The organism is Paracoccaceae bacterium (genome assembly GCA_019454225.1).
GTDB lineage: Bacteria > Pseudomonadota > Alphaproteobacteria > Rhodobacterales > Rhodobacteraceae.
This window is the reverse complement of sequence record CP075370.1, coordinates 507,639-564,059: the sequence shown is the minus strand read 5'-3', so window position 1 is coordinate 564,059 and position 56,421 is coordinate 507,639. Positions and strand designations below refer to the sequence as shown.

The 56,421-nt window shown below is 68.4% G+C and carries 55 protein-coding genes and 1 riboswitch (2 of these 56 running past the window's edge); of the genes, 29 read left to right on the top strand and 26 right to left on the bottom strand.

The annotated features are described in order from the left end of the window. The 7 genes from KF887_02725 to gltB all read left to right on the top strand — a co-directional run. On the top strand, positions 1-389 hold the end of the coding sequence (locus tag KF887_02725; protein QYK42070.1) for a complex I NDUFA9 subunit family protein. 592 nt of this gene lie to the left of the window's left edge; the window shows 389 of its 981 coding nt (coding positions 593-981); the start codon falls outside the window, past its left edge; it ends in the stop codon at positions 387-389. A 3-nt stretch (positions 390-392) separates the two neighbouring features. Next, positions 393-1,202, top strand: a complete 810-nt coding sequence (locus KF887_02720; protein ID QYK42069.1) for an undecaprenyl-diphosphate phosphatase — start codon at positions 393-395, stop codon at positions 1,200-1,202. Between the two features lie 157 nt (positions 1,203-1,359). Then, positions 1,360-2,802: an NAD(P)-dependent oxidoreductase gene (locus tag KF887_02715; protein QYK42068.1), complete on the top strand. Its 1,443-nt coding sequence runs from the start codon at positions 1,360-1,362 to the stop codon at positions 2,800-2,802. A 106-nt stretch (positions 2,803-2,908) separates the two neighbouring features. Continuing rightward, positions 2,909-3,556, top strand: a complete 648-nt coding sequence (locus KF887_02710; GenBank protein QYK43406.1) for a hypothetical protein — start codon at positions 2,909-2,911, stop codon at positions 3,554-3,556. Beyond that, a complete protein-coding gene (locus KF887_02705; protein QYK42067.1) occupies positions 3,543-3,926 on the top strand; it encodes a hypothetical protein in 384 nt (127 codons plus the stop codon). Before KF887_02710 ends, KF887_02705 begins: the two co-directional genes overlap by 14 nt. 32 nt (positions 3,927-3,958) lie before the next feature. After that, a complete protein-coding gene (locus tag KF887_02700; protein ID QYK43405.1) occupies positions 3,959-4,375 on the top strand; it encodes a GFA family protein in 417 nt (138 codons plus the stop codon). Between the two features lie 12 nt (positions 4,376-4,387). After that, positions 4,388-8,926: a glutamate synthase large subunit gene (gene gltB / locus KF887_02695; GenBank protein ID QYK42066.1), complete on the top strand. Its 4,539-nt coding sequence runs from the start codon at positions 4,388-4,390 to the stop codon at positions 8,924-8,926. 55 nt (positions 8,927-8,981) lie between these two features. On the opposite strand, the gene KF887_02690 is transcribed toward gltB, so the two are convergent. From KF887_02690 to KF887_02675, 4 genes are read right to left on the bottom strand one after another with little or no spacing between them, the layout of a single operon-like run. Further along, positions 8,982-9,755 (bottom strand): heme ABC transporter ATP-binding protein, encoded by a 774-nt coding sequence (locus KF887_02690; GenBank protein QYK42065.1) that lies wholly within the window; start codon positions 9,753-9,755, stop codon positions 8,982-8,984. Further along, positions 9,755-10,819 carry an iron ABC transporter permease gene (locus tag KF887_02685; protein ID QYK42064.1) on the bottom strand — a complete coding sequence of 355 codons (1,065 nt, stop codon included), beginning with the start codon at positions 10,817-10,819 and terminating at the stop codon, positions 9,755-9,757. Before KF887_02685 ends, KF887_02690 begins: the two co-directional genes overlap by 1 nt. Further along, positions 10,819-11,706, bottom strand: coding sequence for an ABC transporter substrate-binding protein (locus KF887_02680; GenBank protein QYK42063.1), 888 nt, complete (start codon positions 11,704-11,706; stop codon positions 10,819-10,821). Before KF887_02680 ends, KF887_02685 begins: the two co-directional genes overlap by 1 nt. After that, a complete protein-coding gene (locus KF887_02675; GenBank protein QYK42062.1) occupies positions 11,703-12,746 on the bottom strand; it encodes a hemin-degrading factor in 1,044 nt (347 codons plus the stop codon). Before KF887_02675 ends, KF887_02680 begins: the two co-directional genes overlap by 4 nt. A 196-nt stretch (positions 12,747-12,942) precedes the next feature. On the opposite strand from KF887_02675, the gene KF887_02670 reads away from it, so the two are divergent. The 7 genes from KF887_02670 (at position 12,943) to KF887_02640 (ending at position 18,443) form a co-directional block, all read left to right on the top strand. Next, positions 12,943-15,054, top strand: a complete 2,112-nt coding sequence (locus KF887_02670) for a TonB-dependent receptor (GenBank protein QYK42061.1) — start codon at positions 12,943-12,945, stop codon at positions 15,052-15,054. Continuing rightward, positions 15,048-15,452 carry a hypothetical protein gene (locus KF887_02665; protein ID QYK42060.1) on the top strand — a complete coding sequence of 135 codons (405 nt, stop codon included), beginning with the start codon at positions 15,048-15,050 and terminating at the stop codon, positions 15,450-15,452. Before KF887_02670 ends, KF887_02665 begins: the two co-directional genes overlap by 7 nt. Then, positions 15,449-16,117, top strand: coding sequence for a MotA/TolQ/ExbB proton channel family protein (locus tag KF887_02660; GenBank protein ID QYK42059.1), 669 nt, complete (start codon positions 15,449-15,451; stop codon positions 16,115-16,117). The genes KF887_02665 and KF887_02660 overlap by 4 nt, the downstream gene beginning before the upstream one ends. A 37-nt stretch (positions 16,118-16,154) precedes the next feature. Further along, positions 16,155-16,487, top strand: a complete 333-nt coding sequence (locus KF887_02655) for a biopolymer transporter ExbD (GenBank protein ID QYK43404.1) — start codon at positions 16,155-16,157, stop codon at positions 16,485-16,487. A 4-nt stretch (positions 16,488-16,491) separates the two neighbouring features. After that, complete coding sequence (locus KF887_02650; protein QYK42058.1) at positions 16,492-16,878, top strand: biopolymer transporter ExbD; 387 nt, start codon at positions 16,492-16,494, stop codon at positions 16,876-16,878. Positions 16,879-16,907: 29 nt separating this feature from the next. Further along, positions 16,908-17,798, top strand: a complete 891-nt coding sequence (locus KF887_02645; GenBank protein ID QYK43403.1) for a TonB C-terminal domain-containing protein — start codon at positions 16,908-16,910, stop codon at positions 17,796-17,798. A 105-nt stretch (positions 17,799-17,903) separates the two neighbouring features. Beyond that, the gene (locus tag KF887_02640) at positions 17,904-18,443 is read left to right on the top strand and encodes a DUF1269 domain-containing protein (GenBank protein ID QYK42057.1); all 540 of its coding nucleotides are present in this window, start codon (positions 17,904-17,906) and stop codon (positions 18,441-18,443) included. Here KF887_02640 and KF887_02635 read toward each other — a convergent pair. From KF887_02635 to KF887_02625, 3 genes are all read right to left on the bottom strand, one after another. Beyond that, positions 18,419-19,213 carry a 3'(2'),5'-bisphosphate nucleotidase CysQ gene (locus KF887_02635; GenBank protein ID QYK42056.1) on the bottom strand — a complete coding sequence of 265 codons (795 nt, stop codon included), beginning with the start codon at positions 19,211-19,213 and terminating at the stop codon, positions 18,419-18,421. The two genes, KF887_02640 and KF887_02635, sit on opposite strands and share 25 nt — an antisense overlap. Next, positions 19,200-20,543, bottom strand: a complete 1,344-nt coding sequence (locus KF887_02630; protein QYK42055.1) for a TldD/PmbA family protein — start codon at positions 20,541-20,543, stop codon at positions 19,200-19,202. Before KF887_02630 ends, KF887_02635 begins: the two co-directional genes overlap by 14 nt. A gap of 142 nt (positions 20,544-20,685) precedes the next feature. Further along, positions 20,686-22,191, bottom strand: coding sequence for a DUF2125 domain-containing protein (locus KF887_02625; protein ID QYK42054.1), 1,506 nt, complete (start codon positions 22,189-22,191; stop codon positions 20,686-20,688). Between the two features lie 139 nt (positions 22,192-22,330). Here KF887_02625 and KF887_02620 point away from each other — a divergent pair, with 139 nt between their 5' ends. Together KF887_02620 and KF887_02615 are read left to right on the top strand one after the other, a co-directional pair. Further along, complete coding sequence (locus tag KF887_02620) at positions 22,331-23,077, top strand: SDR family NAD(P)-dependent oxidoreductase (protein ID QYK42053.1); 747 nt, start codon at positions 22,331-22,333, stop codon at positions 23,075-23,077. Then, entirely contained in the window at positions 23,074-23,709 is a 636-nt protein-coding gene (locus KF887_02615) for an enoyl-CoA hydratase/isomerase family protein (protein ID QYK42052.1), read from the top strand. The genes KF887_02620 and KF887_02615 overlap by 4 nt, the downstream gene beginning before the upstream one ends. Here the strand turns inward: KF887_02615 and KF887_02610 are convergent. From KF887_02610 to fabI, 12 genes are all read right to left on the bottom strand, one after another. After that, a complete protein-coding gene (locus KF887_02610) occupies positions 23,694-24,389 on the bottom strand; it encodes an ATP-binding cassette domain-containing protein (GenBank protein QYK42051.1) in 696 nt (231 codons plus the stop codon). The genes KF887_02615 and KF887_02610 overlap by 16 nt on opposite strands. Then, positions 24,376-25,899 (bottom strand): ABC transporter permease subunit, encoded by a 1,524-nt coding sequence (locus KF887_02605; GenBank protein ID QYK42050.1) that lies wholly within the window; start codon positions 25,897-25,899, stop codon positions 24,376-24,378. Before KF887_02605 ends, KF887_02610 begins: the two co-directional genes overlap by 14 nt. Then, positions 25,875-26,864, bottom strand: coding sequence for a thiamine ABC transporter substrate binding subunit (gene thiB / locus KF887_02600; GenBank protein QYK42049.1), 990 nt, complete (start codon positions 26,862-26,864; stop codon positions 25,875-25,877). The genes KF887_02605 and thiB overlap by 25 nt, the downstream gene beginning before the upstream one ends. 34 nt (positions 26,865-26,898) lie before the next feature. Further along, positions 26,899-27,008, bottom strand: a riboswitch (TPP riboswitch). Between the two features lie 410 nt (positions 27,009-27,418). Further along, on the bottom strand, positions 27,419-28,252 hold the full coding sequence (locus tag KF887_02595) for an alpha/beta fold hydrolase (GenBank protein ID QYK42048.1): 834 nt from the start codon (positions 28,250-28,252) through the stop codon (positions 27,419-27,421). A 19-nt stretch (positions 28,253-28,271) separates the two neighbouring features. Then, a complete protein-coding gene (locus KF887_02590; GenBank protein QYK42047.1) occupies positions 28,272-29,132 on the bottom strand; it encodes a 3-hydroxybutyryl-CoA dehydrogenase in 861 nt (286 codons plus the stop codon). A gap of 11 nt (positions 29,133-29,143) precedes the next feature. Next, entirely contained in the window at positions 29,144-29,926 is a 783-nt protein-coding gene (locus KF887_02585) for a 3-hydroxybutyrate dehydrogenase (GenBank protein QYK42046.1), read from the bottom strand. Between the two features lie 7 nt (positions 29,927-29,933). Continuing rightward, on the bottom strand, positions 29,934-30,587 hold the full coding sequence (locus tag KF887_02580) for a 3-oxoacid CoA-transferase subunit B (protein ID QYK42045.1): 654 nt from the start codon (positions 30,585-30,587) through the stop codon (positions 29,934-29,936). Between the two features lie 9 nt (positions 30,588-30,596). Then, positions 30,597-31,250 (bottom strand): 3-oxoacid CoA-transferase subunit A, encoded by a 654-nt coding sequence (locus tag KF887_02575; GenBank protein ID QYK42044.1) that lies wholly within the window; start codon positions 31,248-31,250, stop codon positions 30,597-30,599. Beyond that, the gene (locus KF887_02570; protein ID QYK42043.1) at positions 31,247-32,422 is read right to left on the bottom strand and encodes an acetate/propionate family kinase; all 1,176 of its coding nucleotides are present in this window, start codon (positions 32,420-32,422) and stop codon (positions 31,247-31,249) included. Before KF887_02570 ends, KF887_02575 begins: the two co-directional genes overlap by 4 nt. Then, positions 32,419-33,795 carry a bifunctional enoyl-CoA hydratase/phosphate acetyltransferase gene (locus KF887_02565; GenBank protein QYK42042.1) on the bottom strand — a complete coding sequence of 459 codons (1,377 nt, stop codon included), beginning with the start codon at positions 33,793-33,795 and terminating at the stop codon, positions 32,419-32,421. The genes KF887_02570 and KF887_02565 overlap by 4 nt, the downstream gene beginning before the upstream one ends. Continuing rightward, positions 33,796-36,285, bottom strand: a complete 2,490-nt coding sequence (locus KF887_02560; protein ID QYK42041.1) for a DUF3141 domain-containing protein — start codon at positions 36,283-36,285, stop codon at positions 33,796-33,798. Positions 36,286-36,296: 11 nt separating this feature from the next. Then, entirely contained in the window at positions 36,297-37,061 is a 765-nt protein-coding gene (gene fabI / locus KF887_02555; GenBank protein QYK42040.1) for an enoyl-ACP reductase FabI, read from the bottom strand. Positions 37,062-37,438: 377 nt separating this feature from the next. On the opposite strand from fabI, the gene KF887_02550 reads away from it, so the two are divergent. The 6 genes from KF887_02550 to KF887_02525 are packed head-to-tail and all read left to right on the top strand — an operon-like array spanning position 37,439 to position 43,270. Next, positions 37,439-38,257, top strand: coding sequence for a glycosyltransferase family 2 protein (locus KF887_02550; protein QYK42039.1), 819 nt, complete (start codon positions 37,439-37,441; stop codon positions 38,255-38,257). After that, positions 38,250-38,573, top strand: a complete 324-nt coding sequence (locus tag KF887_02545; protein ID QYK42038.1) for a lipid-A-disaccharide synthase N-terminal domain-containing protein — start codon at positions 38,250-38,252, stop codon at positions 38,571-38,573. The genes KF887_02550 and KF887_02545 overlap by 8 nt, the downstream gene beginning before the upstream one ends. After that, a complete protein-coding gene (locus tag KF887_02540) occupies positions 38,533-40,011 on the top strand; it encodes a glycosyltransferase family 39 protein (GenBank protein ID QYK42037.1) in 1,479 nt (492 codons plus the stop codon). Before KF887_02545 ends, KF887_02540 begins: the two co-directional genes overlap by 41 nt. A 6-nt stretch (positions 40,012-40,017) precedes the next feature. Continuing rightward, on the top strand, positions 40,018-40,764 hold the full coding sequence (locus tag KF887_02535) for a phosphatase PAP2 family protein (protein QYK42036.1): 747 nt from the start codon (positions 40,018-40,020) through the stop codon (positions 40,762-40,764). Further along, entirely contained in the window at positions 40,761-42,410 is a 1,650-nt protein-coding gene (locus tag KF887_02530; protein QYK42035.1) for a glycosyltransferase family 39 protein, read from the top strand. The genes KF887_02535 and KF887_02530 overlap by 4 nt, the downstream gene beginning before the upstream one ends. Further along, a complete protein-coding gene (locus tag KF887_02525) occupies positions 42,407-43,270 on the top strand; it encodes a phosphatase PAP2 family protein (GenBank protein QYK42034.1) in 864 nt (287 codons plus the stop codon). The genes KF887_02530 and KF887_02525 overlap by 4 nt, the downstream gene beginning before the upstream one ends. Before the next feature lie 303 nt (positions 43,271-43,573). Here the strand turns inward: KF887_02525 and KF887_02520 are convergent, their stop codons facing one another. From KF887_02520 to KF887_02505, 4 genes are read right to left on the bottom strand one after another with little or no spacing between them, the layout of a single operon-like run. Then, on the bottom strand, positions 43,574-44,752 hold the full coding sequence (locus KF887_02520) for an aminopeptidase P family protein (protein ID QYK42033.1): 1,179 nt from the start codon (positions 44,750-44,752) through the stop codon (positions 43,574-43,576). Between the two features lie 4 nt (positions 44,753-44,756). Continuing rightward, positions 44,757-45,173 carry a cupin domain-containing protein gene (locus tag KF887_02515; GenBank protein QYK42032.1) on the bottom strand — a complete coding sequence of 139 codons (417 nt, stop codon included), beginning with the start codon at positions 45,171-45,173 and terminating at the stop codon, positions 44,757-44,759. 4 nt (positions 45,174-45,177) lie between these two features. Beyond that, on the bottom strand, positions 45,178-46,014 hold the full coding sequence (locus KF887_02510; GenBank protein ID QYK43402.1) for a phosphoenolpyruvate hydrolase family protein: 837 nt from the start codon (positions 46,012-46,014) through the stop codon (positions 45,178-45,180). Beyond that, a complete protein-coding gene (locus KF887_02505) occupies positions 46,014-47,210 on the bottom strand; it encodes a Tm-1-like ATP-binding domain-containing protein (GenBank protein ID QYK42031.1) in 1,197 nt (398 codons plus the stop codon). Before KF887_02505 ends, KF887_02510 begins: the two co-directional genes overlap by 1 nt. An 85-nt stretch (positions 47,211-47,295) precedes the next feature. On the opposite strand from KF887_02505, the gene KF887_02500 reads away from it, so the two are divergent. The 7 genes from KF887_02500 to KF887_02470 all read left to right on the top strand — a co-directional run bounded on the left by KF887_02500 (position 47,296) and on the right by KF887_02470 (position 53,836). After that, on the top strand, positions 47,296-47,925 hold the full coding sequence (locus tag KF887_02500; GenBank protein QYK42030.1) for a TetR/AcrR family transcriptional regulator: 630 nt from the start codon (positions 47,296-47,298) through the stop codon (positions 47,923-47,925). A 306-nt stretch (positions 47,926-48,231) separates the two neighbouring features. Further along, complete coding sequence (locus tag KF887_02495; protein QYK42029.1) at positions 48,232-49,542, top strand: extracellular solute-binding protein; 1,311 nt, start codon at positions 48,232-48,234, stop codon at positions 49,540-49,542. Between the two features lie 66 nt (positions 49,543-49,608). Then, complete coding sequence (locus tag KF887_02490; protein QYK42028.1) at positions 49,609-50,511, top strand: sugar ABC transporter permease; 903 nt, start codon at positions 49,609-49,611, stop codon at positions 50,509-50,511. 1 nt (position 50,512) lies between these two features. After that, on the top strand, positions 50,513-51,475 hold the full coding sequence (locus KF887_02485; GenBank protein QYK42027.1) for a carbohydrate ABC transporter permease: 963 nt from the start codon (positions 50,513-50,515) through the stop codon (positions 51,473-51,475). Continuing rightward, positions 51,472-51,684, top strand: coding sequence for a hypothetical protein (locus tag KF887_02480; GenBank protein ID QYK42026.1), 213 nt, complete (start codon positions 51,472-51,474; stop codon positions 51,682-51,684). Before KF887_02485 ends, KF887_02480 begins: the two co-directional genes overlap by 4 nt. After that, positions 51,684-52,775 (top strand): ABC transporter ATP-binding protein, encoded by a 1,092-nt coding sequence (locus KF887_02475; protein QYK42025.1) that lies wholly within the window; start codon positions 51,684-51,686, stop codon positions 52,773-52,775. Before KF887_02480 ends, KF887_02475 begins: the two co-directional genes overlap by 1 nt. Next, positions 52,775-53,836: an ABC transporter ATP-binding protein gene (locus KF887_02470; protein QYK42024.1), complete on the top strand. Its 1,062-nt coding sequence runs from the start codon at positions 52,775-52,777 to the stop codon at positions 53,834-53,836. The genes KF887_02475 and KF887_02470 overlap by 1 nt, the downstream gene beginning before the upstream one ends. 12 nt (positions 53,837-53,848) lie before the next feature. Here KF887_02470 and KF887_02465 read toward each other — a convergent pair whose 3' ends face one another. The 3 genes in view from KF887_02465 to KF887_02455 are tightly spaced (at most 17 nt apart) and all read right to left on the bottom strand, a layout consistent with a single transcriptional unit that may run on beyond the window. Then, positions 53,849-54,829 (bottom strand): 3-phosphoglycerate dehydrogenase, encoded by a 981-nt coding sequence (locus KF887_02465; GenBank protein ID QYK42023.1) that lies wholly within the window; start codon positions 54,827-54,829, stop codon positions 53,849-53,851. 1 nt (position 54,830) lies between these two features. After that, positions 54,831-55,523 carry a FadR family transcriptional regulator gene (locus KF887_02460; protein ID QYK42022.1) on the bottom strand — a complete coding sequence of 231 codons (693 nt, stop codon included), beginning with the start codon at positions 55,521-55,523 and terminating at the stop codon, positions 54,831-54,833. 17 nt (positions 55,524-55,540) lie between these two features. Continuing rightward, a protein-coding gene (locus KF887_02455) for a mandelate racemase/muconate lactonizing enzyme family protein (GenBank protein ID QYK42021.1) crosses the window boundary here: on the bottom strand, positions 55,541-56,421 show its 3' portion. 286 nt of this gene lie beyond the right edge of the window; 881 of the gene's 1,167 nt are visible here — the last part of the coding sequence; its start codon lies off the right edge, out of view — the gene reads right to left on this strand; it ends in the stop codon at positions 55,541-55,543.

Sequence of the window (56,421 nt, the reverse complement as noted above, 5' to 3'; positions counted from 1 at the left end):
CCATGGGACAGGCCGCGCCCGGGATCTATGAACTCGGCGGCCCCGAGACGGCGAGCTTCCGCGAGCTGATGGCGAAGATGCTGACGGTGGTGATGCGGCGGCGGCTGGTGCTGAACATTCCGTTCTTCGCCGCCCGCATCATGGCCTGGGCATTCGACATGCTTCAGGCGGTGACGCTGGGGCTTTTCGAGAACACGTTGCTGACCCGGGACCAGGTGATGAACCTGTCGCGTGACAGCGTGGTCGCGCCGGACGCAAGGGGATTTGCCGACCTGGGGATCCGGCCTGTCGCCATGGATGCCGTGCTGTCCGAGTATCTGTGGCGGTATCGGCCGTCGGGACAGTATGCCGCGATCAAGGAATCGGCCAAGAACCTGCGGAAAGCCTGACCCTTGGGTGACACGCTGGTCGCGGCGCTGATCCTCGGGGTGATCGAGGGGCTGACCGAATTCCTGCCCGTATCCTCGACCGGCCATCTTCTGCTGGCCGGGCATTTCATGGGGTTCGAAAGCGCGGGCCGGACGTTCGAGGTGGTCATCCAGCTTGGCGCGGTGCTGGCGATCATCTGGGTCTATGCCGCGCGCCTGTGGGCCGTGGCGCGATCGGCGCGGTCCGATCCGGGGGCGCAGTGGTTCCTGGCCACGGTGCTGCTGGCCTTCATGCCGGCTGCGGTGATCGGGGTCCTGGCGCATGGCTTCATCAAGTCGGTGCTGTTCGAGACTCCGACGCTGATCGCCTGGATGCTGATCGCGGGCGGGGTCGTTCTGCTGTTCGTGGATCGCTTTGCCCCTGTCCCCCGCCATGACAACGCGATGCGCCTGCCATTGCGGACCGCCCTGGCCATCGGCTTCATCCAGTGTCTTGCCATGGTGCCAGGGGTCAGCAGGTCCGGCGCGACGATCGTGGGTGCGCTCGCGCTCGGCTGTTCGCGGCGTGCGGCGGCCGAGTTCTCGTTCTTCCTGTCGATCCCGACCATGCTCGGGGCCTTTACCTATGATCTGTACAAGAATCGGGCGATTCTGGATTCCAGTGCCCTCGCCGAGATCGCCGTGGGCTTCGCGGCCGCGACTATCACCGGAATTGTCGTTGTCAGGTGGATGCTTGGCTATGTTCAGCGGCATGGGTTTGCGGTGTTCGGGTGGTGGCGAATCATTGTGGGGGGATTGGCTTTGGTGGGGCTCTGGGTTGGGGCATCGGGCTGATCGGAACCGATGCTGACCTAATTTCCCGTGTTTTTGTCAGCAAGGCTGACGTTTTCCGTAATTTTCCGTCTTTTATGTCAACATTGCTGACTTTTATTCCCCGGTCCCTTGCCGTATCAAGATGCGCCCGAGTGACATCAGCCAGGGAGGCGATCGCATGGCCAAGGACAGGATGCTGCGGTTCGTGACCGTCGGCCGCGAGATGCCCGAGAAGCGCCCGCCAAGCCTGCGCGCACAGGATTTCCACGAGATCTACCGTGAGTACGCCGCCGAGAAGGCGGCCGAGCAGGCCGGGCGGTGCAGCCAGTGCGGCGTGCCCTACTGCCAGTCGCACTGCCCGCTGCACAACAACATTCCGGACTGGCTGAAGCTGACGGCCGAGGGGCGGCTTCAGGAAGCCTATGAACTGAGCCAGGCCACCAACACCTTCCCCGAAATCTGCGGCCGCATCTGCCCGCAGGACCGGCTTTGCGAGGGCAACTGTGTCATCGAACAATCGGGGCACGGCACCGTAACCATCGGGTCGGTCGAGAAATATCTGACCGACCTGGCCTGGGAGGAGGGCTGGGTGAAGCCCATCCGCCCGGTGCAGGAACGGCCCGAGAGCGTGGGAATCATCGGCGCGGGCCCGGGCGGGCTGGCGGCGGCCGACGTGCTTCGGCGCAAGGGCGTGCAGGTCACCGTCTATGACCGCCATGACCGCGCGGGCGGCCTGATGACCTATGGCATCCCCGGCTTCAAGCTTGAGAAGCCGGTTGTCATGCAGCGGGTCGAGCAGCTTGAGGCGGGCGGGGTGCAGTTCGTGCTGAACTGCAACGTCGGGGTCGACCTGTCGTTTGACGCCATCCGGGGCAGGCATGATGCGGTGCTGATCGCGACCGGCGTATACCGGGCACGCGACCTTTCGGTGCCGGGTTGCGGGGCGCAGGGAATCGTGCCCGCGCTGGAGTTCCTGACCGCGTCGAACCGCAAGGGTTTCGGCGACGAGGTGCCCGCCTTCGACGACGGCACGCTGGATGCCAGGGGCAAGCGCGTGGTGGTGATCGGCGGCGGCGACACCGCCATGGATTGCGTGCGCACCGCAGTGCGGCAGGGCGCGACCTCGGTCAAGTGCCTGTACCGGCGTGACCGGGCGAACATGCCGGGATCGCAGCGCGAGACGCAGAATGCCGAGGAAGAAGGCGTTGAATTCGTGTGGCTTTCGGCACCGAAGGGGTTCACGGGCGGCGAGACGGTGCAGGGCGTGATCGTGCAGCGGATGCGGCTTGGCGCCCCCGACGCGACGGGCCGGCAGTCACCCGAGGTCATCGAGGGCGCGGATTACGTGGAACCCGCCGATCTGGTGATCCAGGCGCTGGGATTCGAACCCGAAGACCTGCCGACGCTGTGGGGCCAGCCCGCGCTGAAGGTCACCCGCTGGGGGACCGTCAAGGCCGAGTTCGGCACGCATGCGACCAGCCAGCCCGGCGTCTATGCCGTCGGCGACATCGTGCGCGGCGCAAGCCTTGTGGTCTGGGCGATCCGCGACGGGCGCGAGGCTGCGGAAAGCATACTGACCTATCTGGCGCAGGGATCGGCGGCATCCGTCGCCGCAGAGTGAGGGTTAAGGGATGATGAACGGTCTGGCATCCGTCTGGCATGCGTCTGGCATGCGTCTGGCCGGTTCCGTGCTTGCGGCAGGCCTGTGCGCCCTGCCCGCGCCGGTCATGGCGGGGTCCTTCATCCCGCCGGACGGCTGCACCACCTGGCTGACCGTGCAGGCGCGGCAATGCAGGGTTTCGAACTACTACAAGTGCGACCGCGACGCGCCGGGCGACCAGTGGCGCGCGGATTTCGACCAGCAGGGGATCTTCTTCGTCAGCCGGATCGACCGCGAAGGGCAGTGGGTGGAAAGCTATGACCTGTTCCCCACGGTGCGCCAGACGCTGGACCCCAACCCCGAGGACCCGGCAAGCTTTACCGAGCTGCTGGGCGGCACCGACACCTTTGCCTTCGACCTGTCGAAGGACGACGGGCGGCAGAGCCGGGTGCGGGGCTTCGACCGGCTGACCGGGCGGACGGTGACGATCGACGGGGTCGACCTGCTGGAAACCGCCTACGAGTTCAGCGAGACCGATGCCGAGGGGAACCTGCTGCGCCGTTCGCGCGGGAACGAATACATCCACCCGGAATGGCGCAACTTCTTTGCCGGGCCGGGCGAGTATGACGGCGGCGACGGCTATGTGCCGATCGACGGCAGCCCGATGACCTTTGACTTCCCGGGCGATCCCGGGTTCGAATCGACCCAGCCGATCTATGAATGCGACGCGATCCTGAGCGGCGATCCGCGGGGGGTGGTGCGTGTTCGGGACTGACCGGATCGAGGAGCGCAAGTTCTACCGCTTCGGATCGCGCAAGGGGCACCGGCCCGTGCGCGTCTGGGTGGGGCGCATCGACGGCGTGCTGGAACTGGGCGCGACGAACGAGCCCATCGCCAGCTGCATCGTGATGGCACTGCGCGAGGGGATGCCCCGGCTTGGCCACGCGCCGTTCTACCTGAGCACGATGCTGGCCGATCCGTTCGACATCATCCCGCCCTTCGACCTTTCGGGCCTGACCTTCGATGCGCAGTACCAGCAATGGCGGCGGGAGTGGGATGCGGGCCAGGCCGAGGCATGGGAGATCGGGCCGACCGAGGTCTATTCCGACATGCTGCGTCACCTGATGGACAGGGGGAAGCAGTGACGGGCACCGAGGAGACACGGACCGGCGGCTGCCTGTGCGGGGCGGTGCGGTTTTCCGCGCGGCTGACCGGACGGAATTTCGGCGCCTGCCATTGCCGGATGTGCCGCCGCTGGACGGGATCGGCGCTGCTGGGGATCACCGTGCCCGAAGGCCATGTGACCTGGGAGGGCGCCGAGCATGTCGCCACGCGCCAGACCAGCGGCTGGGCGATGCGGGCATGGTGCCGCGAATGCGGATCGGGCCTGTGGTTCCGGGTGACGGCCGAGGGCCCCTATGCGGGCAACCTGGAACTGCCGATCGGCATCTTCGACGATGCGGACGGGCTGACCATGACCAACGAGATCTACATCGACCACAAGCCTGACAGCTTTGCCTATGCGGGCACGGGGCGCAACGTGATGACCCGGCAGGACTGCGTGGACAAGTTCGCCGTGCTGGACAGCGAATGAAAGGAAGCCGCCATGACGAAACATGATGAAGCCTGGGTTGCGGCGGAAGAGGCCAAGCGCGCCTGGCTGGACGGGAACGGGCTGTACCGGGCGGAGGATGAACATTCGTCCTGCGGGGTGGGCCTGGTCGTGGCGATTTCGGGCAAGCCGAGCCGCAAGGTGGTCGAGAACGGGATCGCCGCGCTGAAGGCGGTGTGGCACCGGGGGGCGGTGGATGCCGACGGCAAGACCGGCGACGGCGCGGGCATCCATGTGCAGATTCCGGTGAAGTTCTTCTATGACGTGATCCGCCGCACCGGGCACGAGCCCGACATGGGCAAGCTGATCGCCGTGGGGCAGGTGTTCCTGCCGCGCACCGATTTCGGCGCGCAGGAGCGGTGCCGGACCATCGTGGAGACCGAAGTCCTGCGGATGGGGCACTACATCTATGGCTGGCGGCATGTGCCGGTGGATGTGTCGGTGCTGGGCGAGAAGGCCAACGCGACCCGGCCCGAGATCGAGCAGATCCTGATCCGCTGCGACAAGGACATCGACCAGGAGGCGTTCGAGCGCGAACTCTACATCATCCGGCGGCGGATCGAGAAGGCGGCGCTGGCGGCGCATATCCAGGGGATGTACCTGTGCAGCCTGTCGTGCCGCAGCATCATCTACAAGGGCATGATGCTGGCCGAGCAGGTGGCGGTGTTCTATCCCGACCTGATGGACGAGCGGTTCGAATCCGCCTTTGCGATCTATCACCAGCGGTATTCGACCAACACCTTCCCGCAGTGGTGGCTGGCGCAGCCGTTCCGGATGCTGGCCCACAACGGCGAGATCAATACGCTGAAGGGTAACGTCAACTGGATGAAATCGCACGAGATTCGCATGGCGCACAATGCGTTTGGCGAAGCGGCCGAGGACATCAAGCCGATCATCCCGTCGGGCACCTCGGACAGCGGGGCGCTGGATGCGGTGTTCGAGGTGCTGGTGCGGTCGGGGCGTTCTGCGCCGATGGCCAAGACCATGCTGGTGCCCGAGGCCTGGTCGAAGTCGACCATCGAGCTGCCGAAGGCGTGGCAGGACATGTATGCCTATTGCAACGCGGTGATGGAGCCCTGGGACGGGCCCGCCGCGCTGGCGATGACCGATGGCCGCTGGGTCTGCGGGGGCCTTGACCGCAACGGCCTGCGGCCGATGCGCTATGTCATCACCGGCGACGGGCTGCTGATCGCGGGGTCCGAGGCCGGGATGGTGCCGGTGGACGAAACCACGGTGCGCGAGAAGGGCGCGCTGGGACCGGGACAGATGATCGCCGTCGATATGGCGAACGGCAAGCTGTACCACGACGCGCAGATGAAGAACAAACTCGCCGCCGCCCAGCCCTATGGCGAGTGGATCGACAAGGTGGTCGACCTGAACGCGCTGCTGCGGGACGTCCCGGAAAAGGCGCTGTTCAGCGGGGCCGACCTGCGGCGGCGCCAGATCGCGGCGGGCTATTCGGTCGAGGAGCTGGAGCAGGTCCTGACGCCGATGGCCGAGGACGGCAAGGAGCTGGTGGCATCCATGGGCGACGACACGCCCGCCGCCGTGCTGTCGAAGCAGTATCGCCCGCTGTCGCATTTCTTCCGGCAGAACTTCAGCCAGGTGACCAATCCGCCCATCGATTCCCTGCGCGAAAGCCGGGTGATGAGCCTGAAGACCCGGTTCGGCAACCTGAAGAACGTGCTGGACGAAAACTCCAGTCAGACCGAGATCCTGGTGCTGGAAAGCCCGTTCATCGCCAATGCCGAATTCGAGGTGATGGTGCAGCAGTTCGGTGCGCAGGTCGCATTCATCGACTGCACCTTCCCGGCGACCGAGGGACTGGACGACCTGCGGCAGGGGCTGGAACGCATCCGGGCCGAGGCCGAGGATGCGGTGCGGTCGGGCGCCAGCCATCTTGTGCTGACGGACGAGCACCAGGGCCCCGAGAAGGTGCCGATGCCGATGATCCTGGCCACCAGTGCGGTGCACAGCTGGCTGACCCGCAAGGGGCTGCGGACCTTCTGTTCGGTGAACGTGCGGTCGGCGGAATGCATCGACCCGCATTACTTTGCGGTGCTGATCGGCTGCGGGGCCACCACGGTGAACGCCTACCTTGCGCAGGATTCGATTGCGGACCGGATTTCGCGGGGGCTGCTGGATGGCAGCCTGACCGACGCGATGCGGCGCTATCGCGATGCCATTGATGCTGGCCTGCTGAAGATCATGTCGAAGATGGGGATCTCGGTGATCTCGAGCTATCGCGGGGGCCTGAACTTTGAGGCGGTCGGTCTGAGCCGGGCCATGGTGGCCGAATACTTCCCCGGGATGCACAGCCGGATCAGCGGGATCGGCCTGCACGGGATCGAGCAGAAACTGGAGGAAGTGCACGCCAGGGGCTGGCTGGGCGGGCAGGACGTGCTGCCCATCGGCGGCTTCTACAAGGCGCGGCGGTCGGGCGAGAAACACGCCTGGGAGGCGCAGACGATGCACATGCTGCAGACCGCCTGCGACCGGGCCAGCTATGACATCTGGAAGCAGTATTCGGCGGCGATGCGGGCAAACCCGCCGATCCACCTGCGCGACCTTCTGGACATCAAGCCGCTGGGCAAGGCCGTGCCAATCGAGGAGGTGGAATCGATCACATCGATCCGCAAGCGGTTCGTCACGCCGGGCATGTCGCTGGGCGCGCTGAGCCCCGAGGCACACAAGACGCTGAACGTGGCGATGAACCGGATCGGGGCCAAGTCGGACAGTGGCGAGGGCGGCGAGGATCCGGCGCATTTCACGCCGGAACCGAATGGCGACAACCCCAGCGCCAAGATCAAGCAGGTGGCATCCGGGCGCTTTGGCGTGACGGCCGAATACCTGAACGCCTGCGAGGAGCTGGAGATCAAGGTGGCGCAGGGCGCCAAGCCCGGCGAGGGTGGGCAGCTGCCCGGCATGAAGGTGACGGCGCTGATCGCGCGGCTGCGCCATTCGACGCCGGGGGTGACGCTGATCAGCCCGCCGCCGCACCACGATATCTACAGTATCGAGGACCTTGCGCAGCTGATCTACGACCTGAAGCAGATCAACCCGCGCGCCAAGGTGACGGTGAAGCTGGTGTCGGCAAGCGGCGTGGGCACCATCGCGGCGGGCGTCGCCAAGGCGAAGGCCGACGTGATCCTGATTTCCGGCCACAACGGCGGCACCGGGGCCAGCCCGGCGACCAGCATCAAGTATGCCGGCCTGCCCTGGGAAATGGGCCTGACCGAGGCGCATCAGGTTCTGGCGATGAACAACCTGCGCGAGCGGGTCACGCTGCGCACCGACGGCGGGCTGCGGACCGGCCGCGACATCGTCATGGCGGCGATGATGGGGGCCGAGGAATACGGCATCGGCACCGCCGCGCTGATTGCCATGGGCTGCATCATGGTGCGGCAGTGCCAGTCGAACACCTGCCCGGTGGGCGTCTGCACACAGGACGAACGCCTGCGTGCCAAGTTCACCGGCAATGCGGACAAGGTGGTGAACCTGATCACCTTCTACGCGCAGGAGGTGCGGGAGATCCTGAGCCAGATCGGCGCGCGGTCGATGGACGAGATCATCGGGCGGGCCGACCTGCTGACACAGGTGTCGCGCGGTGCGGCGCATCTGGACGACCTGGACCTGAACCCGATGCTGATCACCGTGGATGGCAGCCAGAAGATCACCTATGACCGGTCGAAGCCGCGCAACGCGGTGCCCGACACGCTGGATGCCGAGATCATCCGCGACGGCGCGCGGTTCTTCGAGGATGGCGAGAAGATGCAGCTGTCCTATGCCGTGCGGAACACCCACCGCACCATCGGCACGCGGGCGTCGAGCCATATCGTCCGCAAGTTCGGGATGCGCAACGCGCTGCAGCATGACCACCTGACGGTGAAGCTGGCCGGTTCCTGCGGGCAGTCGCTGGGGGCCTTTGCGGTGCGTGGCCTGAAGCTCGAGGTGATGGGCGATGCCAACGACTATGTGGGCAAGGGCCTGTCGGGCGGAATGATCGTGGTGCGGCAGCCCATGTCGAGCCCGCTGGAGGCGAGCGAGAACACGATCATCGGCAACACCGTGCTTTACGGGGCGACCGATGGCTACCTGTTCGCGGCGGGCCGGGCGGGCGAACGGTTCGCGGTGCGCAACAGCGGCGCCAAGGTGGTGGTGGAAGGCTGCGGGTCTAACGGCTGCGAATACATGACCGGCGGTGTCGCGGTGATCCTGGGACGGATCGGCGCGAACTTCGGTGCGGGCATGACCGGGGGCATGGCCTATGTCCATGATCCGAAGGGTGTGGCCGAGGATGTGATGAACCTCGATTCCATCCTGACCTGCGCGGTGAGCCATCCGCATTGGGAGGCGCAGCTGAGGGGCCTGATCGAACGGCACGCCGCCGAGACGGACAGCAGGCTGGCCCGCCGGATCCTGGAGAACTGGGCCGAGGAACGGCGCAACTTCATCCAGGTCTGCCCGAAGGAGATGGTCAGCCGCCTGCCGCAGCCGCTGTCGGACGAACCGGCGCGCGTTCCGGCCGAGTGATCGGGGCCGCCGCCCCGTTCCGTCGGGCGGTGGCATCCCGGCCGGGGTGTGACCCTCAGGCCTCGGCCGATTGCGGAAGGACGAACCAGCCGGGGGGCGTCGTGCCCGGGCGAAGGGGGCAGCCCCAGACCCGGGACAGCGCAGATTCCGTCAGCACCTCGGCCGGGGCACCTTCGGCGGCCAGCCGGCCGTCATGCACAAGCCACAGGCGATCGGCCACCATGGCGGCAAGGTTCAGGTCGTGCAGAACGGCCACCACGCCGCCGCCGCCATCGGCGAAGCGGCGCATCAGGCGCATCACCGCGATCTGATGGGCGACATCGAGGCTGGCCACCGGTTCGTCGAGGAACAGCCAGCGCGGTTCACCGGCGACAACGGGTTCCCAGACCTGCACCAGGACGCGGGCAAGCTGGACGCGGGCCTGCTGGCCGCCTGACAGCCGCTGGTACAGATGGGCGGCATGGGCCGCCATGCCGACCTGTTCCAGCGCGCGGGGCACCAGATCGGACCGGCCGGCGTGGAGGCCGGAGGACAGACCAAGGCGCACCACCTCGGCCACGGTAAAGGGGAAGGCCAGCGCCGAGGCCTGCGGCAGCACGGCACGCAGCGCGGCAAGGCGCCAGGGTGCGAGGCCCGCGCAGTCCTGCCCGTTCAGCGAGACGGTGCCGCGGTACGGCACATCACCGGTCAGCGCGCGCAGAAGCGTGGTCTTGCCCGATCCGTTCGGGCCGACGATGGCGGTGACCTGACCGGCGCGGGCGGTCGCGTCGACACCGTGCAGCACGGCCCTGGACCCCAGGGTGACGGACAGTTCGCGGGCTGTCAGCATCACAGGTCCACCAGGCCCCGGCGGCGCAGCAGGATCCACAGGAACACCGGGGCGCCCAGAACGGCGGTGACGATGCCGATGGGCAGTTCGGCGGGCGCAATGACATTGCGCGCGATCAGATCGGCCAGCAGCAGAAGGATGGCCCCTGCCAGACCCGCGTTGACCAGCAGGAAGCGATGGTCGGGGCCGGTGGCCAGCCGCAGCAGATGCGGCACGACGATGCCGACAAAGCCGATGCCGCCCGATACGGCGACGGCGGCACCGGTCGCGCCCGCGACGGTCAGGATCGCCACCGACTTGACGCGCTGCACGGGCAGGCCGATGTGATGCGCCGCCGCCTCGCCCAGGGCCAGCCCGTTCAGGCCGCGCGCCAGGAAGGGTGCGGTGCAGAGCGCCAGCAGCATCACCGGCCCCGCTGCCGCGATCCGGGGCCAGGTGGCCCCGCCGAGGCTGCCGAGACCCCAGAACGTGAGATCGCGCAGCTGACGGTCATCGGCCAGATAGACCAGGATGCCGGTCAGCGCCCCGGCCAGCGCGCCCAGCGCGATACCGGCCAGCAGCATGGTTGCGACTGAGGTGCGGCCCGCCCGGGTGGACACGCGATAGAGGACGAGGGTCGAGGCCCAGCCGCCCAGGAAGGCGGCGAGCGGCACAAGGTGATAGCCCGCCCGGGCCGCCAGCCAGGCGGGGGCCAGACCGCCCAGCACGATGGCGACCACCGCCCCGAGACCGGCGCCCGCACCCACGCCGACCAGGCCCGGATCGGCCAGCGGATTGCGGAACAGGCCCTGCATGACCGCCCCGCCGACCGCCAGCGACGCCCCGACCAGAATGCCGGTCAGCAGCCTGGGCAGGCGGATGTCCCACAGGATGATGCGATCGCGGTCCGGGATGGGTTCGCCCGAGACCAGCGCCTGCGCCACCGACCACAGCGATGCGCCGCTGGCGCCATGCGACAGGCTGGCCAGCGCGGCGAGCAGCAGCGCGATGCCCAGCCACAAGGCGAGGGCGCGCGCCTGCGCGTCGCGGTCGCCGGGCAGCGGAACGGCGGTTGCCATGGCCATCAGCCGCGACCCTCGGGCATCAGGCGGCGGAACTGCGCGGTCAGGTCGAGAAGCGCATCGCCGGTACGCGGACCGAAGCCCAGCAGGTAAAGCCCATCCATCCGGATCACCCGCGCCCCGGCCCCGGCGGGCGTCAGGGCAAGGGCGGGATGCGCGGCAACCTCGGCCAGGCTGGCGTCGTGTTCGCCGCCACGGTCCATCATCAGGATGATGTCGGGCGCGGCGGCGATGGCGGATTCGTCCGTCAGGGGCTTGTAGCCGGTGAATTCGGTGACCGCGTTCTGGCCGCCCGAAAGGCCGATCATCGCATCGGCGGCGGTGTCGCCGCCCGACACCAGCAGCCGCCCGCCCTGCATCGACAGGATGAACAGGACGCGGGGTTTCATCGGCAGCGCATCGGCCGCGGTCCGGGCCTCGGCCAGGCGCGCGGTGACCTGCGCCGACAGGGCGGCGCCTGCGTCGGGCAGACCCAGGGCCTGCGCCGCCGTGCCGATCTTGGCCACGAGCCCGGCGGGGTCCTGCGCGGCGGGCAGCAGCGCGACGGGGACGCCCGCGCCGCGCAGAAGGTCCATCGCCTCGGGCGGGCCGGCGTCGTGTTCGGCGATGATCAGGTCGGGCGACAGGGCGATGATGTTTTCGGGCGACAGCCGCCGCACATAGCCGACGTCGGGCAGGTCCAGCACCTGCGGGGGATGGCTGGAGGTGGTGTCGCGGGCGATCAGGCGGTCGCCCGCGCCCAGGGCAAAGACGATCTCGGCCGCCGAACCGCCCGCCGCGACTACCCGGTGCGGCCCTTCATCGGCGCGGGCCGCCACGGCCAGCCCCAGCAGGAGCAGCGCGGTCAGCCCGGCATGAAGGCTGGCGACGGACAGGGCCGGGCGGGTCATCGCGCCACCTCGGCCATCGCCAGGCCTGTGGCCAGACGGTCCCATGCGGCGGTGTCGGTGGCGGCCTCGGTCCGCTTGCCGAAGATCTGCAGGATCAGTTCGCCGCCCGCATCGAAGGCCTCGACCGAGATGGCGGGGCCGCGTTTCGTGGGCTTGGTGACCAGCAGGACCTCGGCGATGCGGTCGGCGCGCAGGTGCAGGTTGAACCGGGGGTCCAGGACGTTGAACCACGGGCCCATCGGTTCCAGCCGCGCGACGGGGCCGGAATGAATCTGGATGCAGCCCCGGTTGCCGACGAAGATCATGATGGGCAGCGCCTGTGCCGCGGCCTGGCGCAGCGCGGTTTCCACCGCATCGGCAGGCAGCGGACGCACGAAGGGTTCGCCCGCGACGCGATAGGCGCCGAGCCGGTTCATCTTGAGCCGGTGGACAAGCGTCTGGAACTGGTGCGTGTCGGTCATCTTGGACCAGGCCTCGCGCAGGTCGTCGGCGCGGTCGGGGTTGGCACGGGGCCCGTCAACCGGGGCGCGGTCGGTCAGGATGAAGGGCGTGTCACCCGGCAGCGCCAGCGCCAGAGCCAGCCGGTCGAAGGCGGCGATGTCCGATTCGGCGCCCAGATGCACCTTGTGGACGGCATCGCCCGCCGCGTCGAAGACCTGGATGCTGCGGCGCGGGCCGTCCTTGGTGTCCTTCGTCACGGCAAAGGCATGGACCCAGTGGCGCGGAAAGATGCGCAGGTCGATGTCGGGGCCCAGCACCATGGCGGCATGGTCGCCCGCATGGAAATCGAGATAGCTGCCGCGCCGTTCGTGGACGCAGGATTCGTTGCGGGTAAGTGCCATGACATCGCCCAGCCCGGCCACCAGCGGCATCAGGCGGGTGGGGTCGGCGGCGATTCGCACCGCGCCCTGCCCCACCTCGGCGGCGACCAGATGCGCCTCGGTCAGGCCGATGGCGGCGGCAAGATCGCGTTCGCGCAGGTTGCCGCGCTGGGCGCGGGCATTGGAAATCTGGTCGATCAGATCGGGGGACAACAGCATCGGGGCATCCTTCGGGCGCAGGGGACGGGTCTGGCGACGCGTGTCTGGCCGGGGTTGCCCCTTGGCTGGATGGCGCAGTGATATGCTTGACTAATTCACTCAGGCTTCCTAGAACCGCGACCGTCCGGGGTCAAGTGCCGATCCCGTCATGCCAGCGTTCCGCCAGCACAACAAAACGTTGCGAAAAGGGGAACGCATGTCCATCTCTGCCCGCGCTGTGGCGCGCCTGTTGTCAACCGCCGCCTGCATCGGCATCGCGGCGCCCGCCGCGGCGCAGGATGCCCAGCCCGGCACATTCCTGGGCCGCCTGATCCTTGGTGCCGGTCAGGCCAAGGTCGCCATCGACACCCCGCAGGCGGTGACGGCCGTCGAGCAGGAGGATATCGACCGCGAGCAGGCCTCGAACGTCGGGCAGATGTTCCGCAATGTGCCGGGCGTGCAGACCGCCGGGTCGGACCGGCCGCTGGGCTTTGCCTTCAACATCCGGGGAATCGGGGCCACCGAGCAGACCGCCAGCGAGTCCCGCATCATCGTCAACGTGGACGGGGTGCCGAAGTTCTATGAACAGTACCGGCTGGGTTCATTCTTTACCGAACCCGAGCTTTACAAGCGCGTCGAGGTGCTGCGCGGCCCGGCGTCGGCCACGCTGTACGGATCGGGGGCAATCGGCGGCGCGGTGAACTTCGAGACCAAGGATGCCGGCGACTTTCTGGTGGACGGCAAGAAGAACGCGCTGCGGCTGAAGTTCGGGCTGGAAAGCAACGGCAACGGCAGGGTGTTCTCGGGCATCTACGCCACGGCGCCGACCGAAGGGGCCGAGTTTCTGGCGGCGCTGGGCTATCGCGAGTCGGACGAGTTCAGGAACGGCAACGGCGTCGCGGTCGCGGGCAGCGAATCGAGCGCACCCAGCGCGCTGCTGAAAGGCACCTTCCGGCTGGGCGACAACCAGACGCTGCGCCTTTCGTGGCAGCGATTCGAAAGCGACAGCAACAATGCGGCGCTGGCACAGACAGGCGGCAACACGCTGTCGGTGTTCGGAAGGGTCAAGCGCGACGTGTCGGACGACACCATCAGCGCAAGCTGGCAGGCCACAACCGACAATCCCTGGCTGAACCCGAAAGTCCAGCTGTCCTATTCCGACACCGCCGTCAGCCAGTGGGATGCGGTCGACCTGGCCGGCAACCCGCAGGCCTGTTCGCCGGTGCCGTCGAACCTGAACGTCTGGTGCGACGTGGACTATGCCTATCGCACGGTCTCGCTGAAGGCGGAGAACACGGCGAACCTGTCGGGCAATGGCTGGGACGCGTTCCTGACCTTCGGGGTGCAGGCCAGCACGCAGGACCGCGTGGCGGCGTCGGAAGGGCCGCTGAACTTCCATCCCGAGGGCACGGATCGCAAGATCGGCGTCTATGCCCAGGCCGACATCTCGATCGGCGACCGGCTGACGATCATTCCGGGTGCGCGCATCGACTTTGCGCGCCGGACCCCCGGCGCGGATATTCCGGGCGGCATCGCGGTCAGCGATCATGCCAGTGCGGTGACGCTGGCGGCGCTTTACAGGCTGACCGACGACGTCTCGGTCTTCGGGTCGGTGGCCCGCACCGAACGGCTGCCCACGCTGGACGAGCTATATTCCTGGTCGACCACCAAGGCGCCGGCCGTGGGGCTGGAAAAGGAAACCGCGACGAATGTGGAGCTGGGTCTTGCCTGGTCGCGGCAGGACGTGTTCGGCCCCGGCGACAGCCTGCAACTGAAGGCCACGCTGTTCCGCAACGACATCAGGAACCTGATCACCACCACGCCGAACAGCGCCGCGACCTTCTTCGGCAACACCGAGCGCGGCGAGTTCTGGGGGGGCGAGGTCGAGGCCGGATACGAGGCCGAGCGGTTCTTTGCGCGGCTTGCCTATTCGAACGTCCGGGGCCGCGCCAGGGGCACCAGCCTGATCAACGGCACCGACTATGCCTATGTGCCCAGCACCGTGCCGGCCGAGAATGTCGCGCTGACGCTGGGCTATCGCATCCCGGACAAGGGGCTGGAGTTCGGATGGCGCGGCACCTTCGTGGACCGGATCACCACCGCCAGCCGCAGCACCACGACGGGCAACATCACCTCGGCCAGCTATGCGCCCTATGATCTGCACGACTTCTACGTGTCGTGGAAACCGCAGGCCGGGGCGCTGGCCGGGTTCGACGTGCAGTTCGCGGTCGAGAATGCGTTCGACCAGGCCTATCAGAACAACCTGTCGCTCGACCCCGGGCGCGGCCGCACGTTCAAGGTCAGCCTTGCAAGGGCACTGACATGGTAAGGGCGGCGCTTCTGGCCATGCTGATCGCCGGGGCGGCGGGCGCCGAGGAGGCGCCCGCCCTGCGGGTCGAGTTGAACACGGTGGAGGCGCAGGGCGCCGCCTGCCGCCTGACCTTCGTGGCCGCGAATGCCACGGGGGCCGATCTGGCCGGGCTGGTGCTGGAAACGGTGCTGTTCACCCGCGCGGGCCGGGTGGCGCAGTTCACCCTGTTCGACTTTGGCGCCCTGCCCGACGGGCGCCGCCGCGTGCGGCAGTTCGATGTGGCGGGCGTGGACTGCGGTGATCTGGGGCAGGTTCTGTTCAACGGCGTGGCACGCTGCGAGGGCGCCGATCCCGCTGCCTGCGCGGCTGCGCTGCGCCCGTCCAGCGCGGTGGACGGCATGGAGGTTGCGGGATGATCCATCTGGTACAGGCGCGCGAGGCGATCACCGGGTTCATCGCCCTGGGCGGCCCGGTGGTGGCGCTGATCCTGCTGCTGTCGGTGCTGGCAGGCGGCGTGGCGATCTGGAAGGTCGGACAGTTCGCCGCGCTGGGTGTCGGGCGGCATGGCGGGCTGTTGGCGGCCATTGCCGCCTCGGACGCGGGCGAGCGGCCCCGCGCGCTGGCGCTGGCCGAGGCCGCGCCCTCGCATCTGGGGCCGCTGCTTGTGCAGGCGCTGCACCCGGGCAAGGCCGAGGCAGCCCCGCGCGACCGCCTGTATGCGCTGGCGCAGGACCACATCGCGCGTCTGGAGACCGGGTTCCGCCTGCTGGACACGATTGCGCAGGTGGCGCCGCTGCTGGGCCTGTTCGGCACGGTTCTGGGCATGATCGACGCCTTCCGCGCCATGCAGGAGGCGGGACAGTCGGTGGACCCGTCTGTTCTGGCGGGGGGAATCTGGGTGGCGCTCATGACCACGGCGGCGGGGCTGGCGGTGGCCATGCCGGTGTCTGCCGTGCTGACATGGTTCGAGGTCCGCGTCGCAGGCGAGCGGCGCATGGCAGAGTCGGTGATCGAGGCGGCGCTGTGCCCCGGCCTGCCATCCGCCGCCCCGCTGCCGCAGGGGCGGCTGGCCCATGCCTGACCGGCTGCACCCGCCGCGTGCGCGCCGCGCGCTGTCGATGACCTCGCTGATCGACGTGATCTTCCTGCTGCTGCTGTTCTTCATGCTGTCCTCCACCTTCACCCGGTTTGCCGACCTGCCGCTGACGGCAGCGGCGGGCGGCGCGGCGGCGGCGGGCGAGACGCCGGTCTTCCTGCGGCTGACCGGCGACACGATCACGCTGGATACCGCGCCGGTCGATCTGGCCGGGCTGGCCGGGGTGATGGCCGCGCGGATGCCCGCCCCGGTGATCCTGGCCCCCGCCCCCGAGGTGACGGCACAGCGGCTGGTCGATGTGCTGGCGGCGCTGCGCGAGGTGCCGGACCTGACGCTGCGTGTGATCGGGGGCTGAGCCGATGCGCCTTGCCGCCCCCGCGCGACGCCGGTCGGAACCCACCATCGCGCTAATCAACGTGGTGTTCCTGATGCTGGTGTTCTTTCTGGTCGCGGGCCAGGTTGCCGCGCCGCTGGACCGCGAGATCGACCTCGTCTCGTCGGACGCCGTGGCGGCACAGGCGCCCGACGACGCGCTTGCGGTGCGGGCCGACGGAACGACCCTGTGGCGGGGCGTGGCGGTGACCCCGGCCGGGTTCGCCGCGCAGCGGCTGGCTGGCGGGGCGACGGTGCTGCGCCTGATGCCAGCCCGCGACCTGCCCGCCCGCGATCTGGTGCGGATTGCCGGCGATCTGCGCGCGGCAGGGGCCGAGGAGGTGCGGATCGTGACGGAACGGGGCGGATCGTGAGGGCGCGCGCGGCATTCATCGGGTCGCTGATGCTGTCGGGGGCGCTGCATGCGGCGGGCGCCGTCGCGGTGGGGCCGCAGGGCGCGCCGGAGATCGCGGGCGGGGTGGCGGCGGCGGTCGCCATGCTGGGCGACGGCTTCGCCGATCTGGCCGAGGGCGCGACACCGGTCACGCCCGCGGAAACCCCGCCTGTGGCGGCCCCGACCACGGTGGCGGCAGCGACCCCCGCCACCCCCACGGCATCGCCGCCCCCTGCCGTCGCCGCGGTCGCGGTGCCCCTGGCGGCCGCCATGCCGGAGGTGGCGCTTGCCCCCCTTGCGGTGCCGCAGACGGCCGCCCCGGCGCCCGCGCCGGACATGGCAGCCCCCGCGCCCGCCGCCGCAGCCGCCACCGTGGCCCCGGCGGTGCCAGCGGAGCCCGCGCCCGCCCCGGACCGAACCGCGGCCGCCGTGCCGGAGACGGTCATCGGACAGGACGCGCCCGAGACCTCTCCACGGCCGAAGGCGCGGCCCGCCGAAAAGGCCCCGCCCGCCAGGGCGAAATCTGCCGCGGGAAATGCAGACCGGAACGCGCGGAAGGGCAGCGACACGGGCCAGGCCGATGCCGCCGCCGGCGCGGCGGGGGCCAGATCGGCGGGGGCCAGCGCGGCGGGGAACGCCGCACGGTCGAACTATCCGGGCGAGGTGCTGCGCCGCATCACCCGGTTGCGCAAGCCCGCCGTTTCCGCCCGGGGCACGGCGGTGGTGTCATTCCGCATCGCGCCGTCCGGGGCGCTGGCTTCGGTGACGCTGGCGCGGTCGTCCGGGGCCGCGGCGCTGGACCGTGCCGCGATGGACCACATCCGCCGTGCCGCTCCGTTTCCGGTGCCGCCTGCCGGGGCCGAGACGCGGTTCAGCTTCGAATTCGTCGGACGCAACTGAAGCCAGCCCCGCACCGGTCGCGGACCGGTGCGGGCGCCGCGATTTTAGGCATCCAAAGCGCTTTGACCGTGCTAGACTGCGCAGACTCATGCGCAGGAGGAACCCATGTCCGATCTTGTCATCGTCGCCTATCCGGATGAGGCGACCGCCTTCGAGGTGCGCGCCGAACTGCTGCGGCTGCAGAAGGAGTATCTGATCGAGATGGAGGACGCGGTCGTCGTGACGCGGGACGACACGGGCGACGTGCATCTGCACCAGGCGGTGAACCTGACGGCGCGCGGCGCGCTGGGCGGGGGGTTCTGGGGCGCGCTCGTAGGGATGCTGTTCCTCAACCCGATCGTCGGGGCGGCGGTCGGCGCGGGCGCCGGGGCACTGGCCGGCCGCGCCACCGACATCGGGATCGACGACGGTTTCCTGCGCGACGTGGGCCGCAGCCTGGACAAGGGCGGCTCGGCGGTCTGCGTGCTGATCCGCAAGATGACGGCGGACAAGGTGCTGGACCGGCTGGCCAACTTCCGGGCAAAGGGGCGCGTGGTGCAGACCTCGCTGTCGAAACACGCCGAGGGCATCCTGCGCGAGATCCTCGAGGAAGGCGTCGCACCGATGAAGGCGGGCGCCGATCAGCTGGGGCTGGCGAAGGACTGACCGCGCCGCCGCGCCATCAGCGCGGCATGCACCCCGGGGGCCGCCACGATCAGGCCGTTGACGCGCGGGTCGCGCCGGTTGAATGCCGGGGCCAGGCCATCGGCATCGGTGGCGGCGGCACCCGCCGCCGCGGCGATCAGGCAGCCTGCCGCCGCATCCCATTCCCAGGTGGGACGGAAGGTCAGCATCGCGTCGAACGCGCCCTCGGCAACCAGGCACAGGCGCCAGGCCAGCGAGGCACGGAATGCCCGGCGCAGCGGCGGCACGCCGCCCGGCCAGTGCGCCGCCATCATCGCCGCGCCGCTGGCCAGCGCCACCGCGCCGTCCTCGTCTTCCCGTCCGCTGGGCCGCAACGGGCGACCGTTCAGTGTGGCCAGACCGTCCGCCACCGCCGCGTAGGTCAGCCCGGCGACCGGCAGATGCACCACCGCCGCCGTCACCCGCCCGCGCTCGGCCACCGCAAGGGCATGGGCAAAATGCTCCTCTCCGGCGATGAAGGCGCGGGTTCCGTCGATCGGATCAATGATGAACACCCGTTCATTGTCCAGCCTTTCGCGGTCGTCCGGGGTTTCCTCGGACAGCCAGCCATAGTCCGGGCGGGCGCGGCGCAGGTCGGCCAGCAGCATCCGGTTCACCGCCAGGTCGGCCTCGGTCACCGGCCCGTTGCCGGGCTTGTCCCAGACGGCGGGGTTCCGGCGCCAGAACCGGCGGGCGATGCGCCCGGCCTCGGCCGCGGCATCGGTCAGCAGCGCAAGGTCACGCGCCGGCAAGCGTCAGCCCCTCGACCAGACAGGACGGCACGCGCGTGGACAGATGCGCGCGCGCGTCGTTCGCGGGGGTGATCCGCATCAGCATGTCACGCAGGTTGCCCGCGATGGTGCATTCGTTCACCGGCCAGGCGATCTGCCCCCCCTCGACCCAGAAACCGCTGGCGCCCCGCGAATAGTCGCCGGTCGTCGGGTTGATCGAGGCGCCGATCAGCGAGGTCACCAGCAGGCCCGTGCCCATGGCGGCCACCAGGTCGTCACGGCTGGCGCTGCCTGGCGTCAGTTCGATGTTCGAGGTCGCGGGCGACGGAGGCGCCGAAGGACCGCGCGCCGCATTGCCGGTGCTGGCCATGCCCAGCTTCCGGGCCGACGCGAGGTCCAGCACCCAGCCGGTCAGCACGCCATCCTGAATGATCGTCCGTTTCCGCGTCGCCAGACCCTCGGCATCGAACATCCGGCTCGCCGATGTCCGCGTCCGGTGCGGATCCTCGATGACCGAGAGGCCGGGGGGAAGCACCGGCTCGCCCAGCCTGTCGCGCAGCCACCCGGACCCGCGCGCCACGGTGGCGCCGTTGATCGCCTGCAGCAGGTGACCGATCAGCGAGGATGCCACCCGTTCGTCGAACAGAACCGGGAAGGCGCCCGTCGGGGGCTTTCGTGCACCGGCGCGCGACAGCGCCCGTTCGGCGGCAAGCTGGCCGATCCCTTCGGGTTCGGGCAGGTCGGCCATCCAGACGCGGCCCTCGCCCGCCCAGTCGCGCTCCATCGCGGTGCCCTCACCGGTAAAGGCCACCGCCGACACCGAGACGGACGACCGCGCATAGCCGCCCGAAAACCCGTTGCTCGCCGCCAGATGCACCCGGCGCAGCGAATGGCCCGCCCCCGCCTCGACCTGCGTGACGCCGCCCCGCGCCATCGCCGCGCCCTCGGCCCGGCGGGCGAGCGACTCCAGCGCCGCCGCCGCGGGCGCATCGGCCGGGTCGCACAGTTCCAGCGCAGACGGGTCGGTGGCGGTTGCGGTCTCGCCGGGGTCGGCCAGCCCGGCGAAGGGGTCTTCCGGCGCCTCGCGCGCCATGGCGACGGCACGCTCGGCCATCGCCGCGATGGTGCGGTCCGACACGTCCGAGGCCGAGACGCAGGCCTGCCGCCCGCCGATCAGCACGCGCAGGCCGATCTCGATGCCTTCGGCGCGTTCGGCCTGCTCCAGGCGTCCGGCGCGGATGTCCACCGACACCGACTGACCGTCCACCGCGATCGCATCCGCCGCCCCGGCACCGGCGCGGCGCGCGGCGGCCAGAAGGGCGTCGGTCAGATGGTGCAGGGGTCGGGTCATCGGCGGCTCCTCGCGCGCGTGCTGCGCGCCATCGGGTTCAGGTAATCCGGGGGGCAGGCGGGGACAAGCGCACGGGGCGCAGAATGGCAAAAGGCGGCCCCGGCAGGGGCCGCCCGTGCATGGAACCCCCGGGGGGACGGGTCTATTTCAGGCGCATGCCGTTGGCAAAGAAGCCCTTGTCCTTGAACTCCAGCGTCGAGGTCAGGGTATCGGGCTCGGTGCCGGGCCGCGCGAACATGCCCATCATCATGCGGGCGCCCATCGCCTGTTCATCCGGAACAAGACCCATCGCCACCAGCTTGTCCAGCAGCGCATTGCCGCCGGACAGCGCCAGGTTCACGGTGCCGGTGGGCGCGGGCACGCCGTCGAAGGACACGAGGTCGGTGTTGTCGAAGGTCAGCGCGCCGTTCCCGGTCAGTTCGGCCCCGGCGATCTTCAGCTGAAGCGCAGGCAGGTCGAAACTGTCCAGCGTGCCCGGGGGCATGCCCGAGTTCATCGCTTCCTCGTCCATGATGTCGACGCTCAGCGTGGCGGTGCCGCGCGCGTCGATCACCAGCGTCGCGGGGTCGCGCGACAGGTTCTGCATCGGGTCGAACATCGCCCAGATCTCGTCCGAAACCGTCAGGTCGCGCAGGGTGGCGCCCAGGCGATACTCCTGCGGCGCGTCGCCCTTGCTGATCGGCATCAGCAGGTCGAACGCCGTCTCGGCATAGCGGATCGCCACTTCGGGGAAGGGGATCTGCGCGCTGGAAATCAGCACCTCGACCGCGCGCGCACCGCCCTTGTAGGCCAGCTTGGTCCGGTCCATCGCCAGCGCCAGGCTGCCGCCGTCAGTCTTGCCGCGGATCGAGGTCGGGCCCGAGTCCTCGGTCACGTTCATGTCATAGGCGATCGGGCCGTAGGACAGCGCCACATCCACCGCAAAGCCCGCATTCAGCGCGTCGCTCAGCTTTTCCATGTCCATCATGGAACCGAAGGTGCCGCTCGACGTGGCCGAAAGCTGCGCCACCGTGGCGTTGATCTGCACATCCGTGCCTTCCGCCGGGTCGGTCATGGCAACCGTCAGCACCATGTTCCCGGCCGTCACGCCCGAGGTCAGGTCGATCACATCGCCAGGCTTGCGGTTGACGACGTATTTCCCGCCCGCACCCTCAAGCGCGAGGTTGAACTTGACCGGCAGCGCCTCGCCCGCCTCGATCACGCTGGTGGTCGAGACGACCATGGAATCGGCGGTGAAATCATAGGTGGTGTTGTCGGGCGTCCCGCCGGCGATCATCGACAGGTTGTCCTGCGCGATCTCGATGCCGACCTCGACATCCTCGCCTTCCGCGTTCACGGTGTTCATGGTCAGCGGATAGGTCGGCGACATCGTCACCTCGACCGTGCCGTTGCCCAGATCGCGGAACCGCACCTCGTCGATCGTGCCGGTCACGGCCACATCGCCGTCCGCCTGTTCCATCGTCATCCCGGTGATCACCAGCGTGTCGCCCTGACGGCTTTCCGATCCGGTCGAGACGGTCTGGCCATAGCCGGTGGCCAGGTCCTTCCAGTTCTGCCAGACCTGCTCGGGGGTAACCTGCGCGTGCAGCGCGGTGGTGGACAGAAGCGTGCAAAGGGCCGAGACGCCGAACAATCCGCGATGTGTCATGACCAAACCTTCCCTGTGGTGCAAAATTTGCGCGCAGCATCGGCCCCGCGCGCCGGGGGGTCAAGTGAATCCTGCGCGACGGGTTTTCCGCGCGCGCGGCGCGGGATAGGACGGGACGAACGGCAGCGGAGGGGATGCGATGCAGGGAAAAGTGGTGGTCATCACCGGTGCAAGCCGGGGAATCGGCGCGGCGGCGGCCCGCGTCTTCGTTCAGGCCGGCGCGCGCGTCGCGCTTCTGGCCCGCACCGAGGCGCAGATCGCGACCCTGGCGGCGGGGCTGGGCGATGCCGCGACGGCCATCGCCTGCGACGTGGCCGAGGCCGCGCAGGTGGACTGGGCGCTGGCGCGGGTGGCCGACCGCTGGGGCGGCATCGACGCGATGATCAACAACGCCGGCGTGATCGAGCCCATCGCGCGGCTGGCCGATGCCGATGCCGCGGCCTGGGGCCGCGCCGTCGACATCAACCTCAAGGGCGTGTTCCACGGCATGCGCGCGGCCATCCCGCACCTGCGCGCAAGGGGTGGCGGCACGCTGGTCACGGTGTCGTCGGGCGCCGCCCACAACCCGCTGGAGGGGTGGAGCGCCTATTGCGCGGCCAAGGCGGGTGCCGCCATGCTGACGCAATGCGCCCATCTGGAAGAGGCCGCGCAGGGCCTGCGAATCATGGGCCTGTCGCCGGGCACCGTGGCCACCGACATGCAGGTCGCGATCCGGCACAGCGGCATCAACCCGGTCAGCCGTCTCGACCCCTCGGCCCATATCCCGGCGGAATGGGCGGGGCGCGCGCTGCTGTGGATGTGCGGCCCCGACGCCGACGAATTTCTCGGGCGCGAGATCTCGCTGCGCGATCCCGGCGTCCGGCGGCGGGCGGGGATCACGGCATGATCCGTGTCGAGGATCGCGACGGCGGCGCCCTTCGCATCGTCACGCTGGACCGGCCCGGCAAGGCCAACGCGCTGACCGCCGGGATGCTCGAGGCGCTGACCGCGGCGGTCGAGGGCGCCACCGATGCCCGCGCCCTGGTCCTGACCGGGGCGGGTGCGGTGTTCTCCGCCGGGGCCGATCTGGACGCGGCACGCGCCGGGCTGGCGACAAGCCCGCTGTGGGAACGGCTGTCCGCCGCGGTCGCGGGGTTTCCCGGCCTGTCGGTCGCGGCGCTGAACGGCACGGCGGCAGGCGGCAGCCTGGGCATGGTGCTGGCCTGCGGCATCCGCATCGCGGCACCGGGCACGCGCCTGTTCTATCCGGTGATGCGGCTGGGCTTTCTGCCGCAGCCGTCCGACCCCGGCCGCCTGTCGGCGCTGGTCGGCCCGGCCCGTGCGCGCCTGATCCTGATGGCGGGCGCCCGGATCGACGCCGACGAGGCGCTGGCCTGGGGCCTGATCGACCGCATCGTCCCGCCCGAGGGGCTGCTTGACGCGGCGGTGGCGCTTTGCGCCGATGTTCTGGCGGCCCCGCCCGGCCATGCGGCCGCCATCGGCCGGATGATCCCGCCGCCCCCTCAGCCGCCCAGATAGTCGGCCAGCGCAGGCGGCGGCGCGTCCAGCAGCGCGCCGGTGGGCTGCGGCGCATGCGCCACGCCATCCGCGACGAACACGGTCAGCGGGGCGAAACGCCGCGCCTCGGCCGGGTCATGCGTCACCAGCAGCACCGTGGTGCCGCTTTCCTCCGCCAGTCCCGCCACAAGGTCCAGCAGATCGGCCTTCATCGCAGGCCCGAGCGCCGCAAAGGGTTCGTCCAGCAGCAGCAGCGGACGCGCGCGCAGCAGCGTGCGGGCCAGCGCCGCGCGCGACTGCTGGCCACCCGACAGCGCGGCGGGGCGCCGGTCGCCCAGCCCCGCCAGGCCCAGCCGGTCCAGCGTCGCCGCCACCCGCGCGTGATCCTCGCGCGACAGCCGCAGGCCGGGTGACAGGCCCAGCCCCGCGTTCTGCGCCACCGTCAGGTGCGGAAACAGGTTCTGGTCCTGGAACAGGATCGACAGCGGGCGCGCGCCCGGTTCCATCGCCGTGATGTCCTGCCCCTGCCACAGGATGCGGCCCGCTGCCGGACGCAGGAATCCCGCGATCGCCGACAGCAGTGTCGATTTTCCGGCGCCCGACGGCCCGATCAGCGCCACGCGCGCGCCCGGTCCGGCGGACCAGTCGGCCGTCAGGCTGAAATCGCCCTGTCGAAGGCTCAGTCGGTCAAGATGCAGCATGGCGTCCGATCCGGTCGATGGTCGCGAACAGCGCGAAGGACAGCACCAGCAACAGCAGCGCGGCCGAGGCCGCCATCTCCATCCGGTAGGCGCCCATCAGGCGATGCACCATCAGGGGCAGCGTCTCGCCCCCCTCGGTGGCAAACAGCGCGATGACGCCCAGATCGCCCATCGCCAGCGCCGCGGCCAGCCCCCCGGCAAAACCCATCGGCCCGGCCAGCCGTGGCAGCGTCACCAGACGCAGCCGCGCCAAGGGCGGCATTCCCAGCGATTGCGCAAGCCGGTCATGCGGCCGCAGCGCCTCGGCCCCCGGCAGCATCAGCCGATAGGCAAAGGGCAACGCCAGTGCGGCATTCACCGCCATGGTCACCGGCAGGGCGACATCTGCCGGGCGCAGCAGCGGCTGCACCATCAGGAACAGCCCGGTCCCCATCACCAGCGACGACAGCGCCAGCGGCAGTGTCGCCACCAGCCCGGCCCAGCGCGCACCCGCCGCCGCCGCCAGCGCCAGCGGCAGCGCGCAGGCCAGCGTCAGCACCGCCGCCACCAGCGCCACGGTCACCGACCGGCCCGCCGCCGCCCAGACCTGCCAGGGCAGATCGGCCAGTCCCGGCAGGCCGCGCAGCACCACGGCCAGCAGCGGCAGCGCCAGGAACGCCCCCGCCGCCAGCATCGCGGCCGCGTCGGCACCCCGACGCCAGCCGCCCGGCCGGGGAATGTCGGGTGCCCGGTCCAGCCCGGCCCCGAACGCAGGGGGCACCGTCAGGCGCGACGCCACCGCAAAGGCTGCGGCGCACAGCCCAAGCTGCACCAGCGAAAGCCGTGCCGCCGCCGCCAGATCGAAATCGAAGCGCAGGGCCTGATAGATGGCCAGTTCCACGGTCGTCGCCTTGGGCCCCCCGCCCAGCGTCAGCGCCACGGCAAAGCTGGTCAGGCAGACCGCAAACACCGCAAGGAACCCCCCGGGCAGCACGCCGCGCAGCATCGGCCATTCAAGGTGCCGCATCACCTCGGCCGGGCCAAGGCCCAGCGATCGTGCCAGCCGGAACCGCTCGGCCGGGATCGCCTGCCACCCGAACAGGATCAGCCGCGCAGCCAGCGGCAGGTTGAAGAACACATGCGCCAGCACCACCCCGTGCAACCCGTAGACCGTGACCACCGGCAGTCCCAGCGCCGACAGGCCGGCATTCACCCAGCCCGCCCGCCCGAACACCGCCAGCAGCCCCAGCACCGCCACCAGCACCGGCAGCAGGAACGGCGCCCCCAGCGCGGTGATGAACAGCCCCCGCCCGGGAAACCGCCGCCGCGCCAGCGCCCGCGCCAGCGGCACCGCCAGCGCGCAGGACAGCGCCGCAGACAGCGCCGCCTGCAGAACGGTGAACCGCACCGCCGCCATGTCCGGCGCCGCCAGGGTCCACGTCCCCGCCCGCAGCGCCACCGCGACCACCGGGGCGACCGCCAGAACGGCGACCGCCCCGGCGGCGGTCAGCGCGACAGCGCCGCGCGCCATCTGTCCAGGGCCGGGCCGCGGGCCGCCTGCGCCTCGTCCGGCGTCATCAGCAGCGACCGTTCGGGCATCAGCAGCGTGTCGAACCCCTCGGGCAGGCCGCCCGCGGGCATCCGCGCGGGGTACATCCAGTTCGTCGTGGGCAGCACCGCCTGCGCCGCGTCGGACCCCAGGAAGGTCAGGAACGCCCGCGCCAGGTCCGGTTGCGGCGCGTTGGCCAGAACCCCCGCCACCTCGACCTGCAGGTAATGCCCCTCGTCGAACCCGGCCGCGGCCTTGGTGGCGTCGCCCTCGGCGATCAGGTGATAGGCCGGGCTGGTGGTATAGCTCAGCACCATGTCCGCCTCGCCCTCCAGGAACAGGCCATAGGCTTCCGACCAACCGGGCGTCACCGTCACGATGTTGTCGGCCAGCCCCGCCCAGATCTCGGCGGCCCGTGCGCCATGCGCCGCCTCGATCCACAGCAGCAGCCCCAGCCCCGGGGTCGACGACCGCGGGTCCTGGATCACGATCGTCACCTCCGAGTCCGCCAGCGCCTCGAACGACCGCGGCGGGTCGGGCAGCCGCGTCACGTCATGGACAAAGGCGAACCAGCCCCAGTCATAGGGCACGAACAGCGGGTCGCCCCAGGCCACCGGCAGGTCCCAGTCGCCGGTGATGCCATGGGGCGCGAACAGGCCCGTCGCCGCCGCCTGCGCGGTCAGCGCGGTGTCCAGCCCCAGCACCACGTCGGCCGCGCCGCGCGGCCCCTCGAGCTGCACCCGCGCCAGAAGCGCCGCGCCGTCGCCCGCGCCGATCATCCGCAGGTCGCAGCCGCAGCTTTCCTCGAAGGCGGTCTCGATGGCGGGGCCGGGGCCCCATTCGCTGACAAAGCTGTCATAGGCCAGCACCGTGATCACGGGCGTTTCCGCAGCCGCCGCGCCGCCAAAGGCAAGCGTCAGGCAACCCGCGGCAATAGGAAGCTTCATGGTCGTCCTCCATTGCGACGGGCGGAGTCGGGCAGGACGATCCTGTCACCTTCCCTCCGCCGGTCCTAACCGGTTCAGGTTCAACGGGTTCACGGATCAGCTCCGCATCTCAGCCCGCATGCACGGGCACCCCGAGGTGGCACTGAGCCTAGCGGAGCCGGGCGGTGAGGGAAAGGGGGGGGGTCGGCAAGACCGGCATTCACAAGAGGCTCCGACCTGAACGCACCTGCAAGGCAGGCCCCAACCACGACTCGCCTTGATTGCGTTCCCGATTCGCCCTCCAGTCGTCAACAGCCCGGCACCCCCCGGTGTCGGGACGGATGCCAGACGCGGAACCGACGGGGAACCGACGCGGGCCATACGGCGAAAGTGGCGCGAATCCATGGGGTTAAGCCGCCGCACCGCCAAAGGCGGGCGGCCCGCGGCAACAGCGCGCTTCCGGAACGTCCTCCATCGCGACAGGCAGGGTCGCGGGGCGCGGGCCCGGTTCATCGCAGGCCCGGACGGCGCACCCGGCCCTGCACGGCGCGTTTCGCGCCATCCGGACCGCCCGATCAGCGGCGGTTCCGTATCTCGTCCAGCCACGCCCTCAGCGCCCCCATTGCCTCCGGCTCGTCAAGAAACGGGATATGCCCGCGCTCCGGGACTTCGACAAAGATCATGTCGGGGCGGCGGCGGCGCATTTCGATGGCGGTGGCCCGCGCCAGAACGTCCGAGGACGCCCCCCTGATCAGGGCCAGCGGCAGGCCTTCGCAGGCATCGAACAGGGGCCAGAGTTCGGGCAGCGGCGCAGCCATGGCCGCATCGAAGGACTGGCGCAGCGCAGGGTCATAGGTCAGCCCGACATGGCCATCCCGCTGCACATAGTGGCGGACCGTCTCTTCCTGCCATCGCAGGGCCGGGACATGCGAAAAGCCGGGCATGGCAGAGGGCATGCGGTCGGCAACCTCTTCCAGGGTCGGAACCGTCGGTTCGATCCCGACATAGGCGCCGATGCGCAACAGCCCTTCGCGTTCCACCACCGGCCCGACATCGTTCAGGCAAAGCCCGAGCAGGCGATGCCTGGCGGTCGAGGCGATGACGAGGCCGAGGAGCCCGCCCCGGGACGACCCGATGATCGCGGCTTGCGCCAGCCCCAGATGATCGAGCAGCGCCAGCGCATCCCTCGCCTCTTGCGCGACGGTGTAGGTGTCCGGTCCGGTCCAGTCGGAACCGCCCCGCCCGCGGCTGTCGAGCCGGACAAGGCGGATGCCATCGGGCAGGTGGCGGGCCAGATAGTCGAAATCGCGCCCGTCCCGGGTCAGCCCCGCCAGCGCCAGAAGCGGCAGCCCCCGGCCCTCATCGCGAAAGGCGAGCCTTGCCCCGTCCTCTGCCAGAAAGCTCTGCATGGGGCACCGTCACCCCGGCCTAGTGGGCATGATACTCGGCAAAGCCCCTGCCGGTCTTGCGGCCCAGATAACCGGCCGCCACCATCTGCTTCAGCAGGGGCGAAGGCCGATACTTGGGATCGTCAAAGCCATTGTACAGGGTCTCCATGATGTTCAGCACCACGTCGAGCCCGATCAGGTCGCCCAGCGACAGCGGACCCATCGGATGGTTGGCGCCAAGCTTCATCATGCTGTCGATGTCTTCGGCGGTCGCCAGCCCTTCGTAGACGCAGTTGATCGCCTCGTTGATCTGCGGCGCCAGCAGGCGGTTCACGATGAAGCCATAGCTGTCCTTGCTGACCCGGGGCGTCTTGCCGATGGCACGTGTCAGGTCCGTCACCGCCTCGGCCACGGCATCGGTCGTCTGCAGCGCGCGGATGATCTCGACCAACTGCATCATCGGCACCGGGTTGAAGAAATGCATGCCGATCACACGGCCCGGATGCGCCGAGGCGGCGGCGAGTTCGGTCAGCGAGATGGACGAGGTGTTCGACGCGAAGATCGCATCGTGGCGGCAGATGCCGTCCAGCCGTTTCAGCAGCCCGGTCTTGACATCGACCTTCTCGACGATCGCCTCGATCACCAGGTCGCGGTCGTCCATCAGCTCGAAGACCGTCGTGGTCTGGATGAGCGCCATGGCCTCGGCCGCCCTGGCCTCGGTCAGGCTGCCCTTCCTGGCCAGACGCGACAGCGACGTGCCGATGGTGGCCCGGCTGCGGTCGAGCGCGGCCACGGTCAGATCCTGGATCAGGACGGGAAAGCCTGCCATGGCAAAGACCTGGGCGATGCCGCTGCCCATGGTGCCGCCGCCGATGACGCCGATCTTCTGGATGGGGTGCACGATCTGTCCTTTCAATGTGCGGTCCAGCCGCCATCGACGGGCAGCGCGGTTCCGGTGATCTGGCTTGCCGCTGCGGTGCACAGGAACGCCGCCAGCGCGCCGATCTGGCCGGGCTGGACAAAGCTCTTGGTCGGCTGCGCCGCCAGAAGCACGTCGCGGATCACTTCGTCCTCGGTGATCCCCCGTGCCGCCGCCGTTTCGGGGATCTGCCTTTCCACCAGGGGCGTCAGGACATAGCCCGGGCAGATCGCGTTGGCCGTGACCCCGTGTTCGGCCCCTTCCAGCGCCAGCGTCCTGGTCAGGCCGACGATGCCATGCTTGGCCATCACATAGGCCGACTTGTAGGGCGAGGCGACCAGGCCATGGGCCGAGGCCACGTTGATCACCCGCCCCCAGCCGCGCCGTTTCATGCCGCCAAAGGTGGCGCGGCACAGGTGCCAGGCGGCCGACATGTTGATCGCCATGATCAGGTCGTAGCGGTCGACCGGGAACTCCTCGATCGGCGCGACCGTCTGGATGCCGGCGTTGTTGACGACGATGTCGATCTGGCCGAACCGCGCCTCGGTCGCGGCCACGAGGTCCGCGATCTGCGCGGGGTTCGACATGTCGGCGCCGTGAAAGGCGATGGGCGCGCCGGTTTCGGTTTCGATCTGGGCGCGCGTCGCCTCGACGGCTTCGGGGTCGCCAAGGCCGTTCATCATCACGGCATGACCGGCCTCGGCCAGGGCACGGGCGACGGCAAGACCGATCCCCGAGGTCGAGCCGGTCACGATGGCGGTACGGAAATCGGGCATGTGGACCTCAGGCAAGGATCATTTCGGGAACGTCGTCCGGGATCACCAGCGCGGCCTCGGTCGCGGCACGGATGTCATCGACGGAAACACCCGGTGCGCGTTCGCGCAGGATCAGCCCCGCTCCGCTGGGCTCGATCACGGCAAGGTCGGTCACGACAAGGTTGACCCGGCGCAGCGCCGTCAGCGGCAGGGTGCAGCGCGGGACGATCTTGGACTGCCCCTTTGCCGCATGCTGCATCGCGACCACGACACGAGCGGCCCCGGTGACCAGGTCCATCGCCCCGCCCATGCCCGGCACCATCTTGCCCGGGACCTTCCAGTTCGCGAGATGTCCCGCCTCGTCCACCTGCAAACCGCCCAGCACGGTCATGTCCAGATGCCCGCCCCGGATCAGGCCAAAGCTCATCGCGCTGTCGATCGAGGCTGCCCCGGGAACGGCGGTCACGAAGCCGCCGCCCGCATCGGTCAGGTGGCGATCCTCCATCCCCTCGGGGGGACGGGCGCCAAGGCCGATCACGCCGTTCTCGGCCTGGAAGAACACGCCCAGATCGGGCGGCACGAAGTTCGCCACCATCGACGGCAGCCCGATACCCAGGTTCACCAGAGATCCGGCCTTGATTTCCCGTGCCACGCGGCGGGCGATAAGTTCCTTGGCGTCCATCTCGGCCCCCTATGCCGCGCGGATCAGAAGGTGGTCGACGAGCACGCCCGGCGTCTTCACCGCATCGGGCGGGATCACCCCCACCGGCACGATGCTTTCGGCCTCGGCGATCACGCAGCGCCCGGCCAGCGCGATGATCGGGTTGAAGTTGTGCGCGGTCAGCAGATAGCTGAGGTTGCCGACATAGTCCGCCTGCCAGGCCCCGATCAGCGCGAAGTCGGCTTTCAGCGGGGTTTCGACCAGATACCGGTTGCCCTCGACCGTCACGATCTGCTTGCCTTCCTCGACCTCGGTCGCAAGGCCGGTGGGTGTCAGAACCCCGCCCAGCCCCATGCCGCCGGCCCGGATGCGCTCGATCAGCGTGCCCTGCGGCACCAGTTCGCAAGCGATCTCGCCCGCGATCATCTTGGCCTGCGTCTCGGGGTTCAGCCCGATGTGGCTGGCGATCACGCGGGACACCAGGCCCGCCGAGATCAGCTTGCCGATGCCCTTGCCGGGCATGGCGGTATCGTTGGCGATCACCGTCAGGTCGCGGATACCCCGCGCCACGATGGCGTCGATCATCCGCTCGGGCGTGCCGACCGCCATGAAGCCACCGATCATCACGCTGGCCCCGTCGGGGATCAGTTCGGCCGCAGCCTCGGGTCTCAATGCGCCTTTCATGCGGCATCCCTTTCGCCCACGACCGCACGCGCGGCGCGGGCGATCACCAGTTCTTCGTTCGTGGGAATGACCATGACGGTCGTGCGCGCCAGGTCGGACGAGATCACCCGCCTGTTTGCGGCGTTCCTGCCATGGTCGATCTCGATCCCCATCCAGCCGAGCCGTTCGCAGATGCGGGCGCGGATCAGGCGCGAGTTCTCGCCGATGCCGCCGCAGAAGATCAGGGCGTCGATCCCGCCAAGGGCGGCAGCCATCGCACCGACCTCGCGCTGGCAGCGGAAGACGAAATAGTCGATGGCCTCGACCGCCTCGGACGTGCCTGCGGCTTCCAGCGTGCGCATGTCATTCGACAGGCCCGACAGGCCCAGAAGGCCGGACTGCCTGTAGAGAAGGTCCGAGATCGCAGAGGCCGACATCCCCTTCTGATCCATCAGGTACAGAAGCACGCCAGGATCAAGCTGGCCGCAGCGCGTTCCCATCGGCAGCCCGTCCAGCGCCGAAAAACCCATGGTCGAGGCAACCGAGCGGCCGTCGGTGATCCCGCACATGCTGGCGCCGTTGCCCAGGTGGGCCACCACGACCCGGCCTTCCGCCAGATGAGGCGCGGTCCGGGCCAGTTCTCCGGCGATGTAGTCGTAGCTCAGGCCATGGAACCCATAGCGCCGCACCCCTTCGGCATAGAGCGCGCGGGGCAGGGCGAAGGTGTCGTTCACGAAGGGGTGGCTGCGATGGAAGGCCGTGTCAAAGCAGGCCACCTGCGGCACGCCCGGGAACGCCTGCATCGCGGCACGGATGCCGGCCAGATTGTGCGGCTGATGCAGCGGCGCGAAGGGGGAAAGCCCCTCCAGTTCAAGCAGCAGCGCCTCGGTCACCGGCACCGGCGCCGCACGATCGGCCCCGCCATGCACAACGCGGTGACCGACGGCGGCAATGTCAAGATCGGGCCAGCGGGCGCGAAAGGCGGCGATGGCGGCGGCCATCGCGCCCGCATGGCTGGTCAGATCCCCCGCGCCGTCGATGGCCGCTCCGGTGGCGTCCTTCAGCTTCAGCAGGCCCTCGGGTCCGATCCGGTCGGCAAGCCCGGTTGCCAGCGGTTCGTCACCCGAGACAGGATACAGCGCGACCTTCAGCGAGGACGAACCGGCGTTCAGGGTCAGGACGGCCCGCGTCATCTTCCGGCCCCGGCAAAGTGGTGGATCGCCGCCACGGCACAGGAGGCAAGCCGCGACATCGGGCTGTCCGAACGACTGTTCAGGATGACCGGAACCCTGGCGCCCAGGACCAGCCCGGCCCCTTCGGCATGGCTGATGAAGGCCAGTTGCTTGGCCAGCATGTTGCCCGCGTCCAGACCCGGCACGACAAGGATGTTCGCCCGCCCCGCGACGTTGCCCTTCAACCCCTTGGTCTTTGCCGCTGCCATGTCGACGGCATTGTCCATCGCCAGCGGGCCCTCGACCTGACCGCCCCTGATCTGGCCGCGATCCGCCATCTTGGACAGCAGCGCGGCATCGATCGACGACTGGATCGCCGGATTCACCGTCTCGACCGCCGACAGCACGCCGACGCGCGGGTCCATGCCCAGCGAAAGGGCAAGGTCGATGGCGTTCTGGCAGATGTCGACCTTGGTCGCGAGATCGGGGGCGATGTTGATCGCCGCGTCGGTGACGAACAGGGGTTCCGGCTGGCCCGGCACGTCCATCACGAAGACATGGGTGAACCGCCGCCCGGCCCGCAGACCCAGCACCTTGTCGATCATGGGTTTCAGCAGGTCGTCGGTGTGCAGATGGCCCTTCATCACCGCCGCCACCCGCCCGTCATGCACCAGCGCGCAGGCGCGCTCGGCAGCGGCCGCGTCGCCCGTCACATCGACGATGTCGATGCCCGTCAGGTCGGCCCCGATTTCCTCGGCGGCCGCGCGGATCGCGGCGGCATTCCCCACAAGGACCGGCGTGATGATGCTTTCCTTCATCGCCAGCAGCGCGCCGCCAAGCGACTTGGCCTCGTCCGGGCAGACCACGGCGGTGGGCAATGCAGGCAGAGGCCGCGCGCGTTCGAGCAGCGCCTCGAAATGGCGGTGGCGCTGGACGACAAGACCGGGCACGTCGATGTCGTCGCGGTTGAACTTCTCGGTGGGGGCCAGAACCTCGGCCTCACCCGTCAGGATCACCCTGCCGTCGCCGGCATGGCTGACTTCGGTCTTCAGCCGCACGATCCCGTCTGCCTTCGACAGGACCTCGGCCCGTACGATCACCTCTTCCCCGGCATGGGCGCGGGAATGGAAGTCGAGCGTCTGACGGCGGTAGAGCGTGCCCGGCCCCGGCAGTTGGGTGCCCAGGACGGCCGAGATCAGCGAGGCAATGAACATGCCCGGCGCGATCCGCTCGACGGTGCCATCGCCGTCCAGATCGCTGTCTGTCAGGTGCATCGGGTTCGAGTTTCCCGAAGCGGCAGCAAAGACGTAAAGGTCATCCGCCGTGATCAGCCGACGCAGTTCGGCCCGGTCGCCGGGCTGGATTTCGGCGAAGGTCCTGTTGACCAGATGCATTCATGCCTCCGTTGCGGGGGCCGCCGCGTCCCGCCCGTTGCGGCGGCGGCCACGCGGCGCGGCCTCGGGCCTTGCCAGGGCGGCATCTCCGGCCACAATGGCCGGGGCAAGCGGGTCGGCTGTCACATCGGCGGTCAGCGGTTCCAGCCCAAGCACTTCGCGGAAACGCTGCAGCATCGACAGCGTGCGCGGCGACATCTCCTCGATGACGCCCGGAATGAACTGCACCACCTGCATCGCCAGTTCGCGCTCGGCCGCATCGTTCAGAAGCAGCGGCAGCGTGTCAATGGCGCTTTCCGGCTCGAAGGTCGCGATCAGGGTCTGCTGATGGATGATCATCGCGCGGCGTTCGGCCCCAAGGCTGCGGAACGGTTCGTCCTGGGTCAGGACCTGGGCCGAACGTTCCAGCCGGTCGCGCCGCACCGTGCCGCGGTTCTCGGCCAGAAGCACCAGCATCCGGATCACCGCCTCCGGAAAGCCGCCCTGCTCCATATGCATCAGCGCGGTGGCCACCTCTGGCAGGCCGCGCAGTTCGGCAACGGTCTTCAGGGTGCGCTTGGCCTCATGCGTGCGGCCAAAGGCGCGGGCCCAGGGGCTGCCCCAGACCGAATGGAAGAACAGCTCATACGACATGTCGCGGCTGTCGCGCATGAGGTCGATCATGTTCTCGGTCGCCTGCACCCAGAATGCCTCGGCAGCCAGGAAGGGGTTGGCTGCCGCCGCCTTCTGCCGCTCGGCCCTGACCCTTTCGGCCATCGGCTCGACCTGCTTCATCACCGGATTGCGGCTCGACGCCAGTGCCCGGATCAGCCGCTGGGGATGCAGTGCGCGGGTCATCTCGGCCCCGGTCTCGGTCACCAGCGACCGCACGACGGGACGGATCACGGTATCGTAAAGCTGGGCCTGCACCTCGGCCGCGCGGGCCACGGCGGCAAAGGGCCGCTCGTCCGCCACCGTGTCATCCAGCGCGCGGATATCGTCCAGCGTCCGTTCGACAAAGCCGACGGTAAAGTGCTTCTGTCCGTCCTTCTCGGTCACATCCTCGATGCGCATTTCGTAAAGGCCGGGGGCAAGCGCCTCGATCGTCTTCAGGGTCGAGGCGACCTCGGAATGTTCCTTCTTGGCGATCTGGCTTGAGACGAATATCCCCAGGTGACCCACCTGTTCATGCACCATGTAGACGATGCGCTGGCCGCGAATGCGGATCTCGTTCACGTCCGCATAGGTCTCGGCCACCCAGTTCAGCGCCTGCTGCGGCGGGGTGATGTTGTCGCCGTGGCTGGCAAAGATGATGATCGGCGCGCGGATCGCCTTGAGGTCCACGGGGCGGCCGGGTTCGATGCGCGCCTCGTTCTTGACCAGGCGGTTGCCGACGAACAGCTGCTCGACGATCCACTTGATCTCGGCCTCGGTCATCAGGAAGAAGCCGCCCCACCATTTCTCGAACTCAAGAAAGGCCGCGTCGCCCTTGTCGATGTCGCGGAACAGGTCGGTGTACTTGCGGAACAGTGTCCGCGCCGGGTTCAGAATCTCGAAGTTCTGCACCAGATGCGCGCCGTCGAAGATGCCGCCGCCAAGGTCCGACAGGAACATCGGGATCCAGGTGCCACCCAGAACCCCCGCGTTGTAGCGCATCGGGTTCTCGCCGACCTTGCCCGCCCAGGGGGCAACCGGCGCGCCGTTGATGACCACGGGGCCGGTCAGGTCGGGGTTGGTGGCCGCCAGCAGAAGCGTGGCCCAGCCGCCCTGGCAATTGCCCGTCACCACCGGTTTCGATGCCTTGGGATGGCGCCGCATCACCTCGCGCACGAATTCGGCCTCGGACCGGGTGACATAGGACAGGAACTGCCCCGGCTCCGGCATGCGCCTGAAGGCCACGAAATAGACCGGATGGCCGGCCGCCAGCGCCACGCCGACCTGGCTGTCCGACTTGAAGCCGCCGATCCCGGGTCCGTGGCCTGCGCGCGGGTCGATGATGATGTAGGGGCGGCGGGTGTCGTCGATCGTCACGCCTTCGGGCGGCGTGATCTTCAGCAGCATGTAGTTCGACGGATAGGGCATGTCCGCCCCGTCCATGATGACCTCGTAGCCATAGATCAGCACGGGCGGGCAACCCGCCTCCTCATGGTCGAGGAACACATCGCCGCGCTTGCGCAGCGTATCCATCGTCAGGATCATCCGCTGCCACGCATCGCGCAGGTATTCGGCATAGTCCGACCCCAGACGCCCTTCCGTCTGGGCGGTGCGCAGGTCTTCCATCAGGCGCTTGGCCTGGTCCAGCGCGGCCTCGGCGCGGGCGGAATGGGTTTCGCTGATCCGCGCCGAATGGCGCTGCGCCGCGGTGGTCAGGATGTTGAATGTCGCGGAACCCGCGTCGATCTCGGCCCCGGCGGTGGTCATCGCCTGACGCATTGCCGCCAGCATGTCGCCTTCGGGGCGCGGAACCTGGGGCTGGTGGGCCGGGTCGAACAGATCAAAGACATTCGCCATGGGATCCCCCGTCAGGCAGTGATGGAAAAACCGCCGTCGATGTCATGCACGCCGCCGGTCAGGTTGCGGGCCCCGGGCGAGGCAAGGAAGGCCGCCATCGCCCCCACATCCTCGATCGTGGCCAGCTGGTGGGTCGGCGCGCGGTGCGCCGCCGCCTCGAGCAGTTCGTCGAAATGGTCGATGCCGCTGGCCGCCCGCGTCTTCAGCGGCCCGGGCGACAGGGCATGCACGCGGATGCCCTTTTCGCCCAGTTCGGCCGCCGCATAGCGCACCGAGCTTTCCAGCGCGGCCTTGACCGGCCCCATCATGTTGTAGTGCCGCACCACCCGGGACGACCCGAAGAAGCTGACCGACAGGCAGCACCCGCCGTCGGTCATCAGCGGCTCGGCCAGCCGGATCATGCGCAGGAAGGAATGGACCGAGACATCCATCGCCAGCGAGAATCCGTCGGCCGAACAATCCACCACGCGGCCATGCAGATCGTCCCTCGACGCGAAGGCGATGGAATGCAGGATCGTGTCCAGCCGCCCCCAGCGCGCGGCGATCTCCTCGAAGACCGCCTCAAGCTGACCCGGCGCGCTGACATCCAGCGGCATCATGATCTCGGCGCCCGCCGCCTCGGCCAGGGGTCGGACGAACGGCTCTGCCCTGGCATTCAGCCAGGTGATCGCCAGATCGGCCCCCTGCGCCCGCATGGCCTGCGCGCAACCCCAGGCGATGGAATGCTCATTGGCAATCCCGACGATCAGCGCCTTGTGGCCGGACAGGGAAAACATCGGCGGTCTCCGAAACTGTTCACGGATCACCGTGGCGCAGTCCGGATTCCTTATTTTCACAGCAAGACGAATTTCCTGCGACAGGATGAGGCCCGCACGCGGCCCCGCATCAACCGGCGGCTCCCGCGCGGCAGCCGTGTCCATCCGGGCGCAGGGATTCACCTGGCCATCGCGCCCGGACGCCCCGATCCGGATCGCCGCATGTCCTGTGCCCGCCGTCCTGCCCTGGCCATGGCGCGCTCCGGTCTGAACATGAATACATGCTCATGTTCGACCGGAGCGCGCCCCGATCTGACACAAGACCGCAACCCATCTGTCGCTCTGGTGTGACGAACCTGCCGTAATGGAAGGAACTGGTCTTCGACTGGTTCCGAATGATGCGCTCCCACACAGCCAACGTCCCGTCGCCGCCACGGCTGTCCGTGGTGGTTCCGCTGCACAACGAGGAAGGCGCGATCGATGGGCTCGTCGCCGATATCGGCACCGCGCTGGCAAGCTGGTCCTACGAACTGATCCTCGTCGACGACGGGTCGACCGACAGCACCCGCTCGCGGTGCATGGCACTGGCCGCGCAGGATGCGCGGATCGTGGTGCTTGGCCATCCCCGCGCCGCCGGTCAGTCGGCCGCCCTGCATTCCGGTGTCCTGGCGGCCCGGGCGACGGTCGTCGCAACGCTCGACGGAGACGGCCAGAACCCGCCCGAGAACCTGCCGCGACTGGTCGCGCCGCTGATCGGCCCGCAGGCCCGCCCGGCCTGCGGGCTTGTCGCCGGACAGCGCGTCGGGCGGAAGGACAGCCTGTCCAAGCGGCTCGCGTCGCGTCTTGCCAATGCCCTGCGGTCCGCCGTCCTGCGCGACGGGACGCGCGACACGGGCTGCGGGCTCAAGGCCTTCCGTCGCGACGCCTTCCTCGCGCTGCCCTACTTCAACCACATGCACCGCTATCTCCCGGCGCTCTTTGCCCGCGATGGCTGGCAGGTGCAGCTTGTCGACGTCACCCATGGCCCTCGGCTCACCGGCCGGTCGAAGTACGGCAACCTTGACCGCGCCCTGGCGGGGATCCTGGACCTCGCGGGTGTGGCCTGGCTGATCCGGCGCCGGAAAAGGGCGCAGGCCCAGCATCTTGCGCCGTCGCCCCGCCCGCTGGAAACCACCGGACGGCCCGCATGCCCGACGAAAGGCAGGATCGATGCATGAAACCCTCTGGGCCTGGTTGCATGTCCACAGCTGGACCGAATTCACCTGGGTGGTGATCGGCCTTTCCGGCCAGCTCCTCTTCACCGCGCGCTTCCTCGTGCAATGGATCGCCTCCGAACGAGAGAGGCGGTCCGTGGTCCCGGTGGCCTTCTGGTACTTCTCCCTGGCGGGGGGCCTCGTGCTGTTCAGCTATGCGCTCTGGCGGCGTGACCCTGTCTTCATCCTTGGCCAGTCGATGGGGCTGGTGATCTACCTCCGCAATCTCTGGTTGATCCATGCCGAGCACCAGCATCACCCGGCCAGTGCCAAGAACTGACCGGATCTGGGATCCGGCGCGCGCGGCCCTCGCGGTCGCGCTGGCGCTGGTAGTCTGGAGACTGGCGCTCGGCCTGCTGGACCGGACCGAGCTTTCAACCGATGAAGCCCAGTACTGGTTCTGGGGCCAGTCGCCGGATTTCGGGGCCTATTCGAAACCGCCCCTGATCGGCTGGATCATCCGGGCATCAACCGATCTGTTCGGCCAGTCGGTCGCTGCGGTGCGGCTGCCGGCGGTCCTGATGCATGCCGCCACCGCCGCGGTGATCTTCGGCTGCGCGATTCGTCTTGTCCCGCAGTCCGTCGCATGGCTCGCGGCGCTCCTCTACCTCGTCTCGCCCGCGGTGGCCCTGGGCTCCGCGCTGATGACAACCGACACGCCCCTGCTGCTGGCCGCCTCCCTCGCGCTTCTTGCGCAGTTGCGCGGGGCCGAGGCGAATGCCCGCGGCCAGCGGTCCCCCGGCGCGGCGGTCCTGCTGGGGCTGGCGCTGGGTCTGGGCCTGCTGGCCAAGCACGCGATGCTGTTCTGGCTTCTGGGGGCGACGGTCGCAGCCTTCGTCTCTCCGGCGTTTCGCCTTGCCCGGGCCGACCTTCTTCTGGCTGTCGGGATCATGACCGTGGTGGTCGCCCCGCACCTTGTCTGGCTTGCCCAGCACGGGTTCATCACCTTTCGGCACATCGGGGCGATCACCGAAGGGCACGCGCTCTCGCTGCTGCGTCCGTTGCGGTTCCTTGCCGAACAGTTCATCGTCGCCGGACCGATCTGCCTTGCGGCCATGGTCCTCGCGCTGCGCGACCGTTCGCTGTGGGGCCTCGGCGCACTGGCACTGGCACTGGCACCGCTGCTGGTCGTCGTGGCGCAGGGTGTCAAGGGGCCGGTTCTGGCGAACTGGGCCGTGCTCTACCTCGTGCCGGGAACCATCCTCGCCGCACAGGTCCTGCGGCGATACCGCTGGCTTGCCGGTCTGTCGCTTGTTCTGGGGCTGGCCGTTTCGGTCGCCCTGCCGCTGGCGAAAGCCGCCGGAACCGACCTGCAAAGACCGGACGGGCGCCCTGTCTTGTCGCGGTATCTCGGGCATTCCGGGGTTGCCAACTGGGCGCTCGACACGGCGGCCGCGCAGGGCGCGGACGTGCTGATCGCCACCGACCGGGACCTTCTGGCCGACCTTTCATGGTTCTCCGCGGGTTCGGTCCTGGCCATCCGCGCCCTTCCGCCGAACGGTCTTCCGGCGCACCACTGGGAGATGACGGCCCCCTTCCATCCGGACGACGGGCTGCGACCGCTGGTGCTTCTGCGGTCCGGCACACCGCTTCCCTGCGATGACGGCCAGGTGACGGCCACGATGGTCGCACCGCCCGGCTTCGCCGGTGGCGAGGTGCTTCTCCTCTACCGGCCGAGCGATCCGGGCTGCCTTGCCCCGACAGCGTCCGAGCGGTGACGCGAGATGGCCCTGCAACGCCTGCTGATTGCCTACCTCCTTGTCCTCGTCGTCGTGCAGGCGTTCTTCGCGGCCGTTCCCGGCGTCGATCTTTCGGTCTCTGCGCTCTTTGCCGATGGCAGCCGGGGATTCGGATGGACCTCGGGCATCGCCCCCACCGTCAATCTGGCGGTGCGCCGGACCGGAGAGATGGCGGCATTCCTGCTGCTCGTCGGCATCCTCTACGGGGCGATGACCGGAAGGGCGCGGATGGACCACATTCGGCTCATGGCCTATCCGCTGCTGAGCGTCGCCCTGGCCAGCGGCATCATGGTCAATGTCCTGCTGAAGTCCCATGTCGGCCGCGCCCGCCCCGACACGCTTGCCGAATTCGGCGGCACCGCGCAGTTCACGCCGCCCTGGCAGATCGTCGAGGAATGCGCGCGGAACTGCTCCTTCGCCTCGGGTGAGGTTGCGATGGCCGCAGCCCTCGCCATTCCGGCGGTCGTCATCCTGTGGCCGCATCTTGGGCTGACCCGCAACCGCTTGCTGGTGGTCGGGCTGGCGCTGGCCTATGTGGCCTTCACCTCGGTGCTGCGGATCGGGCTGGGCCGGCATTTCCTGAGCGACGCGATCTTCTCCATCCTGTTCGCCGCGGGCGTGGCGCTCGCGTTGTATCCCCTGCTGCGGATCGGACGCGCGCGAACCCACCTTCCCGGGCTCGTCTCCCGCAGACCGCCGATGGACCTCGCCGATCAGCGGGGGATCACATGACCGTCGCCGCTCCGGCCAGCATCACGCGACCCCGAGAGCTCAGCGGCTGGCTGGCCCTGGTCCTGTTCGCGGTGCTGGCATTCCTGCCTGCCCTGACCACGCTGCCGGCGATCGACCGGGACGAGGCACGCTTCGTCCAGGCCAGCAGGCAGATGGTGGCAAGCGGCGACTACGTCGACATCCGCTTCCAGGAGGAGGCGCGCTACAAGAAGCCTGTCGGAATCTACTGGCTGCAAAGCGCCGCCGTCCTGGCCTCGGGCCAGGGTCCCGACGCCCCGCTCTGGGTCTACCGCCTGCCGTCGCTGCTGGGGGCGGTGCTGTCGGTGCTGCTGGTGGCGGTCGTGGGGACGCCGCTCTTCGGCAGGCAGGCGGCAATTCTGGCCGCGGCGGTCTTCGCGGGCGGGCTGGTGATCGGCGGCGAGGCACGGATCGCCAAGACCGACGCGGCGCTTCTGGCGACGACCCTGGCCGCCCAGGCGGTCCTCGCGCGGCTCTACATGCGTCCGGTTGCCGGCCAGGGCGCGGCCTTCGCCTTCTGGCTGGCCATCGCAGCCGGAACCCTGATCAAGGGGCCGATCGGCCCGATGGTCCCGGCGCTGACCGCGCTGGCGCTGATCGCCCTCGACCGCCAGGCAGACTGGCTCCGCCCGCTCTGGTCGCCCTGGCCCATGATCCTCGCGCTGGCCGTCGTCCTGCCATGGTTCATCGCCATCTCGCTGCGCAGCGACGGCGCCTTCTGGATGGGGTCGGTCGGCGCCGACCTCCTGCCCAAGATCACCTCGGGACAGGAAGGCAAGGGCGCGCCGCCGGGCAGCTACCTCGTCCTTCTGTGGCTGACATTCTGGCCCGCAACGCCCCTGCTGCTCCTGGCCCTGCCCGCGATCTGGCGGGCCCGGCACGACCCGGCGACGCGCTTCTGCCTTGCCTGGGCGATCCCGGTCTGGCTGGTGTACGAGGCGGTCCCGACCAAACTCATCCATTACACCCTGCCGGCCTACCCGGCGCTGGCCCTGCTGGCGGTCGCCCACCTGCGCGTCGGGCTGGCCACGTCGTCGCGGCTTCTGCGCGGGCTGGCCGCCGTCGCCATCCTGCCGGGCCTCGCGCTTGGTCTGGCGGTCGCGGCCTATGCCATCGCCCAGAACGCCTGGCCTGCCGCCACGCTTGCGCTGGCGGGGCTGGCAGGGGCCCTTGTTGCCGCAGGTTTCGCCCTGCGCTCGGCCCTTCGATCATCGCCCCTGACGCTGGCCGCGCAGGCGGCGCTTGCGGGCGCGCTTCTGCATGCCGGACTGCTCTCTGCCACGGCGCGCCTGCCCGTTCTCTGGCCGACGGAACAGGCCATGGCCGTCGCCGACCGGATCGCCTCGGACCAGGGCTGCGACCGGCCCCTGGTCACCGGCTGGGGCTATGCCGAGCCCTCGCTCGTCTGGCGCGGCGGACCAGACACACGCCTCGAACCCGCCACGGCGCCCGCGGCGCAGGTCGTCCGCCCCGGTGCCTGCCAGGTGGTGCTGCGCGCCCGGGACCGCGCCGCAACGCCGGTCCCGCCGGTCCCGGGCTGCCGGGCGGTCCGGGCCGTCACCGGCCTTGCCATGGGCGCGGGGCGGTGGGTGACGCTCGACGTGCTCGACTGCGGCGGTGACCCATGAAGCACGCCGGTTCCCAGGACGAACTTCTTGCCCGCCTGGCTGGCGCGGGCATCGGCACAACCCCGCGCCGCAGGCTTGCCGCCGCGCTCCGGCGGCAAGGCAGCCTGTCCTGGCTGGCAACGCTTGCCAGCGTCCTGATGCTCGTCGCCGTCGTCTCGGACGCACCGGTGCGCGACCTGGCGCGCGCGCTTGACCCGTCGGTGGTCGCCGTCCTGCGGGTGGTGACGCAGTTCGGAAACTCCGCCTGGCCGCTTTGCATTTCGCTGTTGCTCCTCGGCGCGGTCGCCGTCGTGGCGCGCAGGCCCCACCCGTTTCCACCCGCCGCACTGCAGAACCTTCGATCATCCCTGCTGCTGGTGATCGGCGCGGTGGCGATAAGCGGCACGATGGCAAGCCTTGCGAAACACATGATCGGGCGGGCCCGGCCCTCGAACGGCGATGCCCTCGTGTTCGAGTTTGCCGTGATGTCGTTTCAGGCGGGCTGGGCCGCCTTTCCCTCCGGCCATGCCACCACGGCCACCGCCTGCGCGGTGGCGCTGGCCGTGGCCCTGCCTGGTCAGGCCGTCGGCTGGCTGTCGATCGGCCTGCTGGCGGCCATGTCCCGGGCCTTCGTCGGCGTCCACTGGATGACGGATTGCCTGGCGGGCATGGTGCTGGGGGCCGTGGTCTGCCTGGCACTTCGAAACCGGATGGAAAGGCACGGGCACACGTTCCCGATCAGTCCGGCCCTGCCGGCGCAGGTGCTGCTCAAGGGTGCCGAGATCTGCCTCTCGCATGCCTGGCTTGTCGCCGCGCATGTCCTGCGGACGGCAAGCCTGCGGGTCCGTCAGCACCTCCCCGTCCGAAGGTCACGGCGCTGACGCATCGGCAGCCTTGGGTCCCGCATCTCCGGACCGCCGGGCATTGCCGCGTTCCGGCAATCGGACCGCAGCCGGGCCCTGCTTTCCCCCCGATTCTCTCCCCGATCGTTAACAGCCCGGCTCCCCCCGGTGTCGGGACGTATGCCAGACGCGGAACCGACGGATAACCGACGCGGGCCATACGGCGGAAGTGACGCGAATCCATGGGGTTGATCTGCCGCGCGGTGGTGACGGGCGGTGCCGCGTCCGGCGCGCAACACCGCCGCCGCGCAACGCCCGGCGTTAACCGCCGGCGGCCCGCGGTCAGGCGGTGCCGCCACGGTTCCAGCCGCGCCCCTCGCTGCCGAACATCTCGTATCCGGTCTCGGTCACCGCCAGCGTGTCCTCCAGCTTGATGAAGCCGCGGCGGGGGTGCAGCATCGTGGTCTCGACCGACAGGATCATCCCGGCCTCCAGCGGATGGGCGGCATCGACGCCTTCGTAGGCGACCGGGTGGTTGGTCATCAGGAACGGCGCCTCATGGGTGATAACCCCCATGCCATGCGCGAAGAAATCGGTGCAGGCGCGGTTCGGCTGGCGGGCCAGCTCGGCCTCGCCCGCGGCGATCAGGTCGCCGCCCAGGGCCCCGGCGCGGATCCGGGAAAAGGCTGCCTGCTGCACCGACTCGACCTCGGCCAGCAGGTCGACCAGTTCGGCATCGGGTTCGCCCAGCACGCCCATCCGGCAGATGTCGCCGATATAGCCGCGCAGGTTGCCGCCCGAATCGATCGACAGCACCTCGCCCGGCGCCCAGGCCTGCGGCGAGGCCGCCCGGTTGTGCGAGGCGCCGAGCGTCAGCAGGCAGTACTCGAACTGCAGCCCGCGCGCCGTCTCCTCGCGCCGCAGCCGGTCGATGATCCGGACCTTGCTGTCCCCCGCCCCCGACCCCGCAATCGTCGCCTGCATCGCCCCGGATATCGCCTCCGACGCCTGCTTCAGCAGGGCGCGTTCTGCCGGGGTCTTGACGGCACGCAGCCGTTCAAGAAGGCCGGTCGCGTCGATCAACGGATTGTTCGGAAACGACGATTCCAGAACGCGCGCGCTGTTGAGCGGCAGGAACGACGGCTCGATCCCGATCCGGGGCGAGGCGGGACCATGGTCCTTCATATGACGGACCGCTTCCGCCACGGCATCGACCGACCCCCAGGCCACGGGCATGAAATGCGGTGTCCAGAAGGGGCGGTTCGCGTGCTCGGCCGCCTCCATCTTGTTGGCCACATAGGCCGTCCGCTCCGGCGCACCCTTGATGTAGACGACGACGGGCAGATACCGGCTGTGCCCGATCGCATCCATCGCCGAGAAGAAGATGAACCGATAGCCGCCCAGCAGATACTGGGTGTTGTGCTTGGACGTGGCGACCAGGATGTCGATTCCGGCCTTTTCCATCAGGAGGTCGAGCTTGGCAAAGCTGTAGGGCAGGCCCTGGGCCGCGAAGGTCTCCATGGCGTCACCCCCGCGCCGGAATGACACGGAAGTCCGGCAGGGCACGCAGCGCTTCCTCCGGTCCGGTCGGCGAATAGACGACGAAGATCTTCATCTCGGAAGGCCCGGTGTTGAGCGTCGCGTGGAACCGGCTTTCGGGGATGAACACGCAGGCGCCCGGGCGGACCTGTTCGGTATGCGGGCTGCCGGCCTCGTCCTCGACCATCTGCTCGCCCGTGCCCTCCAGGATGTAGATGATCTCTTCCGCGCCGGGGTGATTGTGGCGGCTGTGCCCCTTGCCAGGGGGCACCGTGACGACCGCGGCCGAGAACTGGCGCGCACCGTTCACGGCCGGACCGAGGACAACCGACAGGTGTCCCCAGTCAAACCCGAAGGCATCCACGTCACCGGGGTATCTGAACAGGTCTTTGACGTCCGTCATGGTGTTATCCTTTCGCGGGCAGCGCCTTGAAGGCGCGGATCTGGTCGGCGATGGCGCGTTCGGCGGGCAGGCGTTCGGCCGAGGACGCACCATAGAATCCGTGCAGCCCATCGGCGCGCGCCAGCACATGGGCCGCATCCTCGGGCATCGAGATCGGGCCGCCGTGGCAGAGAAGGATGATGTCGCGGCGCACCGACCGGGCCGCGGCCGAGATGGAGTCGATCTCGGTCACGCACTGGTCCAGCGACTTGGCAGAGGTGGCGCCGATCGAGCCGCCGGTGGTGACGCCCATATGGGCCACGATGATGTCGGCCCCGGCCCTTGCCATCGCGACCGCCTCGTCCGGGTTGAAGACATAGGGCGTTGTCAGCAGATCCTGACGGTGCGCCTCGGCGATCATGTCGACCTCAAGGCCGAACCCCATGCCGGTTTCCTCGAAGCTCTGCCGCATCTGGCCGTCGAACAGGCCGACCGTGGGAAAGTTCTGGACGCCGGAGAAGCCCATTGCCTTCAGTTCGGCCAGGAACTGCGGCATCAGGATGAAGGGGTCGGTGCCGTTCACGCCCGCCAGGACGGGGGTGTTCCTGACGACCGGCAACACCTCGACGGCCATTTCCTTGACGATCTGGTTGGCATTGCCATAGGCCAGCAGGCCCGCCGCCGAACCGCGCCCCGCCATGCGGTAGCGCCCCGAATTGTAGATGATGATGAGGTCGATGCCGCCGGCCTCCTCGGCCTTGGCGGAAAGCCCGGTCCCGGCACCGCCGCCGATGATGGGCTGGCCACTGGCGATCATCCGGGCCAGGCGGTCGAGAACGGTCTGTCGCGGAATGGCAGGCATCATGGCTCCGTGATGTCAAGGAAGGTGCGCGCGGCGGCGCTGGCGAAGGCCAGGTCGTTGATGTGGCAGGGCAGCATGACAATGCGGGCCGGGTCGGCAACCGTATCCCGCAACGCGGCGAACAGGGCCGCGTCCGCCTCGGGCCACCAGAAGGCGCCGCCGTCGATGTCCAATGCCGAGACGCCCTTTTCCGGGATCAGCAGCCGGACGGGACCACGGCAGGCATTCAGCTTTTCGCCAAGCCAGCGTCCGATCTGCGCGTTCTCGTCCGGGTTGGTGCGCATCAGCGTGACATTCGGATTGTGGTGGTAGAACTGCCGGTCGCGGTAGCGGTGCGGCACGGTGCCGGGCGCCCAGAAGTTCACCATGTCCAACGCACCCACGGACCCCACCCATGGCGCACCGGTACGGGCCACCACATCCAGACGGTCGGGCAGCGCGGGCAGCACGCCACCGAACAGCAGATCCGCGATCTCGGTGGTCGTGATGTCGATGAGACCGGACAGGACCCCCTGATCCAGCAGACGCTCCATCGACCGGCCACCGGTGCCGGTGGCGTGGAACACCAGGCAATCATAGCGGTCGCGCAGCTGATCGCCGATGGCGGTCACGCAGGGGGTGGTGACACCGAACATCGTCAGCCCGATGGCAGGCAGGTCGGCACCTGTCGCCGGGGCGGGGGCCCGCACGGCGCCCATCAGGGCGTGCGCCGCGTTCGACAGGATCACCCGGCTCAGCCGGTTGAGCCCGGCGATGTCGGTGACCGAGGGGACCATCGCGATATCGGATGTGCCGACGTAAGGCGCGGTATCGCCCGATGCGAGCGTGGAGACCATGATCTTGGGCAAGCCATAGGGCAGTTCGCGCATCCCGGCGCAGGCGATCGAGGTGCCGCCGCCGCCGCCGACGGCGATGATCCCGGCAATCTGGCCGCCGTTCGACCGGCACCACGCGGCAAAGGCCGTACCCATGGCTGCGACGGCGGCACCGCGGTCGTCCCCGGCCAGCACGGCGGCAGCCCCGTCCGGGTGGCAGGCGGCAACCTCGGCCGACGGAATGTCTGCGGTGATCTGCGGGGTGCGGATGCCCAGATCGACGATCACGGCGGCGTCGCCGCCGGCTGCGATCAGGTCGCGAAGGTAGGCCAGTTCCTGCCCCTTGGTATCACAGGTGCCCGCGATGTGGATCCGCCGCATCCGTCCCCCCGCGCCCGCAGCGGGCGTCCTTGCTGCCGTCGAAGATCCCGCTTGATCGGAAACTGCACTGTAGTACCGTATTGGGATGCCAGTTCCAAATCAAGACGCTGATCCGGCCGATGAGACCCTGCCGCTGAAGGGGCCCGCGGCGCGCACACGGGCGCTGATGGTCGCCACCGCAAGCCGGATGATGCGGCAGGGCCTGTCACCATCAGTCAGCGACGTGGCCGAGGCGGCGGGCGTTTCGCGCTCGACGGCCTATCGCTATTTTCCCACGCTGGCCGAGATGCTGCGCGCCGTGGTGGCGGAGGCGCTTGGCCCGATCCTCGACTGGGAGGACGGCGCAGCCGAAGGCGATGCGCGGCTGGCATCGCTCTACGGCGTGACCTTCCGGCGGCTGTCGGAGCATGAGGGAACGTTTCGCGCGGCAATCCGGCAGTCGCTTGAGCCCAGCTACGCCAAGCCCGGAGATGCCGCGCTTGGCCGCGGCCACCGGCGCGCGCTGCTGGCTCGCGCCGTCGGTGGAACCGGGCTACCGCCGGACCAGCAGACCCGGCTGATTCGGGCGCTATCGCTGACCTATGGCATCGAGGCAATGATCGTGCTGAAGGACATCTGCGGGCTTGCCGATGACGAAGTGGCCGAGGTGGCGCTGTGGTCGGCGCGCGCGCTGCTGGAAGCGGCACGGCGCGAGGCGGGAATCACGCACGCCTGAGGGATGCAGACTGGTCCGGCCAGAATGATCACATTCGGATGTAGCTTTTGCTGGGTCCGGATTCGAAAGGCTGGATGAAACACCTTTGATTCCTGCAACTACAATCGGATAGACGCCTTGGCCTGCGTTGCGGAATCGCGGGGCTCTGCCGCGATGCCGGGCAAAGGAAGATTGACACCATGGCCGATCTGGTATTACCAATTTTGCTGGAAGTGGAGGAAGCCTAAGACGGTGGCAGGTCCACCGGGTGCCGGTGAGTGGCCCCCAGATGCGTGCTGCCAATCAACAGAAACGGGAGGAAATCAGATGCACAGACCATTCTACCGGCTCCTGGCGGGGGCTGCGGCGATCGCTCTGTCCGCGCCCGCGGCGCTGTCGCAGGAACTGACCATCTTCTGGGCCGAGTGGGACCCGGCGAACTATCTGCAGGAACTGGTGAACGAGTACGAGGCCGAAACCGGCGTCAGGGTCACCGTGGAAACCACGCCCTGGCAGGATTTCCAGACCAAGGCCTTCACCGAGTTCAACGCACGCGGGTCCGCCTATGACATGATCGTCGGCGACAGCCAGTGGCTGGGCGCGGCGTCGGAAGGCGGCCACTACGTCGATCTGACCGAGTTCTTCAAGGCCAACAATCTGGGCGAGATCATGGCTCCGGCCACGGTCAAGTACTACGCCGAATATCCCGCCAACTCGCAGAAGTTCTGGGCCATTCCGGCCGAAGGCGATGCGGTGGGCTGGTCCTATCGCAAGGACTGGTTCGAGGATCCGGCCGAGATGGAGGCGTTCAAGGCAAAGTACGGCTATGACCTCGCCGTACCGCAGGATTGGAAACAGCTGATCGACATCGCCGAGTTCTTCCACCGGCCCGATCAAGACCGCTACGGCATCGCGATCTACACCGACAACTCCTATGACGGTCTGGTCATGGGCGTGGAGAATGCGCTGTTCTCCTACGGGGCCGAACTGGGCAATCCCGACACCTATGAGGTCGAGGGCATCATCAACTCGGACAAGGCGGTCGAGGCGCTCGAGGCGTATCGCAAGCTCTACAGCTTTACCCCGCCGGGCTGGTCCAAGACCTTCTTCGTCGAGAACAACCAGGCGATCACCGAGAACCTGGCGGCGATGTCCATGAACTACTTCGCCTTCTTCCCGGCGCTGGTAAACCCGGCCACCAACCCGAACGCAGCCAGCACCGGATTCTTCGCCAACCCGAAAGGGCCCTACGGCGACCAGTTCGCGGCGCTCGGCGGCCAAGGCATCTCGATCGTGTCCTACTCGAACAACATCGACGAATCCTACAAGTTCCTCGAGTGGTTCATCCGGGAAGACGTGCAGAAGCGCTGGGCCGAACTGGGTGGCTACACCGCACACGCCGCCACGCTGGAAAGCGAGGAGTTCCGTAACGCCACCCCCTATAACGAAGCCTTCTTCCAGACCATGTTCATGGTGAAGGACTTCTGGGCGGTGCCGGAATACGCAGAACTGCTCATCGCGGCCAACCAGCGCTGGTATCCCTATATCGTGGGGGGCGAAGGCACGGCGAAGGAAGCGCTCGACGCGCTGGCGGCCGACTGGACCGCGACCTTCAAGAAGTATGGCCGGCTGAAGTAACGACCGCCTAGGCGGCGGGCGCAGACATCGCGCCCGCCGTTTCACTTTTCACTCAGGAATGCAGCCGTGGCCGACGTGATGACCCGTCTGAACCCCGATACGCGCGCCGCCGCGCGGGGGCTTTCGGACCTTTCGATCCGCAATCTCTTCATCATCCCCACGATCGCCTTTCTGATCGTCTTCAACGTATTCCCGCTGATCTATTCACTGTGGACCGCGTTTACCGACTATCGCGCCTCGACCAATGCACCGTCGCAATGGATCGGGCTGGACAACTTCCGCTATCTGCTGAACGACCCGTTCATCTGGCGGAACTTCACCATCACCGCGAAGTACGTTCTGATATCGGTCACCGGGCAGGTGCTGGTGGGCTTCGGTCTGGCGATGCTGCTGAACCGCCCGATACCGTTGAAGGGCCTGATCACCACCCTGCTTCTTCTGCCGATGATGCTGTCACCCGCGGTTGTCGGCCTGTTCTGGAAGCTGCTTTACGACCCTTCGTTCGGTATCATCAACTACTTCCTGGGCCTTGGAAAATTCGAATGGCTCGCCGACCCGCAGATGGCGCTCTACGCGGTTGCCATGGTTGACATCTGGATGTGGTCGCCGTTCGTCATGCTGCTGTCGCTGGCCGGGCTGTCGGCGGTGCCGAAGCACCTTTACGAGGCGGCAGAGATCGACAGGGCGGGATCGTTCTACACGTTCTTCCGCATCACGCTGCCGCTGGTCGCGCCGATCCTGATGATCGCGATCATCTTCCGCACGATGGAGGCGTTCAAGACCTTCGACCACGCCTACATCCTGTCGACGCAGCCGACGACCGAACTGATCGCGATCCGCCTTTACAAGATGGCCTTCCTGGAATGGCAGACCGGCATGTCCTCGGCCTTTGCCTACATCGTTCTGATCGTCGTTGTCGCCATCACCAACATCTACGTGAAGTACCTGAACAAGGCGAAGGCGCGCTGACATGGCCGAAGTCAAGACAAGAGGCGAAATCATCACCAACCGCATTGCCGTGGTTGCGGTGCTTGCGGCCCTGATCGTGATGCTGACCCCGATCTTCTGGATCACGGCCACCGCCTTCAAGCCGCGGAACCTGGCGACGACGGCACCGCCCACGGTGCTGTTCGAACCGACGCTTGCCCCCTTTGCCAAGCTGTTCACCAAGCGCAGCCAGCTGCGCGAGCCGGTGCCGGAAGAGGTATACGAGGCAGCACCCTGGTGGGAGAAACTGGTTTTCGACGGCGGCGAGCAGGTGGTGCGCAACCGCAAGACGGGCGAGGCGACCTCGTCAGGCTATGGCAACCGCTATGTGAACTCGCTGATCGTTTCGATCATTTCGACATTCCTTGCCGTCTCGATGGGCACGATCACCGCCTATGGGTTCTCGCGCTTCAAGGTGCCGGGCGAACAGGACTGGCTGTTCTTCATCCTGAGCACGCGAATGTTGCCACCCATCGTGGTCGCGATCCCGATGTTCCTGATGTATCGCGCGGTCGGCCTGCATGACACGCATATCGGCCTGATCATCCTCTACACCGCGTTCAACCTGTCCTTTGCGGTCTGGATCATGAAGGGCTTCATCGACGAGATCCCGAGGGAATACGAGGAGGCCGCGCTCGTCGACGGCTACACGCGGCTTGAGGCGTTCCGGAAGATCGTGTTGCCGGAGGCCCTGACCGGGATCGCCGCGACCGCGGTGTTCTGCTTCATCACCGCCTGGAACGAATATGCCTTCGCACTGATGATGACCTCTCGCAATGCCCAGACCGCACCGCCCTACATTCCCAGCCAGGTCGGATCGGGATTGTCGGACTGGACGGTCATCGCATCGGGGGCATTCCTGTTCCTTCTGCCGGTGGCGATCTTCACCTTCCTTCTGCGCAACCACCTGCTGCGCGGCATGAGCTTCGGAGCGATCCGCAAATGACCTTTCGCCAGATGAACGCCAAGTGGTTCGAGCCCATAGCGCAATGGACGATGATCGCCGGGCTGGTCTTCCTGTGCCAGCCCTGGGTCGAGGTGCTGCACAGATACGGCCTGACGATCATCATCCTTGGCCTGGTCGGGTTCCTGATCACATCCCACATCCCGCCGGAGCCTGAAGCCGAAGACGAAGAAGAGGAAGAACTGGTCTGATGGCCCGGATCGAACTGAGGAACATCCAGAAATTCTTTGGCGCCGTTCAGGTTCTGAAGGATGTGAACCTGACCATCGAGGACGGAGAGTTCGTTGTCATGCTGGGCCAGTCGGGCTGCGGCAAGACGACCACGCTGCGCGCGATCGCGGGGCTTGAGACTGTGTCGGCCGGAACGATTTCGATCGAAGGGCGCGAGGTGCAGGATCTGCGCGCCGCAGACCGCGATATCGCCTTCGTGTTCCAGTCCTTCTCGCTCTATCCGCACATGACGGTCTACGAGAACATCGCCTTTCCGCTGCGGGCCGTCGGAATGAGCCAGGACCAGCGTGACGGCGCGGTGCGGGAAGTGGCCAAGGTTCTGGGAATTGAGCGCCTGCTGAACCGCAAGCCTTCGGCGCTGTCCGGCGGTGACATGCAGCGCGTCGCCATCGGCAGGGCACTGGTGAGACGGCCGAAGGCGCTATTGATGGACGAGCCCATCGGGGCTCTGGATGCGAAGCTGCGCGAGCAGATGCGGGCCGAGATCAAGCGCCTGCATATCGCGCGCAGCTCCACATCGGTCTATGTGACGCACGACCAGATCGAGGCGATGAGTCTGGCCGACCGGATCGTCGTCATGCATGCAGGCCTGTTGCAGCAGGTCGGCGCACCGCAAGAGGTATACAACCGTCCCGCCAACCTGTTCGTGGCACAGTTTGTCGGATCGCCGGTCATGAACGTTTCGGATGTCGCCATCGAAGGCGGCGCCGGCGCGGCGCTGCTGTCATTCGGCGGGGGTGCGGGCATCCCGGTGGCTGGTGGCCATGTGGGGCACCTGCCAGGGCAGCGCGCCGTCAAGCTTGGCATCCGGCCCGAAGCGGTATTGCTGCGACATGAGCCCGGCGTCGGGTTTGTCGAGACGGAGACCACGAACATCGAGCCGCTCGGCTCGCATGAGATCGTCGATGTCCGGCTTGGCAACACAACGCTGCGCGCGCGGGTTGAACCCGGCTTTGTCGGCGACGGGCAACGCGTCTGGGTCGGACTTGATCCTGAGCGGGCACATTTCTTCGATGGTGAATCGGGACTGGCGCTGCGGAGGACTGCCTGATGGCGCGGATCGAACTGAGCGGGATCAGCAAGAGCTTTGGCGCGCAGCGCGCCTTGCGCGATCTGAATCTGACGGTCGAGGATGGCGAGTTCTTCGTGCTTCTCGGCCGCACCGGCGCAGGCAAGACAACCACCCTGCGGGTCATCGCGGGGCTGGAGAAGCCGGACGCTGGGTCAGTCGTCATCGGTGCGAACGACGTGGGCGCCTGGACAGCCGCCGAGCGGGATGTGGCGCTGGTCTTGCAGCAGTATTCGCTCTATCCACGGCTGACGGTGCGAGGGAACCTTGAGTTTCCGCTGAGATCCCGGTTGCGCAATCTCTCGGAACCCGAGATCGCGTCCCGTGTCCAGAAGGCGGCGCAGACGCTTCAGATCACGCATCTTCTGGACCGGAAGGTCGAGCGCCTTTCGGGTGGCGAGATGCAGCGCGTGTCGATCGGGCGCGCGATCGTGCGGCAGCCCTCGGTCTTCCTGATGGACGAGCCGCTTTCTGCACTGGACGCGAAGCTGCGGGAATCGCTGCGCGTGGAGCTGAAGAAGCTGCACAGCGACCTTGGCGCGACGTTCCTGTTTGTCACGCATGACCAGGTCGAGGCGATGTCGATGGGCGACCGGATCGGGGTGCTGCAACAGGGACGGCTGGTGCAGGTGGGAACGCCTTCGGACATATACGAACGCCCGTTGAACACCTTCGTCGCACGCTCGGTGGGTTCGCCGCCGATGAACCTGATCCAGGGCCGGCTTTCCGGTGGCATGGCGGAACTCGGGGGGTTCCGTCTGCCAGTGCGGACTGCCGCCGGAGGCGATCGGCCGGTGACATTCGGCGTTCGGCCCGAGAATGTCGTTCTTGACGCAGGAGCCCCCGGTGAGGCGCGGATCTTCGACATCGAGGATCAGGGCGTCCTGAAGGTGCTGTCGATGGACATGGGTGAAACCCGGCTGCATGTGACGGTTCCGGCCGGGACAAGGGTGGTGCGGGACGAGATCGTGCGCTTCGGCTGGAAGCCCGAGCGGGTGCTGGCCTTCGATCCGGCGAATGGCGCCAATCTCGCGCTGGCCTAGGCCAGGCAGAGGTCACGCCGGAAAGCGGCGGCGATAGAGCGCGACCGCCTCGGGGTTGACCAGCTGCTCCGGAAGGCCGCCTGTGACCACCCGCTGCACCTCGGCCACCACCGCCTGACCCATACGCAGCATGCTTTCCTCGGTGATCCCGGCCATGTGCGGGGTCAGGATCACGTTTGGCAGATCGAAGAACGGATGATCCGGCGGCAGCGGCTGGGTATCGAACACATCCAGTGCCGCCCCGCCCAGACGGCCCGAGACGAGCGCCGCGACCAGCGGCGCCTCGGCCACCAGGGGCCCGCGCGCGACGTTGACGAGCACCGCGCCCTGCCGCATCTGTGCGAGGGCCGCGCCGTCGATGATCCCGCGCGTCTCTGCGGTCAGGGGTGCGCAGAGGGCTAGGACATCCGACTGCGCGAGAAGATCGGAAAATCCCACATGCCGCACCCCATCGGGCATCGGCGCAGAACGGCGGCTGTGACAGACAACCTTCATGCCAAAGCCGCCCACCGCGATGCGCGCCAGCGCCCGGCCGATGTTGCCCATCCCGAGCACGCCCAGCGTCCTGCCCGAAAGCTCGCGCCCATGGTCAGAATGGGCACGACCTGCGGCCCAGCCACGTTCCCGCAGATCGCGGTTGACCTGTGGATGGCGGCGCTGAAGGGATAGCGCCGTCCATATGACATGCTCGGCCACCGTCACCGCATTGGCGCCAGGAACGTTCGCGACCAGAACGCCCGCCGCCGTCGCCACCTCAACCGGGATCATGTCGAGCCCCGCGCCATGCCTGACAAGCGCCCGAAGCCCCGCGGCATGCGCCACGGCGTCAGCCGGAATCGGCGCGCGGACAACGATGATGGCAGCCCCGGAAGATTCGCGGACGATCGCATCGGGTGTCGGGGCGGTGGCGACGCGGTATGATCCGACCGTCTGAAGTGCCGCCGTGACCTCGGGGTGCAGGGGATGCGTCGAGAAGATCACGGGCAAGGCCATGTCAGGCGTCCGCGACTGGTGGTTCCAGGATCTCGGACCAGTAGCTCATGGCACCGCGAAGATGCGAAACCATCAGGGCTGAGGACAGCGCCGCATCACGGCGGCGGAGCGCGTCAAAGATCTGCATGTGCTCTTCGTGGGATCGCTGATTCCGCTCGGCGCTACGGAAGTAGACCTGAAGGCGGTTGTGGCTGAGTGCGTAGAAGGACGTGCAGATGTTCAGGAACACCGTGTTCTGCGTGGCGCGCACGATCTCCAGATGGAACTCCTGGTCCAGTTGATCCAGCCCCTCGCCTGCCTTCAGCCGTTCTTCGGACCGGGACAGGATGTCCCGCAGGCGGTCGAAGTTTTCATCGGTCGCGCGAGAGGCGGCCAGTTCGGCAGCCTTGATCTCGTGGATCTTGCGGACTTCCACCGCTTCATAGATCTGGCGGTTCTCAAGCGGCAGGCCGACCCGCGCAAAGAAGGCCATCGCTTCAATCCCACCGATGCCGACATTGACGTAGATGCCGGATTTGGCCCGCCGATCAATCACCTGCATTGCCTCGAGGATCGCCAGCGCCTCGCGGACCTGACCGCGGCTGACGGAGAAATGCTCGGCCAGGTCGCGCTCGGATGCCGCCTTGCCGTCATTCTTCCGCGCCGTCTCGATCAGGTAGGCGGCGATCGTGGGAAGAAAGTCCTCCTGCTGCATGCTTTACTCCGGCTGCATCATGCTTTGGCGTATCGCGTGATCGTAGCGGCATTCATCTCCAGGCCAAGTCCGGGTGCTTCGGGCACCGCGATCGTGCCGTCCTCGACCCGCACCGGCGCGCGCGAAAGATCGTGGATCATCGGGTTCGCGCCCAGCGAGAACTCGACGATGAAGCCTGCGGGCGCGGCAGCCAAGACATGCAAACCGGCAAAGAAGCAGGGGGCGCCCGCCCAGAGATGCGGGGAAAGGCGCAGGTTGAAGGCCGAGGCAATCGTGGCGATGCGCATCGCCTCGGTGATGCCGCCGCAGAAGGCAGGATCGGGTTGCAGGATATCGGCGACCCGACCGGCTGCCAGGGCGGCAAAGTCGAACCGCGTGCATTCCGACTCGCCGAGTGCCACGGGAATCGAGGTTCCCGCACGGAACTCGGCCAGCCCTGCACGGTCATCCGCCGATACCGGTTCCTCGAACCAGGCCAGATCGCAATCGGCGACCATGTGCGCAAACCGTCGCGCCTCGGCCACCGTATAGGTGCCATGGGCATCGACCATCAGATCAATGTCGGGGCCAAGCGCCTTGCGGGCTGCCCGGACCCGGTCAGCAGAGACATGCGGCCGCCCGTCCATCGACCCGACGCGCATCTTCACCGCCCTGAACCCGCCCGTGTCGACATAGGATTGGAGTTGCGCCCCGATCCCGGCCGCATCGGCCCAGCCACCCGAGGCGTAGGCAGGCAGGCGTTCGGCCTTCCGCCCGCCCAGAAGCGCCCAGATCGGCTGGTTCAGCGCCTTGCCGCGAATGTCCCACAGCGCGATGTCCACGGCGCTGATCGCGGCGATGGTCAGGCCGCGACGGGCCAGTTCAGGCAGCGGATGGCCGCGCGTCGCGGCAGCGGCAG

Excerpts from the sequence above, each read along its gene's own strand:
- KF887_02630 (QYK42055.1), bottom strand. The coding sequence starts at position 20,543 with ATGACCCGACCCCTGCACCATCTGACCGACGCCCTTCTGGCCGCCGCG.
- KF887_02620 (QYK42053.1), top strand. The coding sequence starts at position 22,331 with ATGCAGGGAAAAGTGGTGGTCATCACCGGTGCAAGCCGGGGAATCGGC.
- thiB (QYK42049.1), bottom strand. The coding sequence starts at position 26,864 with ATGAAGCTTCCTATTGCCGCGGGTTGCCTGACGCTTGCCTTTGGCGGC.
- KF887_02670 (QYK42061.1), top strand. The coding sequence starts at position 12,943 with ATGTCCATCTCTGCCCGCGCTGTGGCGCGCCTGTTGTCAACCGCCGCC.
- KF887_02470 (QYK42024.1), top strand. The coding sequence starts at position 52,775 with ATGGCGCGGATCGAACTGAGCGGGATCAGCAAGAGCTTTGGCGCGCAG.
- KF887_02585 (QYK42046.1), bottom strand. The coding sequence starts at position 29,926 with ATGCCCGATTTCCGTACCGCCATCGTGACCGGCTCGACCTCGGGGATC.
- KF887_02655 (QYK43404.1), top strand. The coding sequence starts at position 16,155 with ATGACCTCGCTGATCGACGTGATCTTCCTGCTGCTGCTGTTCTTCATG.
- KF887_02565 (QYK42042.1), bottom strand. The coding sequence starts at position 33,795 with ATGCATCTGGTCAACAGGACCTTCGCCGAAATCCAGCCCGGCGACCGG.
- KF887_02690 (QYK42065.1), bottom strand. The coding sequence starts at position 9,755 with ATGCTGACAGCCCGCGAACTGTCCGTCACCCTGGGGTCCAGGGCCGTG.
- KF887_02495 (QYK42029.1), top strand. The coding sequence starts at position 48,232 with ATGCACAGACCATTCTACCGGCTCCTGGCGGGGGCTGCGGCGATCGCT.
- KF887_02465 (QYK42023.1), bottom strand. The coding sequence starts at position 54,829 with ATGGCCTTGCCCGTGATCTTCTCGACGCATCCCCTGCACCCCGAGGTC.
- KF887_02610 (QYK42051.1), bottom strand. The coding sequence starts at position 24,389 with ATGCTGCATCTTGACCGACTGAGCCTTCGACAGGGCGATTTCAGCCTG.
- KF887_02665 (QYK42060.1), top strand. The coding sequence starts at position 15,048 with ATGGTAAGGGCGGCGCTTCTGGCCATGCTGATCGCCGGGGCGGCGGGC.
- KF887_02480 (QYK42026.1), top strand. The coding sequence starts at position 51,472 with ATGACCTTTCGCCAGATGAACGCCAAGTGGTTCGAGCCCATAGCGCAA.
- KF887_02540 (QYK42037.1), top strand. The coding sequence starts at position 38,533 with ATGCCGAGCACCAGCATCACCCGGCCAGTGCCAAGAACTGACCGGATC.
- KF887_02530 (QYK42035.1), top strand. The coding sequence starts at position 40,761 with ATGACCGTCGCCGCTCCGGCCAGCATCACGCGACCCCGAGAGCTCAGC.
- KF887_02595 (QYK42048.1), bottom strand. The coding sequence starts at position 28,252 with ATGCAGAGCTTTCTGGCAGAGGACGGGGCAAGGCTCGCCTTTCGCGAT.
- KF887_02515 (QYK42032.1), bottom strand. The coding sequence starts at position 45,173 with ATGACGGACGTCAAAGACCTGTTCAGATACCCCGGTGACGTGGATGCC.
- KF887_02570 (QYK42043.1), bottom strand. The coding sequence starts at position 32,422 with ATGACGCGGGCCGTCCTGACCCTGAACGCCGGTTCGTCCTCGCTGAAG.
- gltB (QYK42066.1), top strand. The coding sequence starts at position 4,388 with ATGACGAAACATGATGAAGCCTGGGTTGCGGCGGAAGAGGCCAAGCGC.
- KF887_02520 (QYK42033.1), bottom strand. The coding sequence starts at position 44,752 with ATGGAGACCTTCGCGGCCCAGGGCCTGCCCTACAGCTTTGCCAAGCTC.
- KF887_02680 (QYK42063.1), bottom strand. The coding sequence starts at position 11,706 with ATGACCCGCCCGGCCCTGTCCGTCGCCAGCCTTCATGCCGGGCTGACC.
- KF887_02650 (QYK42058.1), top strand. The coding sequence starts at position 16,492 with ATGCGCCTTGCCGCCCCCGCGCGACGCCGGTCGGAACCCACCATCGCG.
- KF887_02500 (QYK42030.1), top strand. The coding sequence starts at position 47,296 with ATGCCAGTTCCAAATCAAGACGCTGATCCGGCCGATGAGACCCTGCCG.
- KF887_02545 (QYK42038.1), top strand. The coding sequence starts at position 38,250 with ATGCATGAAACCCTCTGGGCCTGGTTGCATGTCCACAGCTGGACCGAA.
- KF887_02605 (QYK42050.1), bottom strand. The coding sequence starts at position 25,899 with ATGGCGCGCGGCGCTGTCGCGCTGACCGCCGCCGGGGCGGTCGCCGTT.
- KF887_02475 (QYK42025.1), top strand. The coding sequence starts at position 51,684 with ATGGCCCGGATCGAACTGAGGAACATCCAGAAATTCTTTGGCGCCGTT.
- KF887_02640 (QYK42057.1), top strand. The coding sequence starts at position 17,904 with ATGTCCGATCTTGTCATCGTCGCCTATCCGGATGAGGCGACCGCCTTC.
- KF887_02625 (QYK42054.1), bottom strand. The coding sequence starts at position 22,191 with ATGACACATCGCGGATTGTTCGGCGTCTCGGCCCTTTGCACGCTTCTG.
- KF887_02505 (QYK42031.1), bottom strand. The coding sequence starts at position 47,210 with ATGCGGCGGATCCACATCGCGGGCACCTGTGATACCAAGGGGCAGGAA.
- KF887_02575 (QYK42044.1), bottom strand. The coding sequence starts at position 31,250 with ATGAAAGGCGCATTGAGACCCGAGGCTGCGGCCGAACTGATCCCCGAC.
- KF887_02525 (QYK42034.1), top strand. The coding sequence starts at position 42,407 with ATGAAGCACGCCGGTTCCCAGGACGAACTTCTTGCCCGCCTGGCTGGC.
- KF887_02660 (QYK42059.1), top strand. The coding sequence starts at position 15,449 with ATGATCCATCTGGTACAGGCGCGCGAGGCGATCACCGGGTTCATCGCC.
- KF887_02550 (QYK42039.1), top strand. The coding sequence starts at position 37,439 with ATGCGCTCCCACACAGCCAACGTCCCGTCGCCGCCACGGCTGTCCGTG.
- KF887_02615 (QYK42052.1), top strand. The coding sequence starts at position 23,074 with ATGATCCGTGTCGAGGATCGCGACGGCGGCGCCCTTCGCATCGTCACG.
- KF887_02685 (QYK42064.1), bottom strand. The coding sequence starts at position 10,819 with ATGGCCATGGCAACCGCCGTTCCGCTGCCCGGCGACCGCGACGCGCAG.
- KF887_02675 (QYK42062.1), bottom strand. The coding sequence starts at position 12,746 with ATGCTGTTGTCCCCCGATCTGATCGACCAGATTTCCAATGCCCGCGCC.
- KF887_02710 (QYK43406.1), top strand. The coding sequence starts at position 2,909 with ATGGCGGGGTCCTTCATCCCGCCGGACGGCTGCACCACCTGGCTGACC.
- KF887_02460 (QYK42022.1), bottom strand. The coding sequence starts at position 55,523 with ATGCAGCAGGAGGACTTTCTTCCCACGATCGCCGCCTACCTGATCGAG.
- fabI (QYK42040.1), bottom strand. The coding sequence starts at position 37,061 with ATGTTTTCCCTGTCCGGCCACAAGGCGCTGATCGTCGGGATTGCCAAT.
- KF887_02560 (QYK42041.1), bottom strand. The coding sequence starts at position 36,285 with ATGGCGAATGTCTTTGATCTGTTCGACCCGGCCCACCAGCCCCAGGTT.
- KF887_02715 (QYK42068.1), top strand. The coding sequence starts at position 1,360 with ATGGCCAAGGACAGGATGCTGCGGTTCGTGACCGTCGGCCGCGAGATG.
- KF887_02580 (QYK42045.1), bottom strand. The coding sequence starts at position 30,587 with ATGGACGCCAAGGAACTTATCGCCCGCCGCGTGGCACGGGAAATCAAG.
- KF887_02535 (QYK42036.1), top strand. The coding sequence starts at position 40,018 with ATGGCCCTGCAACGCCTGCTGATTGCCTACCTCCTTGTCCTCGTCGTC.
- KF887_02510 (QYK43402.1), bottom strand. The coding sequence starts at position 46,014 with ATGCCTGCCATTCCGCGACAGACCGTTCTCGACCGCCTGGCCCGGATG.
- KF887_02485 (QYK42027.1), top strand. The coding sequence starts at position 50,513 with ATGGCCGAAGTCAAGACAAGAGGCGAAATCATCACCAACCGCATTGCC.
- KF887_02645 (QYK43403.1), top strand. The coding sequence starts at position 16,908 with ATGCTGTCGGGGGCGCTGCATGCGGCGGGCGCCGTCGCGGTGGGGCCG.